At 60.6% G+C, this 57,215-nt stretch carries 52 protein-coding genes and 1 tRNA gene (2 of these 53 running past the window's edge); 17 read left to right on the top strand and 36 right to left on the bottom strand.

Annotation, left to right across the window (positions count from 1 at the left end; all coding sequences use genetic code 11):
- The 12 genes from P2081_RS15145 to P2081_RS15090 all read right to left on the bottom strand — a co-directional run.
- Positions 1 to 298, bottom strand: the 5' portion of a protein-coding gene (locus P2081_RS15145) for a hypothetical protein (protein WP_278923699.1). The gene continues 251 nt to the left of window position 1, outside the view; 298 of the gene's 549 nt are visible here — the first part of the coding sequence; the start codon lies at positions 296 to 298; its stop codon lies off the left edge, out of view.
- A 257-nt stretch (positions 299 to 555) separates the two neighbouring features.
- On the bottom strand, positions 556 to 1,035 hold the full coding sequence (locus P2081_RS15140) for a helix-turn-helix domain-containing protein (protein ID WP_278923698.1): 480 nt from the start codon (positions 1,033 to 1,035) through the stop codon (positions 556 to 558).
- A gap of 114 nt (positions 1,036 to 1,149) precedes the next feature.
- A complete protein-coding gene (locus tag P2081_RS15135; protein ID WP_278923697.1) occupies positions 1,150 to 1,440 on the bottom strand; it encodes a winged helix domain-containing protein in 291 nt (96 codons plus the stop codon).
- Positions 1,441 to 1,537: 97 nt separating this feature from the next.
- Positions 1,538 to 1,732, bottom strand: a complete 195-nt coding sequence (locus P2081_RS15130) for an AlpA family transcriptional regulator (RefSeq protein WP_278923696.1) — start codon at positions 1,730 to 1,732, stop codon at positions 1,538 to 1,540.
- Between the two features lie 91 nt (positions 1,733 to 1,823).
- The gene (locus P2081_RS15125; protein ID WP_278923695.1) at positions 1,824 to 2,687 is read right to left on the bottom strand and encodes a hypothetical protein; all 864 of its coding nucleotides are present in this window, start codon (positions 2,685 to 2,687) and stop codon (positions 1,824 to 1,826) included.
- Positions 2,687 to 3,910, bottom strand: a complete 1,224-nt coding sequence (locus P2081_RS15120; protein WP_278923694.1) for a tyrosine-type recombinase/integrase — start codon at positions 3,908 to 3,910, stop codon at positions 2,687 to 2,689. Before P2081_RS15120 ends, P2081_RS15125 begins: the two co-directional genes overlap by 1 nt.
- Before the next feature lie 336 nt (positions 3,911 to 4,246).
- The gene (locus P2081_RS15115) at positions 4,247 to 4,501 is read right to left on the bottom strand and encodes an NnrS family protein (RefSeq protein ID WP_278923693.1); all 255 of its coding nucleotides are present in this window, start codon (positions 4,499 to 4,501) and stop codon (positions 4,247 to 4,249) included.
- Positions 4,502 to 4,520: 19 nt separating this feature from the next.
- Entirely contained in the window at positions 4,521 to 5,432 is a 912-nt protein-coding gene (gene ubiV / locus P2081_RS15110; RefSeq protein WP_278923692.1) for a ubiquinone anaerobic biosynthesis protein UbiV, read from the bottom strand.
- A 5-nt stretch (positions 5,433 to 5,437) separates the two neighbouring features.
- Positions 5,438 to 6,436, bottom strand: coding sequence for a ubiquinone anaerobic biosynthesis protein UbiU (ubiU, locus tag P2081_RS15105; RefSeq protein WP_278923691.1), 999 nt, complete (start codon positions 6,434 to 6,436; stop codon positions 5,438 to 5,440).
- The gene (gene ubiT / locus P2081_RS15100) at positions 6,433 to 6,954 is read right to left on the bottom strand and encodes a ubiquinone anaerobic biosynthesis accessory factor UbiT (protein ID WP_278923711.1); all 522 of its coding nucleotides are present in this window, start codon (positions 6,952 to 6,954) and stop codon (positions 6,433 to 6,435) included. Before ubiT ends, ubiU begins: the two co-directional genes overlap by 4 nt.
- A 28-nt stretch (positions 6,955 to 6,982) precedes the next feature.
- Positions 6,983 to 7,471 carry a hemerythrin domain-containing protein gene (locus tag P2081_RS15095; protein WP_278923690.1) on the bottom strand — a complete coding sequence of 163 codons (489 nt, stop codon included), beginning with the start codon at positions 7,469 to 7,471 and terminating at the stop codon, positions 6,983 to 6,985.
- On the bottom strand, positions 7,472 to 7,609 hold the full coding sequence (locus tag P2081_RS15090; protein WP_278923689.1) for a hypothetical protein: 138 nt from the start codon (positions 7,607 to 7,609) through the stop codon (positions 7,472 to 7,474). It abuts the gene before it with no gap.
- Positions 7,610 to 7,727: 118 nt separating this feature from the next.
- Here P2081_RS15090 and P2081_RS15085 point away from each other — a divergent pair, with 118 nt between their 5' ends.
- From P2081_RS15085 to P2081_RS15045, 9 genes are all read left to right on the top strand, one after another.
- A complete protein-coding gene (locus tag P2081_RS15085) occupies positions 7,728 to 8,141 on the top strand; it encodes an Rrf2 family transcriptional regulator (protein ID WP_278923688.1) in 414 nt (137 codons plus the stop codon).
- A 510-nt stretch (positions 8,142 to 8,651) separates the two neighbouring features.
- Positions 8,652 to 9,836, top strand: a complete 1,185-nt coding sequence (locus tag P2081_RS15080; protein ID WP_278923687.1) for a M24 family metallopeptidase — start codon at positions 8,652 to 8,654, stop codon at positions 9,834 to 9,836.
- A gap of 4 nt (positions 9,837 to 9,840) precedes the next feature.
- Positions 9,841 to 10,995 carry an acetylornithine deacetylase gene (gene argE / locus P2081_RS15075; protein WP_278923686.1) on the top strand — a complete coding sequence of 385 codons (1,155 nt, stop codon included), beginning with the start codon at positions 9,841 to 9,843 and terminating at the stop codon, positions 10,993 to 10,995.
- Positions 10,996 to 11,694 (top strand): GntR family transcriptional regulator, encoded by a 699-nt coding sequence (locus P2081_RS15070; protein WP_278923685.1) that lies wholly within the window; start codon positions 10,996 to 10,998, stop codon positions 11,692 to 11,694.
- Positions 11,695 to 12,077: 383 nt separating this feature from the next.
- The gene (locus tag P2081_RS15065; protein ID WP_278923684.1) at positions 12,078 to 13,214 is read left to right on the top strand and encodes an ABC transporter substrate-binding protein; all 1,137 of its coding nucleotides are present in this window, start codon (positions 12,078 to 12,080) and stop codon (positions 13,212 to 13,214) included.
- A 60-nt stretch (positions 13,215 to 13,274) separates the two neighbouring features.
- Complete coding sequence (locus P2081_RS15060) at positions 13,275 to 14,195, top strand: branched-chain amino acid ABC transporter permease (protein ID WP_278923683.1); 921 nt, start codon at positions 13,275 to 13,277, stop codon at positions 14,193 to 14,195.
- Position 14,196: 1 nt separating this feature from the next.
- The gene (locus P2081_RS15055; protein ID WP_278923682.1) at positions 14,197 to 15,180 is read left to right on the top strand and encodes a branched-chain amino acid ABC transporter permease; all 984 of its coding nucleotides are present in this window, start codon (positions 14,197 to 14,199) and stop codon (positions 15,178 to 15,180) included.
- Positions 15,173 to 15,937, top strand: a complete 765-nt coding sequence (locus P2081_RS15050) for an ABC transporter ATP-binding protein (protein ID WP_278923681.1) — start codon at positions 15,173 to 15,175, stop codon at positions 15,935 to 15,937. Before P2081_RS15055 ends, P2081_RS15050 begins: the two co-directional genes overlap by 8 nt.
- Entirely contained in the window at positions 15,934 to 16,623 is a 690-nt protein-coding gene (locus P2081_RS15045; RefSeq protein ID WP_278923680.1) for an ABC transporter ATP-binding protein, read from the top strand. Before P2081_RS15050 ends, P2081_RS15045 begins: the two co-directional genes overlap by 4 nt.
- Before the next feature lie 79 nt (positions 16,624 to 16,702).
- On the opposite strand, the gene P2081_RS15040 is transcribed toward P2081_RS15045, so the two are convergent.
- The 17 genes from P2081_RS15040 to P2081_RS14960 form a co-directional block, all read right to left on the bottom strand.
- Complete coding sequence (locus P2081_RS15040; RefSeq protein ID WP_278923679.1) at positions 16,703 to 18,091, bottom strand: MATE family efflux transporter; 1,389 nt, start codon at positions 18,089 to 18,091, stop codon at positions 16,703 to 16,705.
- A gap of 173 nt (positions 18,092 to 18,264) precedes the next feature.
- The gene (locus P2081_RS15035; protein WP_278923710.1) at positions 18,265 to 19,545 is read right to left on the bottom strand and encodes an amidohydrolase family protein; all 1,281 of its coding nucleotides are present in this window, start codon (positions 19,543 to 19,545) and stop codon (positions 18,265 to 18,267) included.
- Positions 19,545 to 20,489 (bottom strand): ABC transporter permease, encoded by a 945-nt coding sequence (locus P2081_RS15030; protein ID WP_027241382.1) that lies wholly within the window; start codon positions 20,487 to 20,489, stop codon positions 19,545 to 19,547. Before P2081_RS15030 ends, P2081_RS15035 begins: the two co-directional genes overlap by 1 nt.
- A gap of 1 nt (position 20,490) precedes the next feature.
- A complete protein-coding gene (locus P2081_RS15025) occupies positions 20,491 to 21,540 on the bottom strand; it encodes an ABC transporter permease (RefSeq protein ID WP_278923678.1) in 1,050 nt (349 codons plus the stop codon).
- Positions 21,530 to 23,074, bottom strand: a complete 1,545-nt coding sequence (locus P2081_RS15020; protein WP_278923677.1) for an ABC transporter ATP-binding protein — start codon at positions 23,072 to 23,074, stop codon at positions 21,530 to 21,532. Before P2081_RS15020 ends, P2081_RS15025 begins: the two co-directional genes overlap by 11 nt.
- A 15-nt stretch (positions 23,075 to 23,089) precedes the next feature.
- Positions 23,090 to 24,115 (bottom strand): BMP family protein, encoded by a 1,026-nt coding sequence (locus P2081_RS15015; RefSeq protein ID WP_278923676.1) that lies wholly within the window; start codon positions 24,113 to 24,115, stop codon positions 23,090 to 23,092.
- 277 nt (positions 24,116 to 24,392) lie between these two features.
- A complete protein-coding gene (locus P2081_RS15010) occupies positions 24,393 to 25,286 on the bottom strand; it encodes an FAD:protein FMN transferase (RefSeq protein WP_278923675.1) in 894 nt (297 codons plus the stop codon).
- Positions 25,283 to 25,852, bottom strand: a complete 570-nt coding sequence (locus P2081_RS15005; RefSeq protein ID WP_278923674.1) for a nitrous oxide reductase accessory protein NosL — start codon at positions 25,850 to 25,852, stop codon at positions 25,283 to 25,285. The genes P2081_RS15010 and P2081_RS15005 overlap by 4 nt, the downstream gene beginning before the upstream one ends.
- Positions 25,849 to 26,667, bottom strand: coding sequence for an ABC transporter permease (locus P2081_RS15000; protein ID WP_438826540.1), 819 nt, complete (start codon positions 26,665 to 26,667; stop codon positions 25,849 to 25,851). The genes P2081_RS15005 and P2081_RS15000 overlap by 4 nt, the downstream gene beginning before the upstream one ends.
- Positions 26,667 to 27,578: an ABC transporter ATP-binding protein gene (locus tag P2081_RS14995; RefSeq protein ID WP_278923673.1), complete on the bottom strand. Its 912-nt coding sequence runs from the start codon at positions 27,576 to 27,578 to the stop codon at positions 26,667 to 26,669. Before P2081_RS14995 ends, P2081_RS15000 begins: the two co-directional genes overlap by 1 nt.
- A complete protein-coding gene (locus tag P2081_RS14990; protein WP_278923672.1) occupies positions 27,571 to 28,827 on the bottom strand; it encodes a nitrous oxide reductase family maturation protein NosD in 1,257 nt (418 codons plus the stop codon). Before P2081_RS14990 ends, P2081_RS14995 begins: the two co-directional genes overlap by 8 nt.
- A gap of 5 nt (positions 28,828 to 28,832) precedes the next feature.
- Complete coding sequence (nosZ, locus tag P2081_RS14985; protein WP_278923671.1) at positions 28,833 to 30,746, bottom strand: TAT-dependent nitrous-oxide reductase; 1,914 nt, start codon at positions 30,744 to 30,746, stop codon at positions 28,833 to 28,835.
- Positions 30,747 to 30,757: 11 nt separating this feature from the next.
- Positions 30,758 to 32,944, bottom strand: a complete 2,187-nt coding sequence (locus P2081_RS14980; protein ID WP_278923708.1) for a NosR/NirI family protein — start codon at positions 32,942 to 32,944, stop codon at positions 30,758 to 30,760.
- A gap of 5 nt (positions 32,945 to 32,949) precedes the next feature.
- Complete coding sequence (locus P2081_RS14975; protein WP_278923670.1) at positions 32,950 to 33,324, bottom strand: hypothetical protein; 375 nt, start codon at positions 33,322 to 33,324, stop codon at positions 32,950 to 32,952.
- 220 nt (positions 33,325 to 33,544) lie between these two features.
- On the bottom strand, positions 33,545 to 34,012 hold the full coding sequence (locus P2081_RS14970) for a nuclear transport factor 2 family protein (protein WP_278923669.1): 468 nt from the start codon (positions 34,010 to 34,012) through the stop codon (positions 33,545 to 33,547).
- 53 nt (positions 34,013 to 34,065) lie between these two features.
- Complete coding sequence (locus P2081_RS14965) at positions 34,066 to 35,031, bottom strand: pyridoxamine 5'-phosphate oxidase family protein (RefSeq protein WP_278923668.1); 966 nt, start codon at positions 35,029 to 35,031, stop codon at positions 34,066 to 34,068.
- 115 nt (positions 35,032 to 35,146) lie between these two features.
- The gene (locus P2081_RS14960) at positions 35,147 to 35,770 is read right to left on the bottom strand and encodes a glutathione S-transferase family protein (protein ID WP_278923667.1); all 624 of its coding nucleotides are present in this window, start codon (positions 35,768 to 35,770) and stop codon (positions 35,147 to 35,149) included.
- A 196-nt stretch (positions 35,771 to 35,966) separates the two neighbouring features.
- Between P2081_RS14960 and P2081_RS14955 the strand changes: the two genes are divergently transcribed.
- Positions 35,967 to 36,875: a LysR family transcriptional regulator gene (locus P2081_RS14955; protein ID WP_278923666.1), complete on the top strand. Its 909-nt coding sequence runs from the start codon at positions 35,967 to 35,969 to the stop codon at positions 36,873 to 36,875.
- Between the two features lie 150 nt (positions 36,876 to 37,025).
- Here P2081_RS14955 and P2081_RS14950 read toward each other — a convergent pair.
- The 4 genes from P2081_RS14950 to paaZ all read right to left on the bottom strand — a co-directional run bounded on the left by P2081_RS14950 (position 37,026) and on the right by paaZ (position 41,116).
- A tRNA-Met gene (locus P2081_RS14950) sits at positions 37,026 to 37,102 on the bottom strand.
- Positions 37,103 to 37,223: 121 nt separating this feature from the next.
- Positions 37,224 to 38,192, bottom strand: a complete 969-nt coding sequence (locus P2081_RS14945; RefSeq protein WP_278923665.1) for an alpha/beta fold hydrolase — start codon at positions 38,190 to 38,192, stop codon at positions 37,224 to 37,226.
- Between the two features lie 26 nt (positions 38,193 to 38,218).
- Positions 38,219 to 39,022, bottom strand: a complete 804-nt coding sequence (locus tag P2081_RS14940; RefSeq protein WP_278923664.1) for a PaaX family transcriptional regulator C-terminal domain-containing protein — start codon at positions 39,020 to 39,022, stop codon at positions 38,219 to 38,221.
- 63 nt (positions 39,023 to 39,085) lie between these two features.
- Positions 39,086 to 41,116 (bottom strand): phenylacetic acid degradation bifunctional protein PaaZ, encoded by a 2,031-nt coding sequence (gene paaZ / locus P2081_RS14935; RefSeq protein ID WP_278923663.1) that lies wholly within the window; start codon positions 41,114 to 41,116, stop codon positions 39,086 to 39,088.
- A 180-nt stretch (positions 41,117 to 41,296) separates the two neighbouring features.
- Here paaZ and paaG point away from each other — a divergent pair, with 180 nt between their 5' ends.
- The 5 genes from paaG to P2081_RS14910 all read left to right on the top strand — a co-directional run bounded on the left by paaG (position 41,297) and on the right by P2081_RS14910 (position 45,477).
- Positions 41,297 to 42,082, top strand: a complete 786-nt coding sequence (gene paaG / locus P2081_RS14930) for a 2-(1,2-epoxy-1,2-dihydrophenyl)acetyl-CoA isomerase PaaG (RefSeq protein ID WP_278923662.1) — start codon at positions 41,297 to 41,299, stop codon at positions 42,080 to 42,082.
- Positions 42,083 to 42,096: 14 nt separating this feature from the next.
- Positions 42,097 to 42,522 carry a hydroxyphenylacetyl-CoA thioesterase PaaI gene (paaI, locus tag P2081_RS14925; protein WP_278923707.1) on the top strand — a complete coding sequence of 142 codons (426 nt, stop codon included), beginning with the start codon at positions 42,097 to 42,099 and terminating at the stop codon, positions 42,520 to 42,522.
- Between the two features lie 14 nt (positions 42,523 to 42,536).
- Complete coding sequence (paaK, locus tag P2081_RS14920) at positions 42,537 to 43,844, top strand: phenylacetate--CoA ligase PaaK (protein WP_278923661.1); 1,308 nt, start codon at positions 42,537 to 42,539, stop codon at positions 43,842 to 43,844.
- A gap of 23 nt (positions 43,845 to 43,867) precedes the next feature.
- Entirely contained in the window at positions 43,868 to 44,464 is a 597-nt protein-coding gene (locus P2081_RS14915; protein WP_278923660.1) for a TetR/AcrR family transcriptional regulator, read from the top strand.
- A 365-nt stretch (positions 44,465 to 44,829) separates the two neighbouring features.
- Positions 44,830 to 45,477 carry a BON domain-containing protein gene (locus tag P2081_RS14910; protein ID WP_278923659.1) on the top strand — a complete coding sequence of 216 codons (648 nt, stop codon included), beginning with the start codon at positions 44,830 to 44,832 and terminating at the stop codon, positions 45,475 to 45,477.
- A gap of 170 nt (positions 45,478 to 45,647) precedes the next feature.
- On the opposite strand, the gene P2081_RS14905 is transcribed toward P2081_RS14910, so the two are convergent.
- Both P2081_RS14905 and P2081_RS14900 read right to left on the bottom strand, forming a co-directional pair.
- Entirely contained in the window at positions 45,648 to 46,571 is a 924-nt protein-coding gene (locus P2081_RS14905; protein WP_278923658.1) for a helix-hairpin-helix domain-containing protein, read from the bottom strand.
- Positions 46,564 to 46,713, bottom strand: coding sequence for a hypothetical protein (locus P2081_RS14900; RefSeq protein ID WP_278923657.1), 150 nt, complete (start codon positions 46,711 to 46,713; stop codon positions 46,564 to 46,566). The genes P2081_RS14905 and P2081_RS14900 overlap by 8 nt, the downstream gene beginning before the upstream one ends.
- Before the next feature lie 393 nt (positions 46,714 to 47,106).
- Between P2081_RS14900 and P2081_RS14895 the strand changes: the two genes are divergently transcribed.
- Together P2081_RS14895 and P2081_RS14890 are read left to right on the top strand one after the other, a co-directional pair.
- Entirely contained in the window at positions 47,107 to 48,123 is a 1,017-nt protein-coding gene (locus P2081_RS14895; protein WP_278923656.1) for a universal stress protein, read from the top strand.
- On the top strand, positions 48,093 to 56,513 hold the full coding sequence (locus P2081_RS14890) for a GH36-type glycosyl hydrolase domain-containing protein (protein ID WP_278923655.1): 8,421 nt from the start codon (positions 48,093 to 48,095) through the stop codon (positions 56,511 to 56,513). The genes P2081_RS14895 and P2081_RS14890 overlap by 31 nt, the downstream gene beginning before the upstream one ends.
- A 661-nt stretch (positions 56,514 to 57,174) precedes the next feature.
- Here the strand turns inward: P2081_RS14890 and P2081_RS14885 are convergent.
- Positions 57,175 to 57,215: the final stretch of an Hsp20/alpha crystallin family protein gene (locus tag P2081_RS14885; protein WP_278923654.1), read on the bottom strand. 487 nt of this gene lie beyond the right edge of the window; the window shows 41 of its 528 coding nt (coding positions 488–528); the start codon falls outside the window, past its right edge; it ends in the stop codon at positions 57,175 to 57,177.

The following is a 57,215-nucleotide window of genomic DNA, read 5'->3' as shown; positions in this document are numbered from 1 at the left end:
CGATGCTGTAGCAATGTCGGCAGAGGAAGTAGCGCCCGCCTGAAAACAGCTTGCCCATGCGCCGCCCGCAGTGCTGCCCGTTGACGACACCGGGACAAAGGAAAAAGGGTCTCTGTCCGCCAAAATTGCAATCCACATAGCTGATTTTGACAGGCTGGGTTACCGGCTCCCATTCACCGCCATGCAGGCGGACGCGGTAGTCCAAGACAATACGCCCCTGCTCCGCCCGCATTCCAATCTTCGACAGCACCTCGCCATTGCGGGACCACTGCCAGTTGCCGCGCCAGCCCTCTGACAAGCAACCCTCTTGGTGCATCTTGTTTACATCCAATGAGCGGCAGCTTTCGGCTTTTTGCTTGTAGCCAGTTCGCCCAGATCCATATCCACCCATTAGAGCGTCCTCCATTTTTTTCCGAAATCAATAGGCAACTGCAACAGTCGACAGGGTCGCGGCCCTGAAACCACCTTAGATTTTTGCCTTCGATTCATGGGGAGTTCCTTCCATGAGAGTGGTTAGTATTAGTGTCCCACCTCAGCACCCTGCACTTCCACGCTTCAGGCTTTGACGGGTTCTGTGGTGGACCCGGAAACGGGCCTTGGGTTTCCCATTGGTCCCGTCGAGTTTGGCGACGGGTTCTCTGTCGGACCGTCTTTTGTTTTTGGCTGCCAGAACCGCCAATCATTTGTGGCAACCCTCAACCCTTTTGCGGTCTGCATCCGCTTTGTTGTAAGCCGCCATTCATGCGCGCGCCGATTGTACCAGTTGCCGGGGGTTTGCAGCGCGATAAAGCCCTTTTCTTCGAGTTCGACAAAGGCGCGTTGGGCGGTGCCTTTTGATATACCCAGCGCCTTTACCGCCTCATTCATGGATAGACGCACATTGCCATTGTTGCTGCCGTTGAACCGAGTGTGAAGCTCAAGCAGGACTTTGACAGCGGCCCCAGAAAGGGACCGCCATGCTTTAGATTTGAGTTGCGCATAAGGCAGTGTTAAATACTGTCCCTCTGAATCTCGACGCTTGCCTTTAGACGCCATCAGCGGCTTCCTCCACGCAGTTCGCTATTAGTGCGGAGCCAATGGCCAGGGGGCCGTGCTTGACCTTCAGGCGGCGCTCAAATGGGCTAGCCGGGGCTTTTGCAGGGCAAACAGTCATTGCTTGCCGCCCCCCTGGCTGTGACCCAAGATGACCGAACTGTGCATGCGGTATCTGGCATGATAGCCAGGATATGCGCCGCCATGCGGCTCCCTTTCTGTGTCGATGACAAAGCCCATGCCTCGCAACACATGGATATGAGCGGCGAGACGGATTGCGGGGTTTTCAAGCGAGGAAATGCCCCGCCCTTTAGCCTGCGTCAAGTGGTGTAATGTTTGACCAATGCGGCCCGACAGAGTGAACACGCGGGGGCATTCGCCGCCCAATAGGGTGACGTTGATTTTCATATATGCCTCATTGATTGGAGAGGCGCGAAGCGATAGGGTTTACGTGACCAGACTACCCAGCACCCGCGCCAGTTTTTAGAACTGCGTGGGTGTTGCTTTACCCAACCAGCGGCTTGGTAGTCGGTCTATTTGACAACCAATCTGAGATGGCAGTTTCAGGCCATGCAACGGCGCGCTTGCCAATACGGACTGGGCGAGGAAAGTCGCCCTTGTCCATCATGTCGTAAATACTGCTTCTACTCAGGCCTGTTGCGGCCTCAACGGCGGGTCGTCTTAGGTGCGGTTCTGCCATCTTGGTTCCCTTTGGTTTGTTTCAGACATAACAGGAACCTAGTCTAAGATTGACACGGCAATAAAGCTGGGCATCTGGGCATCATGTGGGCCTAGCTAGTTTGCCCACCCTTTGACCAATCATCATAAACCCCCTTGATCTTCAGGGTACGGACGATGTGTCGCCTAGAGTAACCGACTTTTCGCTCGACTTCCGACCAGGTCGCATCTCCCTTTCCATCAGGAAAGGCTTCACGAATAAACATATAGACAGTTTCAGAGTTTGACTCAGAAGCTACGAATTGGTTCGGTGCGTCTTCAAGATCCAGATGACCGAACCCCATTTCTTCCAACACGTCTAAATTAGTTTCGGGCAACTCATCTGGGTTCCAACAAATCGCCCACCCCTTGAAAGGGATCAGGTATTTTTCGACTAGTCTCTCGACTTCGTAGTCACTGTCATTGTGGTGAGCAGCGTATTTGTAGAGGAGCTTAGTATTGTTCTTGAACGCCACAGTGCCTGTCTCGAAGTCAAGCCCGATGAACCTTGCGTTTACATCACTGACAGAGAACTTCCCTAGACGGAACTGTTGGAAATACCCATGAAATTCACCTTCGGAGAATTTGGGCCAAGGCCAGCGAAACCAATCCATTCTATCTGCGTGGAGCGTCATGAGCGAGCTTGCACGCATTGTTAGTCCCGCCGGAGAACATGCCAAGGTATTGTAGCGTTCAAGGAAGTTGGCAATCAGCCAAGTTGACAATAGGCCGTGTACAAACGAGGCCTCGCCATTACCATAGCAAAAACCCTCAGCAACGAGGGCCTGGAAAAGAGAGTGCTTCACTGAAGGGGCCGAGATATTTTCGATGTTTGTTTTCTGAACATTGGGAAGACCAGCTAACAGGATTCCGGTTGCCCAATCCTCTGAATCCTCCCGAAGGGTGATCCAGCTATAATGGTTCTCAGGTGCAAACATTATTTCAGATTTATGACATTTTCTGCTGGCAGATCTCGAATGTGCTGTGCCCAACGTTCCATCAATTTCCTGCGTTTGTCAAAAAAATCTGACCGCGCATAGGCCGCTTCAGCCTTGTCCTTGACCGTGTGTGCCAATGCTGCCTCTGACACATCGCGTGGGGTATTGGTGCGTTCCTGCGACCACGTCTTGAATGAGGTACGAAACCCATGCACGTCCACATCATAACCAAGCGTCTTGACTAGCTTTGACAGGGTCATGTCAGACAATGGCTTGCCCTGCTTGGTGCCGGGGAAAACCAATCCCTCGCCAGCGCCCAGCTTTTTGGCCTCTGACAGCACCTCCAACGTGCGCGCGGACAAGGGGACGCGATGCTCTTTCTTTGCCTTCATGCGCAGCGCTGGGCGGGTCCAGACAGCGCTTTCCAAATCAAACTCCGACCATTCGGCCAATCGCACCTCGCCAGACCGCGAAGCAGTCAAGATAAGCAGCTCCAATGCAAGCTTGGTGGCAACCCCTGCGTTGGAGCCCTTGAGGCATACGAGAAATTCGGCAACCTCGTTATATGGTAACGCCTTGCGGTGCACCTGGGTTTTCTCCTGTTTGGGAAGCGCCGATGAAATCGTATCTGCTGGGTTATCCTGTCTCCACCCATTGGCGACCGCCCACTTCATCACAGTGCCGATACGCTGGCGCACCCGCCGCGCGGTTTCGGGCTTTTCCAGCCAGATCGGTTGCAACACTGCCAGCACGTCCGCTGTGGTGACTTCAGAAACCTTCAGTTTGCCGATGCGGGGGAATGTGTAGGTTTCGAGCGTGGAAATGAATTGCGCCGCATGTTTCTTGTTGCGCCAAGTCGGTTCGTGGATTTTGTGAACCTTTCGCGCGGCCTCTTCAAACGTTAGCAAGGCCTCAGCAGTACGTTTAGCCTGCAATGGGTCACCACCAGCCCGCGCCAGTTTGCGGTTCTCCAGCGCGCTTTCCCGCGCCTCTGCAAGACTGACAAGAGACGCAGCCCCCAAGCCTATCTCAGTCCGCTTGCCGCGAATGACAATACGCTGCACCCAGCGCCGCGCGCCTGATGTGTCCACCTTTAGGAAAAGTCCATGCCCATCAAAATACTTGCCGGGTTTAGATGCCGTGCGAACAAACGCTGCCGAAAGCGCTTTCTCTTTTCGCTTGCTTGGAGCGCTCTCGCCAATGGTGTTTTCGCCGTCCGCCATTCCGTCCCCCATAAATGATAGGAATATGGGGGACGCCACTGGAACATTCAAGAACAACTGGTTAGGTAAGTATCTGTTTTATGGTGCTTTATGGAACATGTTGGAATGTCACAAGGCGGACTTCGTCTCCGCCATCATACCTTGTTGTTGGCAGTGAATTGGTCGCCTCTGGCGGCCTTTTTCGTTTTTAATCATCCGCTTACGCGCCCCATTCTTTCCGTCGGATTTCTTTCGATCTAGCTCATATGCTTTCCTTGAGTGGGGTGAAATATGGTGTGTTGTATGGCGGCACTCACTGGGAAGCAGACTAAAAAGCGGCCGTATTCGCGCCAGACATCAGGGCGACAGCAAGACCGCTAGCGCCAGCCGCGACAGGGTTGGTTTGCCGCGCCAGCTTGTCATTGCGGTCAAGGCGTAGCCGGCAAACATGACGGCGGCGAAGTCAAAGACCATTTCATATGCGTGCCAAGCGACCAAGCTGCCCAGCGGCGGCTTGGGGATTTTAAATCCTGTGTCCCAGTTGGCCAGCGCGACGGCTACAATTGCCCAGGCGCCGCCCGTCAGAAACAGGGCGCGGTGTGGCGCTGACATCGGCTTGCCGCTGTCGCAGTCACACTGGCGCGGCCATGGCGATGCGACGATAGCCTGCCGCGCCATGATAGAAGCCGTTGCTCAGGCCTGTATCGCCGCTCAGTTCTGCCAGCTGGCTATCGGCCTCAGCCATTGGCATCTTGCCGTCCAGCACATCGCGGAACAGTTGTGCGACGGCAACCATATCGACCGCCTGCGGCATCAGACGCAGATGGGTGACCCCCTCTGACACCAGACGCGTAGTTTCGGGCAGAAGATCGATATAGCTCTCGGATTGGGTCTGGATACCGTTTACCCGCAGGATTGGCTGATCGTCACGTGTGCGCAGCGGCATCCCGTCGGCGTCCTCTTCGCAGACGAACTGGCAGTTGTCCTTGGTGCGGCCATGGGCGCGGGCGTGGTAGCAGCGCGCCGAAACCGCAAGCGAGGCGCGGCCAAAGGCCTGGACTTCCACGCCGAGACCAAGATGGCGCGCGGCCTGCGCGGCGGCGGCGATGGCCGGGGCAGGCATTTCGCTGGGCAGGCAGATATGGGTCGCCCCCTGCCGGGCCATCCATGCGATTGTCGCTTCGTTATAGGCGTTCATGAAGGGCCCGATCCGGTGCGGGCGTTTGCCCCGCGCAAACAGGCCCGCCGCGTTGTTGATCTCGATTTCGGGCACCTCCATCGCAGCCAGATCCTCGGTTGCCTTGCGCTCTCGCTTCAGCATTACCTCGGCCAGGGTCGAGAGGATCACCAGCTTGCCAGCCCTCTGCAGCCGCTCGATCGTCGCGGGCAGGTCGGGTTCGTGGAAGGGGGCGCGCTTGGAGCAGATCACTTCGCCGAGATAGACCTCGTCCACCGGGGCCTCGTCAGCGATGCGGGCATAGAAATCTCGGCGCATCTCGGCGGACCAGTGATAGGCGACGGGGCCGAGCGTCAATTTTGTCATCAGGGTTATCTCCATTTCTTCGTCTCGAAGGCGCCCTGGGTCTGTTTCTGCCCCTCGGTCAGCGCGACCAGGTCGGCGATATTCGCCTCACGTCCTGCCTTGATGTCGTCCACCGCAGCCCGAAAGGCCCGCACCACACCGCGGACATAGCTTTTGGAACGCTGTCGCCCCTCAATCTTGAAGGCATGCACCCCTGCCTCGATCAGTTCGGGCAAGAGCCGCGAGAGGTTCAGGCTTACCGGTTCCTCAAAGGCGTAGTAGCCTTGGGGCCGGTTGGGGGCGGTATAGCGCCCCTTGCAGATTGTCGGGTAGCCTGCCTTTTCGTCCGGGCCAAACTGGTCGATGGTGAAACCCGCAAGCTGCGAGGCCATCGAGCCATCGGCGTGGCGGGCATATTCGACGTCGGACGCGGGCGAGCAGACCCCATCCATGTTGGTCGATTGCCCCGTCAGATAGTTGGTCAGGCTGCACCGGCCCTCTACCATCAGTCCATGATTGCCAAAGATGAAGGTTTCGATCTCACAGGGGATTTCCCCGCGGATCTGGCGGATTTCCGGGATCGTCAGGATACGGGGCAGCACCACGCGCTTGACGCCAAAACTCTCGCAGTAGTACCGGATTGCCTCGGGGCTGGAGGCGGCGGCCTGGACTGACAGGTGCAGGCGGACCTGTGGATGGGTGCGGGCGATGTAGTCGGCCACCCCCATGTCCGCGACGATAAAGGCATCGACCCCCAGCCGCGCCCCGGTGTCGGCGGCCTGGCGCCACAGATCGACCTTGCCTGCAGGCGGATAGGTATTCAGCGCCAACAGGACCTTGGTGCGCTTTGCATGCGCATAGCTGACAGAGGCGGCAAGTTCGTCGGGGGTGAAATTCAACCCCGGAAAATTGCGCGCGTTTGTGGCGTCCTGGAACCCGCAATAGACGGCATCGGCACCGGCATCGACAGCCGTGCGCAGGGCGGCAGGGGTTCCAGCCGGGCAGATCAGTTCAGCAAGGCTCATGGGTTTTCTTCTTCTGTGCTGGTGTTGAGATAGGCCCGCCTGAACCGGGCCAGGATCGCCCGGCCTGGCGGGCCGAACATTCCGGCGGTTTCCTCGGCCAGCGAGTCCTCCATATCGTCGAGCGCATTCCTGAGCCGTACTACCGCCTCGGTATCGCCCGAAACCTCCAGATCGCGCGAGAAGAAGGCCGCGTCGCCGTCCTCTTCGGCATCGACCAGTTCCAGCAGCAGCAGGAAACGGCCCCGGATCACCGCGCCTGCCTGCGGTGCCGCATGGCGGGGCACGGCGCGGAACACCAGCGCCTGCGGGTCCGGGCGCAGATGCAGCGCGAAGGGCAGTTCCACCGGATCGATCAGGAAGTCTGTTGTCTGGTGCGGCCCAAGCCGTGCAAAGAGTGAAGAATGCTTCTTTGCGATCCGGCGCACGATACGCGACAGGATCGGCTGAAGTGCCAGGCAGGACAAACGCGCCACCGCCCCTTCGCCGGGCCGCGACGGCCGCGGCGTTTCGCTGATCATGCTCAATTTCGATCCTTTCGTTCGGCAGTCATGCCTGCGTTCCGAGGCGCGGGAACAGCACCTCGTTCTCGAGGTAAATATGCTCGTCCAGATCTTCGGCCAGCTTGCCGAGCCCGTGATAAAGGCGCCGCCAACTCCGGCAGGCGTTGAGGGGCAGCCGGAAGCCATGGGTGATCGCCGCGATCTGGTTCAGCGCTGCCTCATGCGCGTCATGGGCGCTGCGCAGGCCGGGAATGGCCGCCGTTGCAAGCCCGGCAGCCCCGGTGCGGGCGGCGGGAAAGATGATCTCTTCCTCTTCGTGCATATGGGCCTCAAGCTCTGCAATCATCACCTCAAGCGCATGGGTTAGGCCATGTGGCGTGTTGGGGTCTGTGGCATGGGTGGTCTCGACCTTGCGGGCAAGCCTGATCAGATCCGGGAATTCTCTTCGGTGCGTATCGTGATAGCGGGTGCGGATATGCGAGATCAGTGCCTCGGTCTGGACGTCTGTCAGGGCATCAGTTGCAGAGTCGTGCATTCACAGCTCCTCTGTCTGGGTCATATCGGGGGCGATAGCCCTGCGGCACCAGGCGAGGATCGTGTCTTCTTCCGGGGGCAGGTGGGGGCACAGGGCGCCGGTTTCCTGCGGGGCTTGGCGGGCAGAGAGATCGTTCATCGCAGGCTCTTTCTAGGGCTGGGCGCCCGGCCTTGCATGCGCCGCGGCGAATTGGTAGTTAGGATGCGCATACCACCCGCTGAATAGGCATATCAATTACCAAATCAGGACTGCGACCTTGCGCCTCACCTCTTTCACCGATTTTGGCTTGCGTGTGTTGATGCGGATGGCGGGTGACCCCGACCGGCCGTTCACCACGGCTGAACTGGCCGACGAATTCCGTGTCTCTCGCAATCATCTGGCCAAGGTGATCTCGGCTCTTGCGGGGGCGGGGTATCTGCAAACCCGCCGGGGCGGTGGCGGCGGCGCAACCCTTGCGCATCCTGCCGAAGATATTCGGCTGGGGGATGTGATTGCCCGTCTTGAGGCCGATCAGGCTCTGGTGGAATGTTTCGCAGTCAGTGGCAACGCCTGTACCCTGACGCCGCATTGCCGATTGAAGGCGCGGCTTGCCCAGGCCGAAGCAGCCTTTGTTGCCGATCTGAACCGGGGCACGCTTGCCGATTGCATCTACCGCCCAGAAAACGCCTGACACACCGCCAGTGCCATCACGATTCAGATAGCTTCGCGGGGGCCGTTGCTGGGTCGGCACGTTGGCTGTGGTGCAAGCGTCGTGCTTGGAATGTCTTCTGTTTGATCCTTTCCCTTTGTTGCAGCATTTCTGTATCGAGAGCCCTTAGAACCCACGCCTCGATGTTCTGGCGCTCCTCCCTATGCATCTAAGCATGCGGAAAGAGTCATCTTCCATAGGCTCAGTGGCGGCTTCGTGTCCGTTCATGCTGTATTTTCTCACCAGGCGGGTGCCGCACCATCCCGTATCCCCATCGCTGAGCAATAGCGCGCCAGGCCATCCTCGTGGTTCCGGCTGTCGCTATTTGGCAGGATGTGTTTGAGAGCCGTCACGTGTAATCGGTAAATTTGTGTACAACACGAAATGAATCACTTGCGTTTATAGTGAATTGTGCCAGTAATTCCTATCAAACACCAAATCATCACTGGTGTTGTACACATCATGAAATTCTATGTTCGAAAGGACACCTCATTGGCCCCAGGAAACGCCCCGTTCAGCCGTGCTGAATATACCCGCCGAATTGCCAAGACCCGCGCTGCCATGCAGCAGGCGGGGATCGAGCTGCTTTTTGTCACTGATCCGTCAAATCAGGCCTGGCTGACTGGCTATGACGGGTGGTCATTTTATGTGCATCAGGGGGTCCTGCTGGGGCTGGAGGGAGAGCCGATCTGGTGGGGGCGCCATATGGACAGTATTGGTGCCGGGCGCACCTGCTGGATGGGGGCGGACCAGATCTTTGGCTATGGCGACCATTATGTGCAGTCAACCCAGTGTCACCCGATGCAGGATCTGGCTGAACATATCACCCGGCTGGGCTTTGCCGGGGCGCGAATTGGCGTCGAGATGGAGAATTACTACTACTCTGCCAAGGCGCATATGGTGCTGGCCGAGGCCTTGCCGCAGGCGCATCTTCTGGATGCCACTGCATTGGTCAACTGGCAGCGCCTGGTAAAATCCGACGACGAGATCGATTTTATCCGCAAGGCGGCGCGCATCACGGGAAAGGTCATGTCTACCGCGATCGACCGGGCCGAGCCTGGCCTGCGCAAGAATGATCTGGTGGCGGATATCTATCATGCCGGCATCACCGGGGTTGATGATCTCTGGGGTGACTATCCGGCGATTGTGCCGCTGACGCCGTCGGGGCTGGATGCCACCGCTGCCCATCTGACTTGGGATGGTGCCCCGATGCGAGAGGGGGAAGCCACCTTTTTTGAGCTGTCCGGCTGCTACCGTCGCTATCATGCGCCGCTATCCCGGACGGTCTATCTGGGCAAACCCCCACAAGAGGTGCTGGATGCCGAGGCAGCCCAGCTGGAAGGAATTTCTGCCGGGCTAGAGGCGGCGCGGGCGGGAAATCGCACCTGTGACATTGCCAATGCCTTTGTCGGCGTGCTGAAAAGTCATGGCATCCACCGGGAAGGGCGCTGCGGTTATCCTATCGGTCTCAGCTATCCGCCAGACTGGGGCGAGCGCAGCGCGTCTATCCGTAGCGAGGATGAAACCGTGCTAGAGCCGGGGATGGTGTTCCACTTCATGCCCGCGCTCTGGATGGATACCTGGGGATTGGAAACCACCGAGACCATCTTGATCACCGAAACCGGATCGGCCGAGCCGCTGTGCAACATCGAGCGTAAGCTCTTCGTCAAGGACTGATGCGATGGAGCTGCATGCCCGCACACGGGAAATTCTCAATGATCTGATTGCCTTTCCCTCGGTCTCGAGCGAGAGCAATCAGGCGCTGATCACCTATGCAGCAGGCCTGCTGGACGATTGTGGTGCCAAGATCGATTTCACCACCTCGCCCTGTGGTCGCAAGGCCAATCTCTTTGCGACCCTTGGCCCAGAAGTCGACGGTGGGATTTTGCTGTCGGGGCACAGCGATGTGGTGCCGGTCACGGATCAGGACTGGAGCAGCGACCCCTTCAATATGGAGGAGCGCGACGGGCGGCTTTATGGGCGCGGCAGCTGCGACATGAAGGGGTTTATCGCGGCGACCCTGGCCATGGCGCCGATCTATGCGACCCAGGTCAATGCCCGGCCAATCCACTTTGCCTTTACCTACGACGAGGAAGTCGGCTGTTTGGGCGCGCAGCATCTTGCCGAAGATCTGGCAGCGCGCGGGATACTGCCCGGCGTTGCCATCATCGGAGAACCAACCGAGATGCGGGTGATCGAGGGGCACAAAGGCTGCTATGAGTATAGCACCCATTTCCATGGCCTGCCTGGGCACGGCTCTGCCCCCGACCTTGGCGTCAACGCGGTGGAATATGCAGTGCGCTATGTGTCAGAACTGTTGCAGCTGAAACAGCGCCTGCGCGGCATGGCCCCTGTTGGCAGCCGATTTGATCCGCCTTGGACGACGGTAAATGTGGGGGCGATGCAGGGTGGTGTGGCCTATAATGTGATCGCCCCAAAGGCACAGGTCGATTGGGAAATGCGCCCGGTCTGCGCCCGTGACGCGGATTTTGTCAAAACCGCGCTGCGCCGCCTCTGCGAAGAAGAGCTCTTACCAGAGATGCGCCAGATCTATCCCGAGGCGGATATCACGGTGGAAACCATTGGCGAAGTGGCAGGGCTGGAGCCTATGGCCGAGAATGAGGCCCGCCGTATCATGTCCGAACTCACCGGGGCCAATGGGGCCGATCTGGTCGCCTTTGGGACCGAGGCCGGCATTTTCCAGGCTATGGGCATGGATGTGGTGGTCTGTGGCCCAGGTTCAATCAATCAGGCGCATAAGGCGGATGAGTATCTATCCCTGGATCAGCTGGATCAATGCCTATCCGTGCTACAGAAACTTGGGGGATATCTTTAGGTGACCCAGCCTCCTTCGACGCAAGAGGCATTGGCAGATGAGGGGCTGACGGTGCGGGATCGTCATGCCCTGATGCACCATGAAATCCGTCAGCGGATTTGCCTGCTCGATTATCTGCCGGGGATGCGCCTTTCCGAGGCAGCCCTGGCGGAAGAATTCGGCACCAGCCGCACGCCGATTCGCCGGGTTCTGGCCCGGCTCGAGGATGAGGGTCTGGTGCAGTCCTTCCACGGGGTGGGGACGCTGGTGACCGATGCGGATTTTGATGCGCTGGAACAGGTCTACCGACTACGGGTGGAGCTGACGGCCATGACCGGGCGGCTGGATCCGGTGCCGCCGGATTTCGGATATATTGCCCGTTTTGATCAATTGGTCCTGCGTGGCGCGGCCATTGTACAAAGTGGCACGGCACGGGCCTTTACCCAGTTTGACATCGATGTATTTCTAACCCTGCAAGAGCTGACAGCCAATCAGCCGCTGCGCCAGACGCTGGAGCGGCTGTATTTTCAGACCAAGCGGCTCTGGCTGAGGGCGGCAGAGGAAGCGCAGCTGGATCTGGAAGAGGAGTTCAAGATCTTCCAACATCAGCTGGAGGCCATCCAATGCGCCTTGAAGTCGGGCGATGTCGAAGCGGTGGCGCATATTCAGCGCGCGCATATTTCTATGAGTTTTAACCGGTTACAGCAAAAGGCCCGCTGAAGCGCTGCACCCTTCGCGCGGGATTTATCGCGCTGCCTGCGTTGGGGGCAGGCCGTTGCAATCCTGCGCATTTCTGCATCGCAGCTGCCAGTCTTTTTCCCGGCGTTCTGCGCTGGCGCTGGCAGATTTCCTGCCAGTAAGACAGGCTGTATTTTAGGGTTTAATATTTTAACCTTGAAACAAAAGCAGGATGCCGCTTACAGTTTCTTCAAGATCTGCCCGCGATAGACTGCGGGGCCCCTGTCCGGCCAAGGCTCCGCCAGAGAGCGCGCGGAATGGGGCAAGAATAACTGGCGCCGCCCGTCGGATGCGGGAATAGTAACGCCATGCACCTGCGGCCAACGCGGGGCGAAAACCTGAAGTACTATGGGAGTATGTAAGACATGAAAATTCTAAAATCACTTGCAGTGGCAACGGCTGTGTCGACGCTGGCCCTGGCGGCCCAGGCCGAGACCAAGATCGGCATGATTACCACCCTGTCCGGCGGCGGTGCCGGGCTGGGCGTGGATGTGCGCGATGGCTTTATGCTGGCGATTGAAGCCGCAGGCCGCGACGATGTCGAGGTGGTGATTGAGGACGACCAGCGCAAACCAGAAAGCGCGGTACAGATCGCCGACCGCATGATCCAGTCTGAAAAGGTGGATATCATGACCGGCATCATCTGGTCGAACCTGGCGATGGCCGTGGTGCCAGCAGCAACGGCGCAGGATGTGTTCTACCTCTCGCCCAATGCCGGGCCTTCGGCGCTGGCTGGCAAGCGCTGCCACAAGAACTATTTCAACGTCGCCTGGCAGAACGATAACCTGCACGAAGCGGCAGGGGCCTATGCCAATGATGCCGGCCTGAAAAACAGCTTTATCCTGGCGCCGAACTATCCGGCGGGCAAGGATGCGCTGACCGGCTACAAGCGGATGTATGGCGGGGAACTGGCGGGTGAAATCTACACCAAGCTGGGCCAGACCGACTACGCTGCCGAGATTGCGCAGATCCGGGCATCGGGTGCCGATTCAGTTTATTTCTTCCTGCCCGGTGGCATGGGGATTTCCTTCCTCAAGCAATATGCCGACAGCGGCGTGGACCTGCCGGTTGTTGGCCCGGCCTTTAGCTTTGATCAGGGTATCCTGCAGGCGGTTGGGGCCGCGGCGCTGGGCATCAAGAACACCTCGCAGTGGAACAAGGATATCGACAATGCGGCCAATGTGGCCTTTGTTGCTGACTTCCAGGCCAAATACGGCCGTTTGCCGTCGCTTTATGCCAGCCAGGGGTTTGATACCGCCAATCTGATCCTCAGTGCGCTGGACAAGGCCGATGTCAAGGACCAGGACGCCTTCCGCGCGGCCCTGGAAGCGGCTGATTTTGACTCCGTGCGTGGTGACTTCAAATTTGGCAACAACCACCACCCGGTGCAAAACATCTATGTGCGCGAAGTGATCCAGGAAGGCGATGTCTTTACCAACAAGATCATTGCCACTGGCCTGACCGATCACGCGGATGCCTACGCATCCGAGTGCAATATGTAATAGACCTTGAACGGTGGGGCCGCGCTGTGGCGCGGCCCCGACCCAAGGAAAGAAACCCCCATGTCTCTTATTCTCATTCTTGAGCAGGTCCTGAACGGGTTACAGTTCGGGGTCATGCTCTTCCTGATGGCTGCTGGTCTGACGCTGGTCTTTGGTGTCATGGGGTTGATCAACCTCGCCCATGGCGCGCTGTATATGGTGGGGGCCTTTGCCGCCGCCGCTGTCGCGGGCTGGACCGGATCCTTTGTGCTGGCGCTGATCGCCAGTCTTGCCGCTGCTGCTGCTGCCGGTGCGCTGGTCGAGGTCACGGTCATCCGTCGCCTGTATGATCGCGACCATCTGGACCAGGTCCTGGCGACCTTTGCGCTGATCCTGATCTTTTCCGAAGGCACCCGCTGGCTGTTTGGCTCTTTCCCGCTGTTTCTGGATGTGCCGGATTACCTGTCCGGTCCGGTGACGCTGCCGGGGGGCATTCAGTATCCGCTCTACCGTCTGGCGATCATCGTGATTGGCCTGATGGTGGGCGCTGGCTTGTTCTGGCTGATTGCCCGCACCCGCATTGGCGTGCAGATCCGCGCAGGCGAAGCCGACCGCGAGATGATCGCGGCACTGGGCGTTGATATTTCCAAGCTCTATACCCTGGTCTTTGCGCTGGGCGCTGCGCTGGCGGGGCTGGCAGGCGCACTGGTTGGCGCAATCCAGTCGGTGCAGGTAGGCATGGGGGAGCCGGTGCTGATCCTGGCCTTTGTGGTGATCGTCATTGGCGGTATCGGCTCGATCAAGGGGGCGCTGGTTGGCGCGCTTTTGGTGGGGTTGACGGATACCCTTGGCGGCGTGTTCCTGCCACGGCTGTTTGCGCTCTTGATGGAGCCTGCTGCCGCCGCCTCGTTGGGGGCCTCTTTGGCCTCTATGTTGATCTATATCCTGATGGCGGCTGTGCTTTTGGTACGCCCATCCGGCCTATTCGGGGGGAGCGCATAAGATGGGGCGCGAAAAGTTTTTCAACGCAGGGATGCTATTGGCCCTGCTGGCGGTGCCGCTTATGGCGTGGCAAATGGACGACCCCTTTGTCATCACCCTGGCCACCAAAGTCGCCATCCTGGCGCTGGCGGGCGTCGGGTTGAACATCGCCCTGGGGCTGGGCGGCCTGGTCAGCCTTGGCCACGCGGCGTTTTTTGGCATTGGCGGCTATGCCATGGGCATTCTGGCAGCCCATGCGCAGAATTATGAGCCGCTGTTTACCTGGCCGTTTTTGTTTGAGGGCAGCAATCAGATGCCGCTGATCTGGCTGGTGGCCGTGCTGGCAAGCGCCGCCGCGGCGCTGGTGATCGGGGCGTTGTCTCTGCGCACTTCGGGCGTTTATTTCATCATGATCACCTTGGCCTTTGGGCAGATGCTTTATTACTTCGCCATCAGCTGGTCCGCCTATGGCGGCGAAGACGGGCTGTCGATCTGGGTGCGCAATGAAATGCCGGGGCTGAATACCCTTGATCCGATCCAGTTCTTTGGCGTCACCTTTGTCATTCTCTGTCTGGCGCTGTGGTTCGCGGCGCGTCTGGCGCAATCGGCCTTTGGGCTGGCCCTGTCTGCGGCGCGCCAATCGCAAGAACGGGTGGAAACCGTGGGGCTGACCCCGTTCAAGCTGCGGCTCATGGCTTTTGTTATCTCGGGCGCGATCACCGGATTGGCCGGGGCGCTGTTTGCTGATCTCAATCGGTTTGTCAGCCCGACGATGCTCAGCTGGCACACCAGTGGCGAGATCATGATCTTTGTCATTCTTGGCGGGGTGGGGCGGCTGTATGGTCCGCTGGTGGGCGCGGCGGTCTATATCCTGCTTGAACACCTCCTTGGCGGGATCAGCGAATATTGGCAGATCTTTCTGGGGCTTTTGCTGCTGGGCATGGTGCTGTTTGCCCGTGGCGGGCTGATTGGCGCGCTTTTGGGCCGGGAGGTTGCACATGACTGATCTGGTTCTGAAGGTCGAACATCTGAGCAAAAGCTTTGGCGCGCTCAAGGCCAGCAATGATGTTTCGCTTGACCTGCGCCCGGGAGAAATCCACGCGCTGATCGGTCCCAATGGCGCAGGGAAATCCACCCTGATCAAGCAGATCTCGGGCGGGCTGACGCCGGATGCCGGCCGGATAGAGGTGCTGGGCCGGGATGTAACCGCACTGGATACCGTGGCGCGGGCGCGCATGGGGCTGGGGCGGACCTTTCAAATCTCATCGCTGGCAATGGAATTCTCGGTGCTGCAAAATGCGGTGCTGGGGGCCCTGGGCGCGCGTCGCGCGCGCGGCGGTGGCCTGGGGCTGTTTCGCAATGTGATGAAGGACAAGGCGTTGCTCGATACCGCGCATGAATCCTTGGCGCGGGTGGGCCTGGAAGCCGCCGCACAGGCGCGCACTGCCGATCTGTCTCATGGGCAGCGCCGCCAGCTAGAGGTGGCTGTGGCACTGACTCTGAAACCACGATTGTTCCTCATGGATGAACCCATGGCGGGGCTTGGGGCTAGTGGCTCGAAAGAGCTCACCGGGTTTCTGGATGGTTTGCGTCAAGAGGCACCGATCCTGTTGGTGGAACATGATATGGACGCCGTCTTTGCCCTGGCGGACCGTATATCGGTGCTGGTTTACGGGACGGTCATCGCCACCGGCACGGCAGATGAAATTCGCACCAATCCAGAGGTGCGCCGCGCCTATCTTGGCGAAGAGGAGCTGACATGAGCCTGTTGAAAGTTCGGGGGCTGAACGCCTCTTACGGTCCCTCGCAGGCCTTGTTTGGCGTCGATCTGTCGATTGGTGAGGGCGAAGTTCTGGCCCTGATGGGGCGTAATGGCATGGGCAAGAGCACCACGATCAAGGTGATCTGTGGCATGCTTGCTGCGTCTGCTGGCGAGTTGGAGTTCGCCGGGGCGGATCTGCGGCAGATGAAATCGCATCGGATTGCCCGGCTGGGCATTGGTCTGGTGCCCGAAGGACGACGGTGTTTTGCGCCGCTGACGGTTGAGGAAAACCTGACCGCAGCCGCCCGCCCAGGCGATTGGACCTTTGACAAGGTTGCGGCGCTGTTTCCGCGTCTGGCAGAACGGCGCAGCCAGAAGGCGGCGTCCTTGTCGGGCGGCGAACAGCAGATGCTGGCGATTGGCCGCGCGTTGATGACCAACCCGCGCCTGTTGATTCTGGACGAAGCCACCGAAGGCCTGGCACCTGTGGTGCGGCAGGAAATCTGGGCCGCCATAGCCCAGCTGAAATCGCAAACCGGCATGGCTATTCTGGTGGTGGACAAAACCCTGAAAGAGCTGGCCCAAGTGGCCGACAAGGCGGTGATCCTGAACAAAGGGCAGACTGTCTGGGCCGGGGACATGATGGCGCTGACGCCGGATCTGACCGATCGCTTCCTTGGGGTTTGAGACCTGACCCTTGGTCGTCTGCTAAATGTATAAAGCGGGACGATAGGGAAAACACCTGCCTATCGCCCCGTTTCTCGCGTCAGCTCTGGTGGCCTTTGGGCTGGAACAAGCCCCAGCGCAGCCGGGTTTCCCGGGCCAATTTCCACAGCACCAGCAGGGTGAGTGCCGCCAGCATGACTTCGGCCATTGGTCCTGCATACCAGACACCGATTTCACCAAACAGCAGCGGCAGCAGAAAAGTCAGCGGGATTGCAAAGGCGTAGGTCTTGCTGAGCCCCAGAATGGCGGCTCTGGTGGCAGAGCCGATGGCCTGAAAATAACTTGCCATCATCATCAGCGGCCCCATCAGGAAGAAAACACAGGTCATCACCGGCAGGATGCGGGCCACCTCGGCAATCACGGCCCGGTCTTCGACAAAGGCACCGGCGATCTGCGTCGGCAAATTCATCACCACCACCTGGACCAGGGTGCAATAGACAAAGGCGGCGACCAGCGCGATCTGCAGGCTGGCATCAGAGCGGTGCCACAGCTCTGCGCCGTAGTTGTTGCCGGTGATGGTCTGCATCGCAAAGGACAGGCCCAAAAGCGGCAGGAAGGCAAAGGTGATAACGCGGGTGATGATGCCGTAGGCCGATACCGTGTCTGGATAGTTGGCACCGCCAAACCACTGCAGCGCCGTGATGATCGCCGCAGACCCCAGCGCGAGCCCCAGAAAGTTGAGACTTTGCGGTGCCCCCAGCGCCAGAATTCGCCCCCAGTGGCGCAGCATGGAATTGCGCAGCAGCACTGCCGGGCGCAGCTCGGTTGGGCCGATGAGGCGGAAACACAGGATGATGGCAAAGGCCAGCGCCTGCGCCGCCGCCGTGCCATAGGCCGACCCGGCCACGCCCATATCAAGCAGGGCAATCAGTACATAGTTGAAGCCGATATTGGCGAGCGAGACCAGCAGGCTCATCAGTGCCATAAAACCAACCCGCCCCTCGTTGCGCAGCGCGTCCGAATTGACCGAGAGCACAAACAGCAGGGGGGAGAAAAACACGGTGATTTGCAGGTAAATCAGTCCCATCTGGGCCAAGTGTTCTGCCCCCCCGGCAATCAGCAGCGCCATGGGGCGGCCGAGAAAGAAGAACAGAACAACAAGCGCCAGCCCAAGGCCAAGCGCCAGCCCATGCGCGCCTGCAAATATGCCGCGCGCGCGGGTAAGGTCTTGCGCCCCAAAGGCCCGCGCCAGCAGGCTGGACATGCCGTTTGAGACCAGCGTCGAAAGCGCCACAATCAGCATGTAGATTGGAAACATCAAGGTGACGGCAGCCAGCGCATCCGGTCCGACATAGATGCCCAGAAACAGCGCATCGGTCACCGACAGCAGGCCATTCATGCCCATCACCAGAATGATCGGCAGCGCAGTTTTGACATAGATGGCCCCCAATGGGCCATTGGTGAAGGTATTGGTGGGGGTGTCAGTCATATCCCATATCTCTCAAGTCAATCGCCTAGATGAAGATGGGACCCGCGTTGCCATCCGCGCGATTGGCGGAAAGAGATCGTCATTGGACGTTGTAGAGCTTTACCAAGACAAAGCGTCAGCGGGAGGCAGGCGTCTACGGCCTGCCTCTTAGCTAGGCTGCATTTTCTGAGGGGTCAAGCCCCGGGGCTATGACGCCGCCGTACTGAGGTCGGGCGACCGGGCAGTGCCAGCTTGGCATCACCACGGGGGCTGCGGGCGATTACCTTGCCCTTTGCCACGACGGCCAGACGGGCGGGGCGCAGGCGGACGGCCTCGGTGGGATTGGCCGCGTCCAGCACCACCAAAGAGGCCTGCGCGCCGCGCTTGAGCCCGTAGTCCTGCGCACCAGTGATCTGCGCGTTGGTCTCGGTCACCATGGTGAAACAGCGGGCCATTTCATCCGGGTGGGTCATCTGCGCCACATGTAGCCCCATAAAGGCCACGTCCAGCATGTCGCCGGTGCCCAATGAGTACCAGGGATCGCGCACGCAGTCCTGACCCCAGCCAACCGGGATGCCATGCGCCTGCATTTCCTTTACCCGCGTCAGCCCACGCCGTTTGGGATAGCTGTCATGGCGGCCCTGCAACACGATGTTGATCAGCGGGTTGGGGATGGCAGAGATCCCGGCCTCGGCGATCAGCGGCAGCAGTTTGGAGACGTAGTAATTGTCCATCGAATGCATCGAGGTCAGATGCGACCCGGCAACCCGCCCCTGCAGTCCCAGCCGCTGGGCCTCATAGGCGAGGGTCTCGATATGGCGCGACAGGGGATCGTCGCTCTCGTCGCAGTGTATATCCACCATCAGGCCACGCTGGGCAGCGATCTCGCATAGATCGCGTAGCGAAGCGGCACCATCGGCCATGGTGCGCTCAAAATGCGGGATGCCACCGACAACCTCGACGCCCATATCCAGTGCGCGCAACAGGTTCTCGCGCCCCGTGGGGCTGCGGTACAGCCCGTCCTGCGGGAAGGCGACCAATTGCAGGTCGATGTAGTCTTTCACCTTTTCGCGCACCTCCAGCATGGCGGTGACGGTGTTGAGGTGATCCGGCGTGGTGTCCACATGGCTGCGGATGGTCAACAGGCCGAGGCTGGCAGCCCAGTCACAATAGGTCAGGGCCCGCTCGACCATCTCATCAACTGTGGCCTGATCGCGCAGCTCTCCCCACAGCGAGATGCCTTCCAGCAGGGTGCCAGAGGCATTCACCCGCGGCAGCCCGTAAGACAGTGTGGCATCCAGATGGAAATGTGGATCGACAAAGGGCGGCGCCACCAGATCGCCTGTCGCATCGATCACCTCATGCGCCTGCGCCTCGATCTTTGGCTCGATTGCGGCAATGCGGGTGCCTGTGATGGCAATATCGCGCTGGGTGCCGTCGGGCAGGGTGCCACCCTTGATCAGCAGGTCAAACATCATCTCTCTCCCTTGTTGAACGGCACCATCAGCGCCGCTGGGATCTCGGCGCGGCGGGACATCACCACCAGGGCCAGAATGGATAGGAAATAGGGCAACATCAGAAAGACCTGATAGGGCACCACGGCACCAATGCCGGTCTGTTGCAGGCGGATTTGCAGCGCATCAAAGGCGGCAAACAGAATGGCGCCCATCACCGCCTTGCCGGGTTTCCAGGCGCCAAAGACCACCAGTGCAATACAGATCCAGCCGCGCCCGTTCACCATATCGAAAAAGAAGCTGTCAAAGGCCGAAAGGGTCAAAAACGCACCGCCCACAGCCATAAAGCCAGAGCCAACAATCACCGCCCCCATGCGGATTGCGGTCACCGACAGGCCCTGTGCGGCCACGGCAGCGGGGTTCTCTCCGGCGGCGCGCACCGCAAGCCCCAGCGGGGTACGGTAGAGCACCAGCGCCGTCAGCGCCGCAAGGATAAACCCGGCATAGGTCAGCGGCGTTTGCGAAAACAGCGCCGGGCCAACCAGCGGCAGGTCCGACAGCAGTGGAATTTCATAGGGTTGAAAGGCGGTGATTTTGGGCGGCGATGATACCTCGGGCAGGACCACGCGATAGGTGTAGAAGGTCAGCGAAGTGGCCAGCAGGGTCAGGCCAATGCCCACCACATGCTGCGAGAGCCCAAAGGGCACGCTGAGGATGGAATGTACCAGCCCCAGCATCATGCCGGTGAGCATCGCCACCGCCACACCGCCCCACAGCGGCAGGCCCGCCCAGACCGCAATCCAGCCGGCAAAGGCCCCGGCCACCATGATGCCCTCGATGCCAAGGTTCAGCACCCCGGCGCGCTCGCAGATCAGCTCGCCCAGGGTGGCAAAGATCAAGGGCGATGCAATGCGGATGGCGGCGGCCCAGAAACTGGCCGAGAGCAGAATATCGAACAGATCCATATCAGTCTCTCCGCACACGGAATTTGGTCAGCAGGATTGCCAGCACCATGAACAATAGCGCCGAGGCAAGCATGATATCGGCGATATAGCTGGGGACACCGGCGGCCCGGCTCATACTGTCGGCGCCAACAAAGATCGCCGCCACAAACAGCGCCGCGACCACCACACCAAGCGGATGCAACAGGGCCAGCATGGCAACCACGATGCCTGTGTAGCCAAAGCCGGGTGACAGATCGAGCGTAAGCGCCCCCTTCAGGCCCGAGACCTCGGAAAAGCCGGCCAGCCCTGCCAGCCCGCCAGACAAGAGTGCGGTTTTGAGGATCACTTTGGTGACTGGAATGCCGGCAAAACCGGCGGCTTCGGCGTTTTGGCCGACGGCGCGCATCTCATAGCCCAGCGTGGTGCGGGTGTTGATCACCCAGACCAGCAGTGCCGCGATCAAGGCCAGACCAAAGCCCCAGTGCAGCCGCAGCCCTTCGACCAGACGTGGCAAGCGGGCCTCTGGCAGCAGTCGGGCCGATTTTGGCCAGCCCATGCCCATCGGGTCTTTCAGCGGGCCTTCCAGCAGGTAGGAAACAAACAGCAAGAAGATGAAGTTGAACAACAGGGTGGTGACCACCTCATCGACGCCCAGCCGGGTTTTCAGCAGCGCCGGCCCTAGCAAGAGCGTGGCACCGGCAAACATTGCGGCGATGGCACAAAGCGGCAGCATCAGATAGGCAGGCAGCCCCAGCGCCCCGGTGCCCAGCACCACAGTCAGCACGGCCCCGGCATAAAGCTGCGCCTCGGCACCGATGTTCCACAGTTTGGCGCGAAAGGCCACGGCAATGGCCAGCCCTGTAAAGATCAGCGGCGTGGCACTGTTGAGCGTTTCCAGCAGGGCGAATTTGGAGCCAAAGGCGCCTTTCACGATCAGGCCAAAGACGGCAAAGGGATAGCCCCCGGCGATCAGCGCCAGCAGCGTTGCCACCGCGAAGGTGGCCAGCAGCGCAAGCAGGGGCGGCACAATGCGACGGGCGGGGCTGGGGGCGGCAATCGGTTCAAGCCGCATTTGGCGCTCCCGCGTCAAACCCATGGCCGGCCATCCAGGCCCCCAGATCTTCGGGGCGCATGGTGCCGCGGCCAAAACCGGGGCTGAGCCGCCCTTCAGAAATCACATGGATCACATCGGAAAGTTGCATGATTTCATCCAGGTCCTCGGATATCAGCAGCACGGCCGCGCCACGATCACGGGCCTTGGCCAATGCGCCATGTACATAGTTCACCGCCCCAATATCAAGCCCGCGCACTGGCTGGTTGGCCAGAATGATTTGCGGTGCCTCTTCCAGCACGCGGCCCAGGATCAGCTTTTGCATATTGCCGCCAGACAGCAGGCGAATGCGAATATCGGGGCCGGGGCAGCGCACATCGTATGTATTGATCAGATCCTTGGTGAAGGCGCGCGCCTTTGCCCAGTTCATCCAGCCTCGGCGGCTGAAGCGGCTGGCATAGGTTTCCAGAATCGCGTTCTCGGTCAGGTCGAAATCGGCAATGGTGCCGGTTTTATGGCGGTCTTCGGGAATGCGGGCGATGCCCTTGGCGATGGCGGTGCGCGGCGTCCAGCGCTGAACCTCTGTGCCGTTCAGCTGCATCTCGCCGCTGGCTGGGGTGATCAGCCCTGACAACAGATCCGACAGGGCGGCCTGGCCATTGCCAGAGACGCCGGCCAATCCGATGATCTGACCGGCCGCCAGTTCCAGGTTCAGGGATTTCAGCCCGGGCGCGGCCCCCTGATCCGGGGTGGTGACCCGGCGCAGCGATAGCAGCGGCGCACCGGGCGCGGCGGTTTCAATGCTGGGGGCGCTGACTTCGGTGCCGACCATCAGGGCCGCCAGATCTTCGCGATTGGTCTGATTGGTGGCGCGTTCGGCCGCCAGTTTGCCGTGGCGCAGCACCACAACCCGGTGCGAAATCGCCATGACTTCGTGCAGCTTGTGGCTGATGAAGATGACAGACAGCCCGGTTGCGATGGCCTCGCGCAGGGTGGCGAACAGCGCCTCTGCTTCTTGTGGGGTCAGCACCGCGGTGGGTTCATCCAGAATCAGGATCTTGGCATCCCGGTAAAGGGCTTTCAGGATTTCGACCCGCTGGCGTTCACCGACGGTGAGGCGGCCCACCTTGGCGTTGGGGTCCACCTTCAGGTGAAACTGATCCGACAGGGCGCGAATGCGGGCCTTGGCCTGTGCAGGCTTGAGACGCGGCGCGGTCAGAGGATCAACCCCCAGTACGATATTTTCCCAGACGGTCAGGTTGTCGGCCAGGGTGAAATGCTGGTGCACCATGCCGACGCCCGCATCCAGCGCTGCACGGGGCGCGCCGGGGGGCAGCGTCTGGCCAAACAATTCAACCGAGCCTTCATCCGCGGTGTACTGGCCAAACAGGATGTTCATCAGCGTGGTCTTGCCGGCACCGTTTTCGCCCAGCAGGGCAATGACTTCGCCGCGATGCAAATCAAAGCTCACGCCTTCATTGGCCGTGACCGGACCAAAGCGTTTGGTAATACCTTGAAGGCGCAGGACAACCTGCGCCTTTGTTGTGTTGTTCATGCGATCAGGCCCAGATCAAGAGGATTTTGGCTCTTCATCATTAATGGCCACCGTATAGGAGCCATCCTTGATCGCCTGGGTGCGCTGGGCTACCAGATCCAGCGCCTCTTGCGGGATCTTACCTTCAAAGGTGCCGTAGGGGGCCAGTGAACAGCCGCCCTTGGCCATATAGGAATAGGGGCCGTAGTCCTTGGCGGTGAAGCTCCCGGTTTTGACCGCTGCAATGGCGGCATCCAGCGTTGGTTCAAAATGCCACAGCGCCGAGGCGGCAACCGTATCGGGGTAATCCGACTGGGTGTCGATCACATTGCCAATGGCCAGCAGGCCTTTTTCCTTGGCCGCATCCGAAACGCCAAACCGTTCCGCATAGAGCACATCCGCGCCGTTCTCGATCATTGCAAAGGCTGTTTCCTTGGCTTTTGGCGGATCGAACCAGGAGCCGATGAAGGAGACCTGGAATTTCATATCGGGGTTCATTTCACGCGCGCCGGACATGAAGGCATGCATCAGGCGGTTGACTTCGGGGATCGGGAAGCCGCCAACCATGCCGATATTGCCGGTCTTGGACATGGCGCCTGCCACGATGCCCGATAGGTAAGAGGCATCCTGGATGTAGTTGTCAAAAACTGCGAGGTTTGGTACCGCCGCGTCTTCTTTGAAGGAAGAGCCCATGAGGAAGGCAACATCCGGGTAATCGGCCATAACTTCGCGTGCTTCGGCTTCGACGCCAAAGATTTCGCCGATGATCAAGGTGTAGCCGCTTTCGGCATATTCTCGCATGACGCGGGAATAGTCAGAATTCGAGGTGTTTTCAGAGTAGCTGTAAGCGATGTCGCCACGGTCCTGCGCAGCGAGAGCGGCAACATGGATGCGGCTGACCCACTGTTGTTCTACCGGAACTGTGTAGATGCCGGCCACTTTGATCGGCTCTGCCGCCAAGGCTTTGCTTGCAGAAAGGCCCAGACCCGCTGTCAGGGCCGTGGCAGCGCTGGTGGCTAGAAAATGACGGCGCGATACTGCGCCCAAAATCGATTTTGACATAAAGCTATCCCCGGTTTGATTGGCCGACCCTTGGCGGATCTTGTCCAAAGGGTAAAAATTCCGGGCGGTTAAGGCAAGGAAGCTTTACCCATTTTTGCATCATATTGGGAAGATTGATCATTTGTTGCACACTAAGGAGCGCCGCATCAGCGCTTGTGCGTAAATTGCACAGATTTACGCCCTGAACAGTGTGGCGCGCTGGCCAGGTTTCCCTGTGCCAGCCCGGTTGTGCGACCTGTGGCGCGACCTGCGCGCCTATAGACGCCAGCCATGCGGTTTAGCTGCTGTATTCCAATCGGGCACCGGGGAACTGGGCGATCACGGCCGGGGCGGCGGGTTTGGGCAACAGGCAGAGCGCGGTCGACAGCCCATCCGCCAGGGCCGCCCGTGGGGCGCTGACCGACACCAGGCGGCTGGGCTGCGCGCCCTCGCCATTGCGCGGATCCAGAATATGGCTTGTGCCGTTGCCAACCAGTGTACCCGCCGCCGCCGAGGTGGCAAGGGCGCGATCCGACAGGCTGAGCCGGGCGCGCAGATCGCCGTCTGGCGATACAATACCGGCCTGCCATGGCCGTCCTTCTGGGCGCTGCCCCATGGCGGCAATCTCGCCCATGTCCAGCAGCAGGTTCTGCAGTCCTTCGGCCCGCAGCAAATCGGCAATTTTATCGGTGATATAACCTTGGGCAATGCCATTGAGCGTCAGCGCCATGCCAGGACGCAGAAAACGGATTTCCTGGCTGTCATAGCGCAGATGGTGCCAACCCCGCGGAGCCGCAGCTGTTTCCTGACCAAGGGCGAGCGCCTGCCACAACGGCTGAATGCTGGGATCAAAGGCGCCGTGGCTTGCCGTATTCAGGCTTGCCGACAAGCTGAGCACATCCAGCAGTTCTGGTGCGGGCGCGCGCAGATGGCCCTGCGCGTTGAGCCGGACGAGCTGCGCGCCCGGCTGATACAAGCTGAAGATGGCTTCCAGTCGCAGCAATTCGGCCTCGACCTTGGCAAAAATCGGGGCTGCTGCGCTTTGGGGGAGGCCGGAAATCACCATATGGGCCGAAGCCCCCATTGCGCGGCCCTGCCAGCGCGCCTGATGCGCTGCGGCGGTAACCGGACCAGCGGCCAGGCAGGCGGCGGAAATGGCAAGAAACCGGCGGCGGGGCAGGCGGGAAGTCATGAGGGGGTCTCCAGTATCAGATCTAGATCGACGGGGGCCAGGACGGTCTCGGCAGGGATTTCATCAAGGGTCGCAAGGGAACCGCCGTACCGGGTGGCAAAGGCAGTGGCGTCGGCGCGTTGGGCAAAGGGCACGATCTCGGGTGCCCCCATGCCGCCGGCCACCGGGCTGTCTATCACAAAGATAGCGTCAGCGGCAGCGATCCAGTTGCCAGGGCCGGGACTGTCCCAACTTTTGGCGACGCCCATATCGCTGACATAAACGGCGGTGATATCGGCCTCGCGCTCGGGCCCCTTGAGATAGGCCAGCAGATCGCGCACCTGGGCAAAGAACAGCGGGGCGGGATGCCCTTTTAGGTGAACCTGACCTTTGGGGCCACCATGTTCGGCGATGTTCATCTGGCAAAAATAGCTCAGCGCTGTTTCGGTCAAGGCGATGGGTTCTGGCGCTGCTTTGGCCTCTTCTTCCTGGCAGGCGGATAGCGCCAGGCAGGCCAGCACAAGACACATGCTGCGGGTCAGGCTGCTGGGCAGGGGGCGTGCAGAGATGTGTTGAAGTGGTTTCATGGTTCCAGCCTTTGGAATGCGGTGCGGGCCAGGGCAAAGCCCAGCACGGGCCAGAGCAGGAGCGAGAGCGGCGCGGCCCAGGCGGGCAGGCTGGCGGCGGCACCGGCCATGCCACTGGTCAGGGCGACGCTTTCAGAGGCGGCGATATTCCACAGACGGAAGGCATCGGCCGGGTTGGCCACCATGACCCAGGGAAACAGCTGTTGGGTAAAGATTCCGTCGCTGTCCATCACCACCGCCCCCAGCAGGGCCAGATCGTAAAGCACCACAAAGACCAGCCAGAGCCCGGCTGACAGACCCGCCGCAGCAGTGGTGCTGCCCGACAGTGCCGACAGGCAATAGCCCAGCAGCAAAAAAACCGCGCCGAGCAGGATCGAGGTCAGGACCAGGCGCGCCAGGGCGATCAGGCTTTCGGCGCCTGCGCCGCCAAACCAGGCTGCGCAGGCACCAGCCGCGCCAAAACCGATGGTCATGGCGATGCTCAGCGCGGTCAGATGCGCCAGAAACTTGCCGGACAGGATCTCGGCACGCCCGGCGGGATAGCTGAGCAAGAGAGCCAGTGAGCCGCGATCCCGGTCGCCGGAAATGGCGTCGAACCCCATCATCAGCGCCAAGAGAGGTGCCAGATAGACCGAGAGCGTCGTCATCGAAGCAACCGAAACGGTGAGCATATCAACCCCCAGCGTCCCCGTCGGCGCAGAGCCGGCAAAGGACAGCGCCAGTGCAAAGGCCAGCATGATCAGCGTAGCCATGACAATCCATAGATTGCGCCGCAGGATCAGCATTTCGGCGCGGAAAATTGCGAGGATACGCATCAGCTTTGCTCCTCTTGGGTTGAATAGTAGCGATAGAGGTCTTCCAGCCGGGGGGGCTGCATGTCGATGTCCACGACCGTGTCGCCCATGCTGGCAATGCGGCGCAGCTCGGCCATCTTGTCTTGCGGCGTGCAGATGATCTCGACCGAGGCACCATTGATGCGCCGCCCGCCGGTTTTGCGCGCAACCTGATCGGCATCCGGCCCCGTTGTCTGCAGCCGCAGCCTTACCGGCAGGCCGGCCCTGCGCGATAGGTTGTCCAGCGTGTCATCCGCCACCTTGACGCCCTGGCGCAGGATGGCAATGCGATCGGTGCGCGCTTCGACTTCGGTCAGCGCATGCGAGGCAATCAGCACTGCGGTGCCTTTGGCGGCCAGCTCATCAATGATGGCGTAGAGATCCTGGCGGGAAATCGGGTCCAGCCCGCTGGTTGGTTCATCCAGCAGCGCCAGTTTCGGTCGCCCCAGCAGCACCTGCGCCAGGCCAAGCCTTTGGCGCATGCCCTTGGAGTATGTGTCGATGCGGCGCTGCATTGCATCGCCAAGACCAACCCGTTGCAACAGGGCGTTCACATCCCCACCTGCGCCCATCAGCCGGTCAAACATCGTCAGTTGTTCCTGGCCTGTCAGGGCGGGGTGAAAGCTGACCGCTTCGGGCAAAAAGGCGGTATCAGACCGCGCCGCCGCGCTGCCGGGGCGGGCACCGCAGATCTGGATGCTGCCGCCTTCGGCCTGGATCAGCCCCAGAACCGCCTTGATCAGGGTGGATTTCCCTGCGCCGTTATGGCCCAAAAGCGCCAGGCGCTCCCCTGCGTTTACGCAAAGGTCAATGCCGTGCAGCACCTGGGTCTTGCCGCGAAACTTGTCGAGCCCCTTGATTTCCAGAACCGGGGAGGCAGCTGTTTTAGTCATTTTCTTCAACCTTGTTGGCCACTGCGGGTTTCACCGGGCGCATCAGGGGGGCGCTGTCGATCACGCCACCGGGCAGCAGCGCCGGAAAGGTGGATTGCGACCAGCGCACCAGTTGCACCGCAGGCGAACCCATCAGCATTTTGGCGGCAGGCTGGGTCCAAAGTACATGGTCCATACTGTCATTGGGCCGGTAGGGGCTATCGGCAATGCCATCGCCATCGACGTCAAAACCTGCATTGTCGGACCAGTAGTTGCCGCGCCCTTCATGGGACCATTCGACCCATTTGGAGGCGACGTATTTGACCTGATGGCGATTGCCGACAAAGGCATTGCCGGCCATCTTGTTGCCTTCGCTGCCGGCAGTGAAATGGATGCCGATGGCGCAGCCCTGGAACCAGTTGTCAGAGAATTCGTTCTTGTGCGAATTGTACAGAAAAGTGCATTTGTTGCGGGCGTTCTTGACATAGTTGCCCCGGATAATGCCCTTGTTGGTGTAGTTCAGCATCACGCCGTGATCGCGGTCATTCAAAGAGATGTTGTTGGTGACCTTGACGCGGGTGGAAAACATCACCGCATAGCCCAGATGGTTGCCGATAGAGACATTGCCCGAGACTTCGGAATTGTCGGCATACATGTAGTGCACCGCAAAACGCAGGTCGCGAAACAGATTGCCGCGAAAGATATTGCGCTTGGAGGAATTGACAAAAATGCCGTCGCGCCCCCAGCGAATATCGTTGTTTTCCACGATCGCTCCGGGGGCGTTCCAGACATAGATACCATTGCCGCGTCGGTTCATGTGGCGATCCTGGCGACCTTTGATCACATTGTTTTGCACCACGGCATCGCGCGCCCCGTGGATGTCGACCCCGTAAAGGTTCCCCAGCAGGATATTGTTGCGGACCACCGGGGCCTTGGCGGTCTTGGTCAGCTGAATGCCGCTGTCGATTGTTTCATGGTCCGAACCGGACCCCTGCACCGTGATGCCCTGTATGATAACGCCGGGGCCGGTGACGGTGACGGTGCTGCCCTGCTGGCTGCCATCCAGTATGGCGTGACCCTGGCCGTCCAGCGTGACAGGACGATCCAGGACCAGATTTTCATAATAGGTGCCAGGCGCCAGAAACAGGGTATCCCCGTCTGCCGCCTGCATGAGGGTATCCGCGATGGCCCCCGCCCGATGGGGGACCTGCCAGTCGGCGGCGCGCGCGGCGCCCCCGATCAGCAGGGTTATAAGCAGGAGCCAGCGCATCTTGCTTAGGCCCCCCGAGGTTCGACGAGCATCCGACCGCGCATTTCCATGTGCAGCGCGTGGCAGAACCACTGGCAATAGAACCAGTGCACGCCGGGACGTTCGGCAATAAAGGTGACCGAGGCTGTGGCCTGCGGGCCAACCTCCATTGCGACGCCAAAGTTGGCCATGCAGAAGCCGTGAGTCAGGTCGTCGATGTCATCCAGGTTGGTGACGTAGACGGTGACCTCATCGCCCTGCTTGACGCTAAAGCTCTCGAGGCTGAAGTTTGGCGCCTGGCTCGACATATAGACGCGGACCTTGTTGCCATCGCGGATGATCTCTTCCTGATAGTCGTCAAGATCCACACCGTCTGCCTCGGCCTGGGCGCGTGCATCCGCCCACATCGGGTCGTTCCGATCCCAGACATTCACCGGGTTCACCTTGGAGCGGTGCACGATGATGCTGTCGTGGGGTTCGGCAAAGGTTGGGCCATCGTGGACAATCTTCATCTTATCGCCAGAGATGTCGATCAGCTGCTCGTTCTCGGGCTTCAGCGGCCCGACGTTCAGGAAGCGGTCCTTCGAGAACTTGTTCATCGAGATCAGCCATTTGCCATCTGCCTCGGAGGTTTCCCCCATCGAGGTGGAGTTGTGACCCGGCTGGTAATGCACGTCGATCTTTTCAAGGATCGGGTCGGCATTTCCGCCAGCATAGGCCTCAATCGCCTTGGCAATGTCCCATTTCACCACCTGGCTGTCGAGAAACAGGGTGGTGTAGGCGCGGCCTTTGTTATCAAAGGCGGTGTGAAGTGGCCCAAGGCCCAGCTCTGGTTCGGCCACGATGGCAGAACGCGGATCGGCATCGTTGTTGAACAGATCGTCCAGTTTTTCGACATCAATCACCGAAACGGTGGGCGACAGTTTGCCGTTGACCATGATGTGGCGCTTGTCTGGGGCCGCGTTCACACCGTGGGGGGAGTTGGGGATGGGGATGTAGCGGGTGTATTTGTTGCCCGCACCCTTGCGGCCATCGACAACCTTGACGCCTTTCAATTCCTGATAGTCGCCGGCTGCGATGCCTTTTTCGATTTCCTTCAGGTTAAAGACCACGACGTGGTCCATCTCGCTCTCGGTCATCTCGGCCAGGTTCATGCCCATTTCCGAGTTGTAGGAGGTCGAGAAGGCATATTTGCCCTGGTAGTCGCAATCGGTGTTGTCGAGGTTGCCCGAGACAATCACCTGCCAGGCCACTTCCATCTCGTCGCCGTCAATGGCGGTGAAGATGTTCACATATTCCGATGGTTCATCCAGCACTTTGCCGTCATTGACCAGCGGTGCCTCGTGTTCGCCATTGGCAAAGACATAACCCGTGCGGGGGAATTTCTGCGGCCGCAGGCCGTGGATGTCATGCGCGTTGGGGACTTCGATGATCTTGTCGCATTTCATGACATCGCAGCGTACCCGCGCCACGCGGGTATTGGCCTTGTCGTTCATGAACAGAAAACGGCCATCATAGGACCCGTCGGTGAAGGACATATGCGGGTGGTGCAAATCGCCGTTGTCGTAGGTTTTCTTGCCATTCGCCGCGAGGAATTCCTTGGTCTCGGGCAGCAGACCTTCAGTCAGGATTTTCATCGATTCATTGGTCTGGCCCCACCCGGTGGCAGAGCAGCGGTTGAACACGGGAATCCGCATGAATTCGCGCATGGAGGGCACACCCATGATGCGCAGTTCGCCAGTTTGCCCCGAGGACCAGAAACCATAGTATTCGTCAAGCTCTCCGGGTGCCAGGCTGGCTTTGTTGCCGGCGGCCTGGGCAGGGCCTGCGCCCAGCATCGAGGAGCCAACGCCAGTGGCGGCGAGGGCGGCACCGGTAGCGGTTGCCCCCAGCAGGCCACGACGGGTTACCGATAGGTTTGTTCTCTCTTCTTCAGACATGATGTCCTCCTTCAGGAAACAGATACTTTTTCTGCGTTGGGGTGATTGGCCGGTGGGCGGCCAAGGGCGAGATCAGGACCGGGGGTGCCAGTCTTGGCGCGGCGTTTGATCTTTTTGATCACCACCGGGCATTTGGTTTCTGATTGGTAAAGCACCTGACAATGCAGGCAGTTGACGCATTCATTCGGGTTGATTTCACCCGTGGGGTGAATGGCCTGAACTGGGCATTCATTGGCGCAGGTCTGACAGGGGCTGCCACATTCCTTGTAGCGTTTCAGCCAATCGAACATGCGGATCCGGGCCGGGATCGCCAGCGCCCCACCCAGAGGGCAGAGGTAGCGGCAGTAAAAGCGTTCGACAAACAGGCCGGCCAAAAGCAGGATCAAGGCAAACAGGACAAAGGGCCAGTCGCGGACAAACTTCAGAATGATCGCGGTCTTGAACGGTTCAACCTCTGCATAGGTCTCTGCCATCGGCATAGAGACCATCGACAGGCCAAACAGTCCAAGGAAGATCATGTATTTCACTGGCCAGAGCCGCTCATGCAGGCCCCAGGGCAGGGTCCACTGCGGCACCTTCAGGGCGCGGGCCAGTTTGTTTGTCAGCTCTTGCAGGGCACCAAAGGGGCAAAGCCAGCCGCAATAGGCGCCCCGGCCCCAGAACAGGAGCGCGGCGGCGATGGCAAACCATTGGATAAAGACCAGCGGATCCATCAAGAAGGCATCCCAGGTGAAGCCGGACCGCAAGGAGCCGGCCAGCGCCATCAGGTTGACAACAGAGAGCTGCGCATTGGCATACCACCCCAGAAACACCAGGGTAAAGCTGAGGTAGCCAATACGGAACCAGTAGAAAACGCGGGCGTTCATGGTAGACTGGAACTGGAAGAAAAACACCGCCGTGAGCACCAGAAGCATGGCCCCTAGAATGCCAATCTCGACCTGCTTGTCACGCCAGATCCGCTGCCAAAGCGCCGATTTCGCGGCGGCCTCGTCGCTTTCGTTGTCAAGAGCAACAGGTGCGGTCGGGGCCAGTGGCTGCAGATAGGATTCTGGCAGTTTGTACCCCAGATCAAAGGTCAGAAAGCTCTTGTCGATGGCACCAACTGCCCGCTGCGCCAAGAGTTGCAAGCGGAAGGGCGCGGTCGGGTCAAATTCGGCATCGGCGGGGATCTTGAAGATGTCCAGCTCGCTGAAGCTGGGGCTGTCATTGGTGGCCAATGCGCCTAGGCGGCGATGCTGTTTGTCAAAAAAACGCACCGAATTATCGCCCTGGATCAGTTGGATACGGTCAAAGATGCCGCCCCTCACATAGCCGGAACCCTTAAAACTATAGACGCCGCGCCCGAGTACCAGAATCGCCTCTTCGCCCTCTTGCAGCCAGTCGGACAGGTTTTGATATTCGGCCTCACCCAGCAGGCTGCGACCGATGGACGGTACGGAAACCAGCGCCAGGTGCATGTCGATATAGGTGTCATCTGGGTTGCCCGGCTCTGGGCGCTTGATGGCACGGGCATCACCTGTTTCTTCAAAGGCGGCGTTGATCTGGCCAATGTCCAATGTCATCCGCCGGGTTGACCCGTCGCCCGCGAGGGTCTGCCAATCGTGGGTTTCGCTCTGGGTCATGTCGACGGCGCGCTTGGGGCCAGTGGCCAGATTGGGGGCCAGACCGCCCAGCCCCAGGGTTCGTGCGACCTTGATGCCACCGCGGACCAGACTGTCATCGATGATCATGATGGTGACCGTGGCACCGGAAATGATATCCAGATCATGCGCCTCGCCGCCTGTGGCAGCCTCGGCCTTCAGGTCCATTCCGGCGTAGCTCTCGGTGAGCGCAACCATTTTGGAATTGGGAATGCCGATCAGGACAATCGGTTCAGAGTGTTTGACCAGTTTGACCCCGGTCAGCACCGCGTCATGGTCAATCCCGGCGACCACATGGATCGGCTTGCCGGAATATCCGGTGGTGCCAACAAAATCAGAGGTCAGAAAGGCATAGCCGAGGGTCTCATCGCCCTGCAGGATCGGCGCGACGGGAACATCTGCGCGGATCGGGCCAAAGCTGTCGGCGCCGGGCATCAGCTCGGCTGGCGCAAGATCGCCAAGAAAGGAGGCAAGGCTATCGGCCCAGGCCAGGCTCGGGGCTGCGAGCGCCGCGAGAGAAATCATCAGGGCTGTAGCCCAGCCGGAAAGGGTGCGCATTAGCTTCACAGCGCCACCTCCTTATATTGAGTGTGCGCTATGAACGCGCCGCGCGCGCGTGTCATGTTCTGTTGCTGCTTGCGCGGCGGCCCCCGGCCATCATGCCAGAACTGAGCCGGGTTAGACGCCACCTCAAACGAGAGAGCCTGTCCGCTTGCCCCTGTCAGATAGGCCGCTCTGGTCTGGGGCGGCGCAGAGGCCTGGGAGGGGGTGATCTGCGCCAGACACATCAGGCAGGTGCCGCAGTCGGGGCAGTCCTTTTTCTGGGTGTTTCCTGTCTCTGCGATGGTGTCGATGCGGACTACGCCGACCTCGCTGCAGATTTCGATCCAGTTTTCCGCCGCCTCTGCCTGGCCAAGGCCCGGCAGCAACAGCTGCATGATCAGTATTGCGCCCAGGCCATACCCCAATACTTGGCGCAATACTGCGCCAAGTAGCTGAAGTCGTATATGAAAAGGAGGCAGGGCCATGTGTCGCCAGATTCGTTGCAGGATATGCGCGACCCTAGCGACAAGCCCAAGCCCGTTGTTTGCGCTAGATCAAAGAAAATATCGTAGATGTACTTTTTAGCGCCTGTCTGCGTCTCTATCTGCCGCGAAATCAGAGCCCGAGATCAGAGAGACCGGGATGATCATCCGGGCGGCGCCCAAGCGGCCAGTGAAACCTGCGTTCCTGCGCGGTGATGGGCAGATCATTGATGCTGGCAAAGCGGTTCTGCATCAGGCCGTTTGCAGAAAACTCCCAGTTTTCATTGCCATATGAGCGAAACCAATTGCCGCTGTCATCGTGCCATTCATAGGCATAGCGCACTGCAATGCGGTTTTCGGTGAAGGCCCAGAGCTCCTTGATCAGGCGGTATTCCAGCTCTCTGCTCCATTTCGCTGCGAGAAAGCGCTGCGCTTCGGCGCGCCCGCTGACAAAGCAGGCCCGGTTGCGCCAACGGGTGTCGGGCGTATAGGCAAGCGCCACCTTGGCGGCATCGCGGCTGTTCCAGCCATCTTCGGCCAGGCGGACCTTGAGGCGGGCGCTGTCTTGGGTAAAGGGCGGTAGGGGTGGGCGGCTGTCCATTGGTTGGGATCCTTCATGTTGCAGGCACCGGGGCACCGGGGTTTAGTATGGGGTTACTGGTCAGTTTGGGTTTGGGCAGTGGTGCGAAAGGGCAGGGCATCCTGCAGGCGCAGTCCTTCATCTAGGGTGAAACGCCAGCCGCCGACGGCATCATCAACCCCCTGCAGTTCGGGGCTGTCTTGGGTCAGCAAGGCGGTTCGCCCAGTGAGTTGCAGCAATGCGCCGCTGTCAAAATCAGGAAAGACCAGCCCGGCCCTGGGGTTCAGAAGAAAGTTTCCCAAGGTGTTAAAGTAGTTGTTGCCACGATAGTCGGGGATGATCAGGCTATTGCCATTGATTGTGACAAAGCCGACAGGTCCGCCCCTATGAGAGACATCAACCCCTTGAATGACGGGGTTGTCCTGCGCCTTGATGGCGCTGGCGACAAAGAACACATCTGCCGCCGCGATCTGGTCACGGACCGCCCCGTCCAGCTGGGTAAACCGGGCAGAAACTCTGGCGGTGCGCCTGTCTGCTGTGGGGCGCGACGGGCTCAGCTGGCGGTGCCGGATGTATTTAGGGCAATTCCCAAAGCTCTGATCAACCCGCAGTCGCAACTGTTTGGCATTCAGCGATTTAATCCGCCCGTTCAGCCGATTGCGGCGGCGGCTGTGCATCTCGATCCCGAGCAGGCCAATCGCTGCACCGGGGTGCAGGGCCTGGCGCACCGGGTCGGCTGCGGCACCGTGCAAGGCAAGATCCAGGTGGTATGCATCAGGGGCGTGAACAAAGCCGGGCGGGCCGGGAAACAGGCTGGCCCAGGGGCGACCATCACTGTCAACCGCAGCCACTGCCACAAAGGGGAGCTGGGCAAAAAAGGCCCGGTGCTGGTCTGGCAGATATGGGCGTATCGCGCGGCGGCCAAACATCTCTATCCTGTCGCGGCTGCCATTTGCGCGCTGCAGCGCCTGCTCCCCCGCGTGAAAGGGGGAGTGGCCGGGATCTGGCTGCTCTGCGGTTTGGGGGGGAGTCTTGGGCATCTCGGGCCTCATTGGGTTGGGCAGGCTAGGGGGCGCAGGTTTCCAGCCCCGGCCAGCGAGGCGACCGGGACGTTTTGGATGCTGCGATTTCCACCTGGTGCCAGAAAGGCGGCGATCAGGCGGCAGACAGGCCGACTGGGGTGGCGGGCATCGGCTTGAAACCGGGCAGGCTTTCGATTTTGGCTAGGAAGCGGCGCACATTCGGGAAGGGTTGTAGCGAGATATCACCTTCGGGCGCATGGGCCAGATAGGAATAGAGCGCCACATCTGCGATGGTGACCGCGTCGCCAACCAAGGTATCACGTCCCTCCAGATGGGGGTCCAGCTTGGCCAACAGGCGCGTTGCGACGGATTTACAGAACTCTGCATCCAGCGGTGCGTTAAACACATTGATCAACCGCGCCGCCGCAGGGCCAAAGGCCAGCTCGCCTGCCGCCAGGCTGAGGAATTTTTGTACCTGTGCTTCTTTGACGGGATCACTGGGCAGATAGCTGGGGGCATATTTGCGGGCGAGATAGACCAAAATGGCATTGGAATCGCTGATCACCACTGCACCGTCTTCCAGAACCGGCACCTGGCCGGCGGGGTTCAATGCCAGAAAGCTGTCGGCCTTTTGGGCGCCGTTGGCCAGGTCAACATGCACCACCTCATGCGGGATGCCTGCCAGGCTGGCGAAAAGCTCAACCCGGTGGCCGTGACCAGAGAGCGGAAAGCTGTGAATGCGGAGTGTTGTAGACATGATGTATTCCTATCTGAGGCCGCGCATGCGCGGTGACTATGGGGCGATGCGACTTAGGGCTTTTGGCCCCGCCGCGGTGATAGGGGAAAGATACATTCAGAACGAAGAGGTTATAATTGATGTATTTATGGACTATCTATGTACATAATGGGGGTAATTGATATCCTGACCAAAACGGATCCCAGGGGGCGTAGGGATGGATATATTGCAATGTATGCGGGCGTTTACCGCGGTGGCGGGTCAAAGCTCCTTTACCGGCGGCGCGCGTCAGATTGGCATCAGCACAAAACTGGCCAGCAAATATGTCGCCCGGCTGGAGGAACATCTGGGTGCCCAGTTGCTGCATCGCACGACTCGGTCGGTCACCTTGACCGATACGGGACAGGCCTATCTTGAACGCTGCCTGCCGCTGCTGGATCAGCTTGATGAACTGGAAGGCGTCATTCAGGAACGCCAGTCAGAGCTGGGCGGCCTCATTCGGTTGACGGCACCAACCGGCTTTGGCAGCCGCGAGCTGGTGCAGGCCTTGATGCCGTTTCAGCAGGCGCACCCCAAGGTGCAGATAGAAATGCAGCTGTCGGATCACCACGTGCCGATTGTCGAAGAGGGCATCGATCTGGCCATTCGCTTTGGGCAGATGCAGGATTCGACATTGGTGGCGCGCAGGCTCTGCGATATGCGCCGGGTGGTGGTGGCGGCGCCGGACTATCTGGCGCGTCACGGCACCCCGGCCACCCCGGCGGCGCTGGCCGATCACAATTGCCTGCTGCTGCAGCCTTCCGGCCAGCCGGATCACTGGCGGTTTCACGAAGGCGGGGCAACAACAGAGGTTGCCGTCGGCGGCAGTTTTCGCGCCAATTCCCCCCGCGCGGTGGGCTATATGGCGCTGGGCGGGCAGGGCATTGCGCGCTGCCCCTATTACACCGTTCAACGCTTTGTCGAGGCAGGGCAACTGCAGCTGCTGTTGTGCGCGCATGAGGACGCGCCGCTGCCGCTCTATGTGGTTTATCCGCCAAGCCGCCACCTGACCGCACGCATTCGCGCCCTGATCGAACATCTCGCCCAGTGGTTCCGCACGGCTCCGCCTGTATCACTTGGGGATTAGCCGGGGCGGGCTTTGGCCGGGTCACGCTGAGGGGAGGGCATAAGGTAGAGCCGAAATCGGTCAGCTGGCTGCAAGATTGGCGGTGCAGACGGAAGCATTCCCGCGCGGTAGTCATTTATGGGGCAGTTGTGTGATGGAACAGAATGGAAGTGGTGGCGTGGGGGAGACTTGAACTCCCGACCTATCGATTATGAGTCGATCGCTCTAACCAACTGAGCTACCGCGCCATCTTCTGTGAGGGGCGATTTACGGAATGGTGCGCTTGGGGTCAAGGCGCAATTGCAGAAGAAACCCGCTTTTGGCCGTTTTTTTTGCCGAGGCTGGAAAATGCCGTCTTTATTCAGTTTGTTACGATTCCTTGGCCAGGGCTTTCACGGTGGCCCGGATAAAGTCTTCGCAGGGCTGCGGTGCGGTGATCGGCAGCATGTGGCCCCGCTGCGGCAGGATCTGGCAGTCAAGGCCATAGGTCTCCATGACTTTGCCCTGGGTCAGCGGATCCAGAATGGCGTCCTCTGCACCAAAGAGAATCGCGCCGGGTGTGCTGAGCTGCGCAGCATAGCGCGCTGCCTGGGTTTCAATCGCGGGATAGAGGAACGAAGCATCCGCCGAGGCCGCGACAAAACTCTCGGGGCGCAGGCCAAGGGCGCCGCCAGCCTTGATCAGGAAGTCATCGGGGCAGGTCTCTGGCGCAAAGATCTGGTTCAGAACTGGGCCGGCAGTGCGTTGGGCGGTGGGAATGGCCACAGTCTGCGCCATCAGGCGTCGCATCATGTTGTTGTGCACGATCAAGCCTTTGAAGGCCTCTGGCCCCTGTGCTGCCGGGTGGGTCAGGGGGGCCAGAAGCGCCAGGCCTGCGACTTGCTCGGGCGCCGCGAGCGCCATGGCCAGCGCCACTGCACCGCCCAGAGAATGGCCCACCAGAACGGGTTGTTTCACCTCGAGGCTTTGCAGGACCGCAAGCAGGGCCTTGGCCTGTTCGGGCAGCCGGGCCATTGCGTCACTGGCACGGGTTGAATAGCCACATCCGGGCCGGTCCAGCACGATCACCCGGTGATCCTCGGCCAGGCGATCTGCCAGCGCATAGGTGAAATGTTGCAATTGACCGCTGAGCCCGTGGATCAGAACCAGCGGCTGCGCCTGGCGCGGCCCGATGTCGATATAGTGGATCCTGCCCTGCGGTGTGGCGCAGAACTGGCCAATGGGCGGCACCAGGTCGCGCGCCTCGCGGGCCAACTTTCGGGTTTTCAGATGTGATGCGCCCAGCAGGGCGGCAGGGGCGGCAAGCGCCAGAATGGCAAGACTGCTAAGAGCGGACATGGGCATATCTCCGAAACGGGGGCGGTTTAGCCGACAGTGCCGGGATCCAGCGCCGACAGGCTGGGGCGCGGCAACTGGTCAAGCAGGTCAAAAACACGGGTGCGACAGGCCTCGCCGGTCCAGTCGGCGGGGTGAAAGCTGGGCGGCAGGGCAGGGTGGCGCAGGGCGATTCTGCGCCAGTGATGCACGATCAAGGTGCGCAGTGTGGCCACCTGCACCGGCGACAAATCCGCAGGAGGGGAAAGCTCTGCCAAGGCCCGTTGCAGCGCCTGGCAGCTCGTGATCAGGTCCTGTGGAAACAGCCGGGCCTGCAGCCAATTGGGCACCTGCGGTTGTGACAGGCTGGCAACAAAGAAATCCGCGTCCAGAGATGCCGGGCGGGGACCATACCCCAGCGCGGTGCAGCGGTTGACCCGGGTATATTGCGGCAGCAGCAGCGCCGCCTCCAGCGCAGCCGAGCCACTGCTGTCTTCGCAGATCAGCAGATGCCAGTCCTGCGGCGCGATGGGGGCGCGGGCATAGATGCGCGGGGTCACGGCGGCCGATTGGCTGCGACCATAGTCGGTTAGGTAATGTACCGAGGCCCGGCCGGAGCGGGCGCTTTCAATCCAGCCGTCCTTGCGCAGCCGGTGCAGGGCGACGCGGGTTGCTTCGGGCTTGATGCCCATGGGCGTGATGATCCGGGTAAGGGTGGTGCCGTTGATGCGGTCACCGGGTTTTTGCGCCAGATCGCCAAACAGCGAGACAATGATCGACCAGACCCGCAGGTTTTGCAGGGTGTTCAACTGGGAAATACTTGTCTCAAACCATTGGGAGTGCGCGCTATTCATACGCTTAAGATAGGCGCTCCGGGGCGGATAGACCAGCCCGGAGCGCAAAAGATCGCTGTTGCCCTAGAAGGCATTCATGGTCAGCAGTTCGTATTCTGCGACCTTTTCATCGTCCTGATTGGTCAGGGTGACATGCCAGCGCACCTCGCCGTAGTCTTCATTCCGGGGGGTCTTTTTCTTGACGCTGAGCCGCACCTTGATGCTGTCGCCCGCCGAGACAGGTTTCATGAAGCGCAGATTGTCGAGACCGGTATTGGCCAGAACGGGGCCTTCGTTGGGTTCGACAAACAGGCCGGCTGCAAAGGAGAGCAGCAGATAACCATGCGCGACGCGACCGGGGAAGAAGGGATTCCGTTTCGCCGCAGCGTCATCCATATGGGCATAGAAGGTATCGCCGGTGAACTTGGCAAAATGTTCGATGTCGTCCAGCGTCACTTCGCGCGCGGGGCTGTTGAGGGTCTCGCCAATTGCCAGTTCGCCAAACCTGCGGGTGAAGGGATGCGCCGGGGCCGGGATCTCGGTGCCGCCGGGCACCCATTGCTGGCCAATTGCAGACAGAATGTCGGGGCTGCCCTGAATGGCGGTGCGCTGCATATAGTGTTTTACACCGCGAATGCCGCCCAGCTCTTCGCCGCCGCCGGCCCGTCCGGGGCCGCCATGCACCATATGTGGCAGGGGAGAGCCATGCCCGGTGCTTTCCTGCATCGAGGCGCGGTTGTTGAAATAGATCCGGCCATGGTAGGCGCCCGATCCCATGGCAACGCTGCGGGCCACCTCTGGGTCGTTGGTGATGCAGGAGGCCACCAGCGAGCCTTCGCCGCGATTGGCCAGGGCTACGGCGTGATCCAGATCCCGGTAGCCCATCACGGTAGAAACCGGGCCAAATGCTTCGGTGTCATGTACCCGCTGGGCCGCATCGGGGTTTTCACAGTGGAACAGCATCGGCGGCACAAAGGCGCCCTTTTCGGCATCGGCACCATCCACGGAAAAATCATCGGGATCGCCGTAGACGCGGGTGGCCTCGGTCGCCAGAATCGCGGCTTTTTCCAGCACGTCACGTTTTTGCCCGCTGGAGACCAGCGCGCCCATGCGGGTGCTGTCCAGACGCGGATCGCCAATGGTTGTTTTCGCCAGACGCGCCGAGAGCGCCTCGATCACCGCTTCGGTCTGGGTCTCGGGCGTGATGATACGGCGTACGGCAGTACATTTTTGCCCTGCCTTGGTGGTCATCTCGCGGCTGACTTCCTTGATGAAAAGATCAAATTCCGGGGTGCCGGGGGTGGCATCCGGGCCCAGAATAGAGGCGTTGAGGCTGTCCTGCTCGGCGACAAAGCGGATCGAGTTTTCCAGAATGACCGGGGTCTGGCGCAGTTTGAGCGCGGTCTGGGCCGAGCCGGTGAAGCTTACGATATCCTGCATGGTCAGGTGGTCCAGCATATCGCCAAGCCCCCCGGACACCAGTTGCAGTGCGCCAGCGGGCAGGATGCCGCTGTCCAGCATCAGGCGCACAGCCAATTCCGTCACATAGCAGGTGGCAGTGGCCGGTTTCACAATCGCGGGAACCCCCGCCAGCAGCGTCGGCGCAAGTTTCTCCAGCATGCCCCAGACCGGGAAGTTGAAGGCGTTGATATGCACCGCAACCCCCTGCATCGGCGTGCAGATATGCTGGCCAAGGAAGGTGCCGTTGCGCGACAGCTGCTCTACCTCGCCATCCAGGTAGACCTGCGCATCGGGCATTTCGCGCCGCCCCTTGGAGGCAAAGACAAACATGGTGCCAATGCCGCCGTCGATGTCGATCATGTGATCGGCCTGGGTGGCGCCTGTCTCAAAGCTCAGATCATACAGCGCCTGTTTGTGCTGGCCCAGATGGGCCGCCAGCGCCTTGAGCATACGGGCGCGATCATGAAAGGTCAGGGCGCGCAGGGCAGGGCCGCCGGTGTCGCGGGCGTAGGACAGCATGGCCTGCACGTCCAGCGCGTCATTGCCGGCCTGTGCCAGCGGTGCGCCTGTTACGGCGCTGGCGATGCTGCGGGCACCCGCCCCTGGGGCGATCCACTGGCCTGCGGCAAAACTTGATACATCTAGAAGGCTCATACTGTCTCCTTTGCGTTTCTGTTGGGGCGCTGTCGGCACCTGGCCGGACGAGTCGCCGAGGCGGCGCCTCGATTTGCTTTGCATGATATATTGACCGTCCGGTCGGTTTATGCAAGAAGTTTGTCAAACAGCTTTGACCACACCCCAGGTGCGGCCGGGCGCTGGATGACGGAGAGAGAGATGTCAGAGACAATTCTGGTGGCGGATCATGGGCCCTGGGTAGAGATTACCCTGAACCGACCGGACCGGCTCAACAGTTTCAATGATGAGATGCACTATGCCCTGCGTACTGCGATCGAGGCGGCCCGCGACGGCGGCGCGCGGGCGATTTTGCTGACAGGTGCCGGGCGCGGGTTTTGCGCCGGGCAGGATCTGGGTGACCGTGATCCCAGCAAGATGGATGGCCCACCTGATCTTGGCAACACGGTCCGCACGTTCTACGCACCACTGGTGCGCCTGATCCGTGCGCTGGACTTTCCGGTGATCTGTGCGGTGAATGGTGTCGCCGCCGGGGCAGGGGCCAATATCGCCCTGGCCTGCGACATGGTCTTTGCCGCTGAAAGCGCCAAATTCATCCAGTCCTTTTCCAAGGTCGGCCTGATCCCGGACACGGGGGGCAGCTGGCATCTGCCACGCCTGCTGGGCGAAGCCCGCGCCAAGGGGCTGGCCTTTACCGCACAGCCGCTGCCCGCCAAGCAGGCTGAAGACTGGGGGCTGATCTGGAAGGCGGTGCCGGACGCAGATCTGATGGCAGAGGCCCGCGCCATGGCGCAGCAGCTGGGCAATGGTCCAACGCTTGGTCTGGGGCTTAGCAAACACTGCATTCAGGATGCCGCCGTGGCGACACTGCAGGATCATCTGGAGCAGGAGGCAGACGCCATGAAGACCTGCGGCGAAAGCGCCGATTACGCCGAGGGCGTCGCGTCTTTCCTCGAAAAGCGCGCGCCCAGGTTTCAGGGGAAATGAGCATGAGTGCAAATCTGACACCAAGGCAACGCGCCGAAAAATCCGCCGAGGCAATGTGGGCCAGCGATGCGGCTTCGAAATGGGCCGGGATGGAGATCGTAGAAGTGGACGAGGGCCGCGCCACGCTGGAATTGACGATCAAGGCGCATCACTGCAACGGCCATGGCATTTGCCACGGCGGCGTGACTTTCATGTTGGCCGACAGCGCCTTTGCTTTTGCCTGTAACAGCCGCAATCAATCAACTGTCGCGCAAAGCAACTCTATCACATTCACTGCCGCTGGAAGGCTGGGCGATCGGCTGATCGCCCGCGCGACAGAGGTTTCGCTGACCGGGCGCAGTGGCATCTATGATGTGGCAGTGGAAAATCAGAACGGCGAGATGATCGCCGCCTTTCGCGGGCTTTCGCGCGCGATCAAGGGCCAGTTGTTTGACGAATAGGTGAGGAGAACGCCATGAAAGATTTGACCCCCAACAAGGCCGACCTTGATGCAATCGAGATTGCCTCGATTGATGAAATCCGCGCGCTACAGCTAAAGCGGCTGCAGTGGTCGCTGCGCCACGCTTATGACAATGTGCCCATGTACAAAGAGCGCTTTGATGCCGCTGGGGTGCACCCGGATGATTTGCAGCAGCTGTCGGATCTGTCGAAATTCCCGTTCACCTATAAAAACGACCTGCGCGATAACTACCCCTTTGGGCTTTTTGCGGTGCCGCGCGAGGAAATTATCCGCTTGCATGCGTCATCAGGCACCACGGGCAAGCCGACTGTTGTAGGCTACACCGCAACCGATATCTCCAACTGGGCTGATCTGGTGGCGCGATCTTTGCGTGCGGCGGGCCTGCGCAAAGGGAATATGGTGCACAACGCCTATGGCTATGGGTTGTTCACCGGCGGTCTTGGGGCGCATTATGGGATCGAACGCCTTGGCGCTACGGTGGTGCCTATGTCTGGCGGCCAGACCGAAAAACAGGTTGGTCTTATCACTGATTTCCAGCCCGATGGCATCATGGTGACTCCGTCCTATATGCTCAACATTCTGGAACAATACCATAAAATCGGCCTGGATCCGCGCGACAGCTCGTTGCAGGTGGGTGTCTTTGGCGCCGAACCCTGGACGGATGCCATGCGCCGCGAGGTTGAAGCGGCCTTTGACATGCACGCAGTTGATATCTACGGGCTGTCCGAAATCATGGGGCCGGGCGTGGCCAGCGAATGCGTGGAAACCAAGGACGGGCCAGTCATTTGGGAAGACCACTTCCTGCCGGAAATCATCGACCCGGTGACCGGCGAGGTGCTGCCGGATGGTGAAATGGGCGAACTGGTTTTTACCACCCTGACAAAAGAAGGCCTGCCGATGGTGCGCTACCGCACCCGTGATTTGACCCGGCTGCTGCCGGGGACGGCGCGCACGATGCGGCGGATGGAAAAGATCACCGGCCGTTCGGATGACATGATCATTCTGCGCGGGGTGAATGTCTTCCCCAGCCAGATCGAAGAACAGCTGATGGCCACCGGCGGCTTGGCACCGCACTACCAGATCGAGCTGTACAAGGCGGGCCGCATGGATGCGATGCGGGTCTTTGTCGAGGCCACATCAGAGGCCGCAGATGAACTGTCCAAAACCGCCGCCGCGCGGATGTTGACCAAGCGGATCAAAGATATGGTTGGTGTCTCGACAGAGGTCATTGTCGGCGACCCCGGCACAGTAGAGCGCAGCCAGGGCAAGGCCAAGCGCGTCATCGACAAGCGCGACGCGTAACAGACAGGGAGAGATGTGAGCCCATGGCCCGCACGATTGCAAAAGATCACGACGAAAAGCGCGGCCAGATTTTGAAATCTGCCGCCAGGGTTTTTGCCGAGGCAGGGTATGATCGCGCCTCGATGACCCAGCTGGCGCGCGAATGCGGGATCTCCAAGGCGAACATCTATCACTATTACGACAGCAAGGATGCCGTGCTTTTCGGCCTGCTTGAAACCTATCTGCGCGATCTGCGGGACCGGGTCTGCGGCGTTGACGTTGCAGGCCTGTCCCCTGAAGACGGCCTGCGACGGGTGGTGGCCGAAATCCTGCTGGCCTATCAGGGGGCGGACGACGAGCATAAAGTACAGTCCAACGCCATGGGGGCCCTGCCGGAAGAGCAGCAGAAACTGTTGCGGGCCTATCAGCGCGCATTGGTGCAGTTTCTCAGCGATACGCTGCAGACCGTCGCACCCGAAGCATTTGCCAAGGACCCCAGCAAGCTACGCGCCACGACCATGTCAGTTTTTGGCATGCTCAACTGGTACTACATGTGGAATTCAGGCGCGGGATCAAAAGCCCGCGAAGACTATGCAGACCTGGTGGCCGACCTTACCCTCACCGGGGTGGCTGGGCTTTAGCATAGGGCTAGCTTTGGCCCAAACGTACGGATACGGCACCAGTCGCTAACCGCGATCATGCGCAGGCGGCGTGCAGATTCGTGCGGATGTCGCCCTCGGTTTGGCCAGTCAGGTGTCCAATTCGGCGACCAACCAGATGAGATCGGTTCCTGCCGCCTGTAATAGTCGTTTCAATAGCAATTTGTGGATCCGTGGCGGTCTTCCTATTTGAATAGCCACGACTTCATAGCACCCAACCCCAAGTCTTTCCCACTCCCGTCAGGTCCTCGTCCAGCGCATTTTGCTACGGTCGTTGCGAGCCATCAATGCCGATAGAAATCCGCAAAGATATCTTGCTCGATGTGGTTTTCAGAGTGGAGGAAGAAATGACTGACAAGCAACTACGACTAGACATCATCGACGAACTTGATTTCGAGCCCAGCATTGATGCCGCTGACATTGGCGTGGCGGTCGATCAGGGTGTCGTGACGCTGACAGGGCATGTGCGCACCTATAGCGACAAGATTACGACGCGGGATATCGTTGAAACCGTCGTTGGCGTTCGTGCGATTGCTGATGAAATCGAGGTCCGGCCAATTGGCGCCCACATCACAGCTGACGATGAGATCGCGAAACGCGTCGCCAATTCGCTAAGGTGGAACACATCGGTGCCGGAAGACAAAATCCATGTCACCGTCGCCAAGGGCCGGGTCACCCTCGAGGGGAATGTGGAATGGCGATATCAGGCTGATGCCGCAGAGCGTGTCATCGGTCGGATGACGGGGGTAACCGGCATCAACAACCATCTCAAGGTTCGCCCTTCTGTAAAGGTTTCGGACGTATCGGAGCGGATCAAGAAGACCCTCGTGCGCGATGCGGAACTCGATGCCTCGGGGATCCGGGTGGCGGTTCATGACGGCACCGTAACGCTTGAGGGGGAAGTCCGCTATCTGGGCGAACGCAAGAGTGCGGAGCGCGCGGCCTGGGCGGCCCCCGGGGTGACAAACGTCATCGATCATCTGGCGGTGCGGTGAGCGTTCCATGTCAAACTGAATGGCGCGGCGACTTGCCGGGTCATTCGCGCGGTTGAGCACGCTGATCTGCGCGGTTGTCGCGCTGATCACGGCCTTGGCCCTCGGCGCTATTGCGCTGCCGTGGTCCCGGTCCTGACCCGTGATCGGGCCTGCGGTGAGGCGGCCGGGGCTCAGGGGTGGCGTGTTCTTGACAGCCGGGCAGCGACGCTGGCCGGGGACTTCTCGTAGTGCTGTCTGCATTCGTTCTCACGACCGCGGACGACACGCATTCCGGCCAGCGAACCCGTCCGTTCGGTCACCACGGTGCAGCGCCCCTCGGGACCGTCGGCGTCCTGGAAATAAATCACGACCCAATCGCGGGTGCGATCCAGTTCATGTGCCCGCGCGCTGTTCGAGTACAACACGGTCAGGTGCCAGTTACCGCGCCGGGTGTGCATGATCGGCAGCCAGGCCTCACCGGTTGGGTTGAAGCGTTTCGGTGCTATGCGCTGCAAATCTCCGGCTTCGGCCTGTGCGCGGTAGAGATCGTCTGCATCCAGCAGAAGCGAAACCGGTGGCTCATCACCGCCATGCGCCGTCGTATCCGCTCGGCGACGTCGCGCCAATCTTTGACCAAGCACTGCCAGAATGGCGGTCCGCCGCCTTGGCCCGATGCCGGGGACAGGTGTTTCGCCAAGATGAAGCGCGGCTTCCAGATCTTCCAGCGTTTCGATGTCCAGCGTATCGACCAGGCGTCTGGCAAGTTTCTCGCCGATGCCGGGAATGGATGCGAACAGGGCTTCTGGCGTCAGGCGGCCCTTCAGGCGGTCGAGCTGTTGCCAGTGCCCTGTTGTCAACATCTCGATGATTGCTGCGGCGATGCTGCGTCCGATTCCGCGCAACGCGACGAGCGCTTTTGCGCCGCCGGTTTCGAAAAGGTGCTGGAGGGGATCAGAAAGCGTGGAGATTTCGCGGGCGGCGGTGCGGTAGGCCTTGACCCGGAACCCATCGTCGCCCTGGGATTCCAACAGGTCTGCGTATTCGTTCAAGCTCGCAGCAAGCAATCTGTTTTGCTCTGGTACAACCGGCATGTCGATTGCGGTGCGATCAGGCATAAGTGTCAAGCGCCTGACGCGCGGGTTTGTCGCCGTCCATCTGCTTTGCTACCGTATTGACGGCTTCGATCACGTGGACAAGCGCGAGGCCACCGCCGGGCGACGCCTTGTTCCACTGCGGCCTTCGTGGTGTTGATTGCATCGTCCAGCGCCTCCTTGCGCGATTTCAACTCTGCCTCGCATGTGTGTTGTCCGAACCTCGTCCCGTCAAAGACAGCTGAACAGTGTTCACGCGTCGTGCTTCAAGACGCAGACCGAGTATCTGAGCCGCCCACTGAAATGATCTCACGCGACAATGCGTTCGGGCGAAACATCACAGCAAGATCTGCACACACCAGCACGGCTATTCTAAACACAGCCCATGCCATTTCATTGACAGCTATCAATGACATCAGACCTCTCTGGTCGCGCTATGATTGTGTCAGGTGCAAGGCGGGCGAATTGCGCCCCGTCAATGAACGCTTGGCCTGTGCGGGTAGCATATAGGCCCAAGCTTCAAGCAATAACTTAGCGTCTCATGGACGGGAGGTTGCCCATGCCTGATATTCATTCCGGGTCGACCATCGTGGACCGGCCACATGGGCAGGCGAGCGACGCTCGCCTGTTACGCCATGTGATGGTTTGTCTCGACCGGTCCCCTGATGCCGCGCGCATACTGGAACAAGCTGTATTGCTGGCGAACCAGACGGGGGCTGACCTGACAGCCATGCGGGTTGTGCCCGCGGTGTCGTCCACGCTTCGTTGCGCCGATCCGATCGACTGGGAATTGACCAAACGAGATGAGATTGCCGATCTTCTGCGTATGTCCGACATGGCCGGGGCGACCACCGAGATACGTGCGATTGTGGCGTGCGGTTCAGCAACGCGGTGCATCCACGAAGAGGCGCTGCGCTGCGATGTGGATCTTCTGGTCTTGGGCACGGGGACTTTCGGACCGCCGAGCCGATGGGGCCTGGGTGGGACGGCCAGGCATCTTGCAGAGGTCTTTCATGGATCGGTTCTGCTCGTTCCCGACGAAATAGCAGGTGAGCCCTCAAGGAGGCGCCGTATCATAGTCCCAATGGATGGTTCGCCGCTGTCGGAAGCCGCGCTTCGCTTCGCCGCCGCGATTGCGCGGATCCGCGCGGCAGAACTGGTCATCCTTCACGCAGTTTCGCATGTCGGCGGGTTCGGCACTGGACGGACGGGACAGGGGGATGAGGCGCTCTGGCGTGAACTCAAGGATGAGGCAGCACGCACGGCCGAAGATCGGATTCAGCGTTTGCGTCGATTGCTCCCCGCCCACAGACACGGCAACCGTGTCCGTCGGCTCAGCGGAGATGAGCCACGCCGAGCCCTGATGAAGGCGATTTGCGAGGAACGGGGCGAGCTGGTGGTCCTTTCGGCCCGCGGGCTGGGAAACGATCCGGATCTGCCCATCGGGAGCACCGCAGAATATCTGCTCTCCCGTGCTGTGACACCAGTTCTGCTGATCAGGAACGCGGAGATGAGCACTCATCGCGCTGGCGGTACAACACCGAGATGGCCCGCTGGCTTGCGGCAAGAGCCGTGACGCCGCCCGCCTCGCAGTTGCAAGAGCAGGTCGCCACTGCGTCCGAAACCCAAATACAGCACAATTGCGTGGATCCTGGCCCCGCGAGGGCCGTACCCGTATGGAAGCACCTCGACAAGATTCCCGCCTGGCTGGATGAGGCGCGGCGCATCTGCCGGGCGCCACCGCCCGAAGCCTCGAAGGCGGCAGAGTGGCTCCTTGATAACGAGTATCATGTGCGTCGGGCGGTGCGTCAGGTGCGTGAAGATATGCCGCCGACTTTCTATCGCCGTCTCGCCCGATCCGCCATGTCGGAAGCATGGGGCGGGCCGCGTGCGTTTCTTGCAGCTCGCAGCTACGTTGATGAAACACACGCGCAGATCGACGCAGCGACTGCGACGGCTTTCGTGAACAAGTTCCAAGGCGAGGAAGGGCTCTCCCTCGCCGAACTTTGGGCATTCCCTGTGATGCTTCGGCTCGTGGCGCTTGAAGAAATCGTGACGACCTTCTGTTGTCTTGTCCCGGAACTCGCGCCGCCCATGCAAGGGTTGGACAGACCCGAGAACTGGCAAGAGCGTGATCCCACCGACGCCCTGTCGCGGGCGATTGTGGCGCTTGCCGCAATTGAGCGGATCGACTGGAAAGCATTCGTCGAAGCCACAAGTCATGTCGAGGCAATCCTGCGCAGGTCACCCGACGGGCTATACCCCGAGATGGATTTTGACACGCGAGACCGGTATCGGCAGGCGATCGAGGTTCTTGCCGATGGGACCGGACAGTCTGAGCCGGACATCGCGCGCGAGGCGGTTCGCATGTCGCGCGACCATACGGGATCGCCACGCCAGAACCATATCGGATGGTGGTTGGTCGATGGTGGCCGTGCCGAGTTCGAGGCGCTGAGGGGCTATCGGGGCAAGCGCACCGAAGCCTTTCGCCGCCTGGCGCTGCGCCGACCGGGATGGGTCTATGTCACGGGCCTTGTCGGAGTTGCCGCACTGGCGTTTGCCATACCGTTTGCGCTGCTCATCACCTGGGGTGCAAGCGGCATTGCTCTTGCGCTTGGTGGTCTGCTGCTGCTGATGCCTGCTTTGATCATTGCGGTGACGGTGACCAATTGGCTTGTCACGCAGACCGTGCCGCCGCGGGGGCTGCCCAAGATGGATTTCCAAAAGGGACTGCCCGAAGGTGTCGAGGCAGCCGTTATCGTCCCGGCCATCTTCCGCAGCCCCGAGGAGGTTCCTCCCCTTCTTGCGCAGATTGAACGTCACATGCTGACGAACCCGGATCCACAGATGCGCTACGCGCTCTTGAGCGATCCTGCCGATGCCACGCAACAAGTAACGGAGGGGGACCAGGCGCTTGAGGCGGCACTTGTCGACGGTATCCGGGAGTTGAACCGCCGATACGAGAAAACCGCGCCCTTCGTCCTGCTGCATCGCCGACGCAGCTGGAACCAGGTGGACGGCATCTGGATGGGATGGGAGCGCAAACGCGGCAAGATCGAGGCGTTCAATGACTTCCTGGATGACGGGGGCACGGATGCCTTCCCCCTGACCGAGGGGGATGTCGAAGGGTTGCGCGCCGCGCGGTATATCGTGACGCTTGATGCCGACACAATTGCGCCCCCGGGCGTGGTACACAGCCTTATTGGCGCGCTTGCGCATCCGCTCAATCGCGCTGAATTCGACAAGGATGGAGAGCGTGTCATCGCGGGCTACACCTTCATCCAGCCCAGGATCGAAATATCCCCCGAAGCGGGGGCCGTTTCGCCGTTTACGCGGCTCTACACAGGCGACACTGCCATCGACATTTACAGCCGTGCGGTATCCGACGTTTACCAGGACCTTTTCGGCGAAGGGATTTTCACCGGAAAGGGGGCTTATGACGCACAGGCCTTTCGGCGCAGCCTCAGGAACCGGGTTCCAGAAAACGCGCTGGTCAGTCACGACCTGTTCGAGGGGCTCCACGGGCGGGCGGCTCTGGCAACCGACCTCGTGCTCTATGAAGGGTTTCCCGCGCGCTACCCGGATTTTGCACGTCGCATGCACCGCTGGATTCGCGGGGATTGGCAATTGTTGCCCTGGCTTGGCCGACAGGCACCGGGGCGCAGCGGTGATCGGTTACGCAATCCTCTGTCTGCACTCGATCGTTGGAAGATCGTTGATAATCTTCGCCGGAGCCTGATCGCTCCGTCGCTTGTGCTGCTTGCCCTGTGCGGCTGGCTCGTGATTCCCGAGGCGGCTCTGATCTGGACACTGCTGACCGTGGCAGCCCCCGGCAGCTATCTTGTGACCCACATCGCCGCAGGAATATCGCGCGGGCGTCGCCGCGGCGCTGTGCAGGATCGCTGGCGACAACTGCGTGACCACGTGGGCCGCTGGCTTCTGGAAATCGCATTCATGGCGAATGAGGCCGTCATCTGCCTCGACGCTATCTGTCGTGCAGTATGGCGGCTCACCGTGTCGCGGCGCAACATGCTGGAATGGTCGACCGCCGCCCATGTTGCTGCAACCGGTGCCAATACGCGGGCGCGTTTCTGGATCGACATGGCGGGCGCCCCCCTGCTTGGTCTCGCCATCACGATCACACTGGCCGTCCTGGCACCTGCCGCCTTGCCTGGCGCACTGCCGCTGCTGGTGCTCTGGATCCTGTCGCCAGAAATCGCCTACCTGATATGTCGACCATGGCAGCCCGCAGAGGACAGTCTTTCCGACATTGACGTTGTCTGGCTCCGTCACATCGCGCGGCGCACATGGGCCTATTTTGAGACCTTCGCCGGACCTGAAGACAACTGGTTGGCACCCGACAACTACCAGACCGATCCCGAGGCGAAAATCGCCCACCGATCATCGCCCACGAATATCGGGATGCAATTCCTGTCGTCCATTACGGCACTTGATCTCGGACATGTCGGATTGCGTGACCTCGCGCAGCGGACTGAGTATACGCTGGAGGCGCTGGAACGGATCGAGCGCCACCAAGGGCATCTCGTGAACTGGTTCGATACGCGCACCCTTCTGTCGCTGGAGCCTCGCTATGTCTCAACAGTGGACAGTGGCAACCTCTCGGTGTCACTTCTGGCGCTGCGCGAAGGCTTTATCGAGGTCGCGAATGGCCCGGCGCTGTCGCGCTCCCTCTGGGACGGCTTCATCGACACGCTTGGAGTGTTGGCAGAGGCAACCGGCGATCTGCCGACTGAACATTCACAAGTGATAGGGGCGCGGATCCGCGTCCTCTGCGAGAGAGCAGAAGCGGCTCGCGATGATCCCGCTGGGTGGCGCAGGGCTCTTTGTCGGAGTCTTGAAGAAGACTTGCCCAAGCTATCCGGGGCCATCCTGAAAGCCCTGGATGCCACGCCTGGCGCCGATCCGGAAGAATTGCATTTCTGGTTCGAGCGCAGCCGCCATCACGCGGCAAGCTTCATGCGTGATCTCGACACCCTTTGCCCGTGGTTGGTGATCGACGGGTGGATGAAGTTGGAGGAACACGCCGGTGAAGTCGCAAAAATGCTGTGTCCGGACATGCCGCTCGCGCAGCTTGAGGATGCGTTGAAACGCCTGCAGGACGGCATTGAAGACCTTGTGAAAACCGGCGTCGACGGCACAGAGTTACAGGCCGCCATTTCCGCTGGACAGTCCGCACAGGTGGCTTTGCGCGACAACCTGTTGGTCCTTGCTCAGAAGGCCGACGGGCTTGCGATGGGAATGGACTTCTCTTTCCTCTACGACCGGGAAACCCGGACGTTCTTTATCGGCTACAATCTCAGCTTCGACCGGATGGACGATCACCGCTACGATCTGCTCGCGTCCGAGGCGCGGCTGGCCAGTTTCGTCGCCATCGCCAAAGGCGATGTTCCGGCAGAACACTGGTTCCATCTGGGGCGGCCGATCTCGCGGTCCTCCGGTCCACTTACGGTCCTGTCATGGAGCGGATCAATGTTCGAGTTCCTTATGCCGGCGCTTCTGATCCGCAGTGCTCCGGGTCAGTTGCTGGGCCAGAGCGAGCAGGCCGCAGTCGATATTCAGCGTCGCTACGGAGACAGGCTCGGTCTGCCCTGGGGGGTGTCGGAAGCTGCATTCTCCGCACGGGACACGGCGCTGAACTACCAGTATCGCGCCTTCGGCGTGGCCGGGCTGGGCATGCGCCAGGGACTTGCAGAGGACTACGTTGTTGCCCCCTACGCCAGTGCGCTTGCGCTGTCGGTCCGACCGGGGGCCGTCGTGCGCAATCTACGCAGGCTTGAGGCGCTCGGCATCCGGGGACGCTACGGATTCTACGATGCCGTTGACTTTACACCTTCGCGGTTGCCCGAAACAGGCACCCACGTGCCGGTTTTCACCTATATGGCACACCATCAGGGGATGCTTCTGTCTGCCATTGGCAACGCGCTCAACGACAGTATTTTCGTGCGTCGTTTTAGCCGGGACCCGCGCATTTCCGCCATTGATCTGCTGATGCATGAACGGGTGCCGTGGGAATATATACCGGAGCCGTTGCCAGACGCAGGCTCGACGCTTCCAGAGCAGATTGAACGACGCGTTCGCCCGTTGCACGGCTGGCCCGCCGAGAACACAGATGCGCCGCAGGTCCACACACTCGGGAACGGGCATCTGTCAATCTGGCTGTCGAGCGCAGCAACGGGAAGCATCTGGCGGCACGGGCAGTCGCTAACCAGCTGGGGCGGGAATCCTGTCAGCGACAACGGCGCGGCGCGGCTTTTGCTACGCGATGCCGAGGATGGCGCGACATGGGAATTCCGGCGCAGGCCCGAACAATGGATGGATGTGATGTTTCACGCCGAAAAAGCGTCCTTCCATCTGCAGCACCATGACATCGCCGCAACACAGGAAATTTGCGTTGCTGCCGCCGATGACGTGGAGATCCGGCGCGTTACGCTGGTCAATCATGACGACCGCCGCCGGGTGATCGACGTCACGACCTATGCGGAACCGGTTCTTGCACCGCATACGGCGCATGAACGCCACCCTGCCTTTAGCAAGCTCTTCGTCAGGAGCGAGATCTTGTCGGACATGAACGCTGTGTATTTCACCCGGCGTCCACGCCGACCCGAAGATGCGCCGCCGGTGATGCTGCACCGGCTGTTATGTGAGGACCGGGGCGTGGTCCTTGAGGGCACCGAGACGGACAGGCGGGCGCTGGTCGGTCGCCACGGAACTTATCTCGCCGCTGCAAACGCGGAAATGACGGGGACGACAGGGTGGACTCTCGATCCGGTTGCCGCGCTGCGGGCGCGGGCCAGTCTTGCGCCGGGACAGCGTACAACATTCGCTTTTCTAACGATTGCGGCCGGGTCACGGCAGGCGGCAATCGACACGGCAGAACGCTACGCGACCGCTCCCGCACTGGACTGGGCCTTTGAGGATGCCGCCCGATCAGCCGCAGATGAGGCAAATCGTGTCGGGCTGACACCATCGGAAATGGCCGAAACACAGCGCCTGGCCACCCATCTGCTTAGGCCGCCTGCAAGGACCGCCGCGAACGGAGAGACCACAGGATCAGGACAACCCGACCTGTGGGGGCTGGGTGTTTCTGGTGACCTCCCGATCATGCTGGTCCGGGTCGCGGGCGCAGAAAAGGCTGATCTTCTCCCCTTCCTTGTGCGCGCGCAGCGTTGGCTTAGACGAAATGGCCTGCGGTCCGATCTTGTGGTTCTTGGCACGAAGGCTTCAAGTTACGAAGCGCCGATTGCCGCGAGACTGCGCGATGCGCTTCGCGATGCCGGGCTCGCTGAGGGGATTGGCGGCGACGGCGGTATTCATCTGCACAGCGTTGACCGTATTTCGCGGTCACAGGTGCGCGCCCTTGAAACGCTTGCGCGGGTGACGCTTGATGGGGCTGCACCAACGCTGGATGTGGCGCTGCCGACAGCGCCGGAAAACTACGTCAAACCACCGGTCTTCGCCCCTGGTGGCCAACCGATGACCGAGACGTTCGAGCCTTCTGAGGGGCCCAAAGACCTGATTTTCGACAACGGTCTCGGGGGCTTTATCCCCAACAATGGGGACTATTTCATACAGACCGAGCCGGGCCTGAAGACCCCAGTGCCGTGGTGCAATGTCATTTCCAACAACAAGTTTGGCACGATCATCACGGAATCTGGGCTGGGTTTCACCTGGAGCCTCAACAGCGGGGAGTTCCGCCTGACGCCATGGTCAAACGATCCAGTCTCAGACACACAGGGGGAAGCGGTCTATCTGCGAGACGAAGAAACCGCACGGATCTGGACGGTCACACCGTTGCCAGCGGGCGATCAGGCACCCTGCCGCACCACGCACCGGGCGGGCGAGACGGTTTGGCAGCGGTTCTCGCAGGGGCTTACACAGCGGCTTTCGGTTTCGGTGCCAAAGGATGCGCAGGTCAAGCTGATCAGCTTGGAGTTGACGAACACCACCGACCGCCCGCGGCGCATCACTGCGACCTGTTATGCCGACTGGCAACTTGGGGCGACGCCGTCGATCGCCAAGCCGCATGTCAGGACAGGCTATCACGACACGGCCCGGGCGCTGATCGCGCAAAGCGGCTGGTCACCGGCCTTTGCCGGTCAGATCGCGTTCCTGACCGCCAGCCGACAGGCCCATGCGATGACCTGTGACCGTGCGGCTTTTCTTGGCCCCGGCGGTACTGCACTGCCCGAAGGTCTGCGGCGGTGGAGCCCTTGGGGGCGGACAGATACAGTGGAGGACGCTTGCGCAGCCTACCAGTTGCATCTTGATATCGCGCCGGGTGCGACGGAAAAGGTGGTCTTCGTGCTCGGGGCTGCCACCAGCCTGGCCGAGGTAGAAACCTTCGCCGAGACCTTCGCGTCACCTGAAAAGGCGGCTGCGGCCACGCAGGCTGTGGCGGATGTCTGGCAGCACCGTCTTGGCGCGATCCGGGTCGAGACACCGGACGAGGCCTTCGACCTGATGGTGAACCGATGGCTGCCGTATCAGTCCTTTGCCTCCCGTATCCTCGCGCGCGCCGGGTTCCAGCAGGCCAGCGGTGGCGTCGGGTTCCGCGATCAGCTGCAGGACATGATGGCGTTCCTGCTGTCCGAGCCGCATCGCGTGCGCGCCCATATCCTTGATTGCGCAGGCCACCAATTTGAAGAGGGTGATGTGCTGCACTGGTGGCACCCACCAGAGGAGCGCGGTGTCAGGACCCGTTGTTCGGACGATATGCTCTGGCTGGTCTACGCCACTCATGCCTATGTCCGCGCCACCGGCGACACATCCATCCTGACCGAGCAGGTGCCCTTTCTTTCCGCCCCGCCATTGGCCGAGGACGAAGAGGACCGCTATGCTGCGTTCGAGATCGGACAAAAGGCAACGCTGCTTGATCACTGCCTGCGTGCGATGCAGCGCGGCGCGACCAAGGGGGCGCACGGTCTGCCACTGATCGGCAGCGGAGACTGGAACGACGGCATGGACCGGGTTGGCTGCCGGGGGCGCGGTGAAAGTGTCTGGCTGGCATGGTTCGCGGCGTATTGCGGCGATGCCTGTGCCGATCTGGCCGATCTGTCTGACCGCGCGGATGAGGCAGGGTTCTGGCGCAAGCGTGCAGGGGAATTGCGGCGGGCTGCGGAAGCCTGCGCCTGGGACGGCGAATGGTATATTCGCGCCTTTGACGATGATGGCGTGCCGTGGGGGTCGGCGCAGAATGACGAGTGTCAGATCGACAGCATCGCCCAGTCCTGGGCGGTTCTGGCGGGCGCTCCGAACCGGGCGCGCGCCGAACAGGCGCTCCGGTCGGCGGCCGCCCATCTGATCGACCCCGAACACCGGCTTGTGCGGCTATTGACTCCGGCCTTCGACAAGACGCCACGCGATCCCGGTTACATTCGCGCCTATCCGCCGGGGGTCCGCGAGAATGGTGGCCAGTATACCCACGCGGCCGCGTGGTTCGGGTTGGCCTTCGCGCGGATTGGCGACGGCGATGAAGCCTACCGGATATTCGACCTGATCAACCCCGCGCGGCGCAGCACAACTCTTGAGGGGGTGCTCGACTATCGCGGTGAGCCTTACATCATGCCGGCAGACGTAGGTGGTGCGGCCCCGTTTGAAGGTCGGGCCGGATGGACCTGGTATACCGGCGCCGCAGCTTGGGGCTGGCGCCTGGCGGTCGAAGGGATCCTTGGTCTGGAACTGCGGGGCGGCGCCTTGCACATCGCCGCCTGCCTGCCTTCGGACTGGACCGGTTACCGCGCGACGGTGCGGGGACAGGCCGGGTCCATTGCGATAGAGGTGCAGCAGGTCGATTGTAGGGATGGCAGTTCTGCCAATACGCAGGATGGGAAGGGTGAAGACGGGATGCTCGTGGAGTTTCCAACCGACGGATCGACCCGCCAGGTTCACGTGCAAGTCTGCCGCGGCAGCATCAAGCATACGCGACAGGCCAGCGCGAGGGCATGAACGCCCGGCGATATTTATTTCTTCTGCACCGTCTGCCCACGTTGCGCCAAAACCCATGGCTAAAACAAGGTCGTCGGTGTGGTGGGAAAAATGCGCGCTGCTTAGAAGGCGGACGCCGGGAAGGTAATCACCGGCACCTCGATCTTGCGCCCGGTCATGCCTCCGTTCAGAACCTCATGACCGATCTGCTTCAAGGTTTCTGCGGTCTCGCAGTCAATCAGGACTTCTGAACAGGTTGCACAACGCAGTGCGGGGATTCGTTCTATTACATAAGGTTTTTCCCCGCTCCAGATTGACGTCGTGGTTTCGCATTCAATGAGGTCATACCCGCTGCAACGGGAGCATGTTCTACCGGGTTGCTGGTTAACGTTCGAAACGTTGGCTGCGGGCATGGGTCGGGCCTTTCTTTGATTTGGGTTGGCTGCTGGATTGGGGGGGGCTTGAGAAACTGGCGCGCCAGCCGTCTTGGCTGTCACTGTGGCACAAAACCTCGGTTCGGCCACGGCTGAATGGACACCCATGGCCTTCGGTCAGATCCACAAGGCGGCGATCAAAAAGAAACCCCCGGCAGCAGGCAGTCAAGGGACAGATCAGGGACAAGGCTGCCGGGGCAAGAATGCGCCTCCATCTGGGGGCGGGGATTTGGACTGCGCCGTTGGCTTCAGGCGGCGGATTTCACATCCACCTTGCGTTCCTTCTGTT

The sequence above is a fragment of the Pseudophaeobacter profundi genome (assembly GCF_029697505.1).
Taxonomy (GTDB): domain Bacteria; phylum Pseudomonadota; class Alphaproteobacteria; order Rhodobacterales; family Rhodobacteraceae; genus Pseudophaeobacter; species Pseudophaeobacter profundi.
Note: the sequence above shows the minus strand (reverse complement) of the source record. Positions and strands in the feature narration are given on the sequence as shown.

Excerpts from the sequence above, each read along its gene's own strand:
- P2081_RS15045 (WP_278923680.1), top strand. The coding sequence starts at position 15,934 with ATGAGCCTGTTGAAAGTTCGGGGGCTGAACGCCTCTTACGGTCCCTCG.
- ubiV (WP_278923692.1), bottom strand. The coding sequence starts at position 5,432 with ATGACAAAATTGACGCTCGGCCCCGTCGCCTATCACTGGTCCGCCGAG.
- P2081_RS15025 (WP_278923678.1), bottom strand. The coding sequence starts at position 21,540 with ATGCGGCTTGAACCGATTGCCGCCCCCAGCCCCGCCCGTCGCATTGTG.
- P2081_RS14915 (WP_278923660.1), top strand. The coding sequence starts at position 43,868 with ATGGCCCGCACGATTGCAAAAGATCACGACGAAAAGCGCGGCCAGATT.
- P2081_RS15015 (WP_278923676.1), bottom strand. The coding sequence starts at position 24,115 with ATGTCAAAATCGATTTTGGGCGCAGTATCGCGCCGTCATTTTCTAGCC.
- ubiT (WP_278923711.1), bottom strand. The coding sequence starts at position 6,954 with ATGATCAGCGAAACGCCGCGGCCGTCGCGGCCCGGCGAAGGGGCGGTG.
- P2081_RS15130 (WP_278923696.1), bottom strand. The coding sequence starts at position 1,732 with ATGGCAGAACCGCACCTAAGACGACCCGCCGTTGAGGCCGCAACAGGC.
- P2081_RS14975 (WP_278923670.1), bottom strand. The coding sequence starts at position 33,324 with ATGCAGCTGTTGCTGCCGGGCCTTGGCCAGGCAGAGGCGGCGGAAAAC.
- P2081_RS15050 (WP_278923681.1), top strand. The coding sequence starts at position 15,173 with ATGACTGATCTGGTTCTGAAGGTCGAACATCTGAGCAAAAGCTTTGGC.
- P2081_RS15010 (WP_278923675.1), bottom strand. The coding sequence starts at position 25,286 with ATGACTTCCCGCCTGCCCCGCCGCCGGTTTCTTGCCATTTCCGCCGCC.
- P2081_RS14965 (WP_278923668.1), bottom strand. The coding sequence starts at position 35,031 with ATGCCCAAGACTCCCCCCCAAACCGCAGAGCAGCCAGATCCCGGCCAC.
- P2081_RS15065 (WP_278923684.1), top strand. The coding sequence starts at position 12,078 with ATGAAAATTCTAAAATCACTTGCAGTGGCAACGGCTGTGTCGACGCTG.
- P2081_RS14955 (WP_278923666.1), top strand. The coding sequence starts at position 35,967 with ATGGATATATTGCAATGTATGCGGGCGTTTACCGCGGTGGCGGGTCAA.
- P2081_RS14960 (WP_278923667.1), bottom strand. The coding sequence starts at position 35,770 with ATGTCTACAACACTCCGCATTCACAGCTTTCCGCTCTCTGGTCACGGC.
- P2081_RS15035 (WP_278923710.1), bottom strand. The coding sequence starts at position 19,545 with ATGTTTGACCTGCTGATCAAGGGTGGCACCCTGCCCGACGGCACCCAG.
- P2081_RS15060 (WP_278923683.1), top strand. The coding sequence starts at position 13,275 with ATGTCTCTTATTCTCATTCTTGAGCAGGTCCTGAACGGGTTACAGTTC.
- ubiU (WP_278923691.1), bottom strand. The coding sequence starts at position 6,436 with ATGAGCCTTGCTGAACTGATCTGCCCGGCTGGAACCCCTGCCGCCCTG.
- P2081_RS15120 (WP_278923694.1), bottom strand. The coding sequence starts at position 3,910 with ATGGCGGACGGCGAAAACACCATTGGCGAGAGCGCTCCAAGCAAGCGA.
- P2081_RS14970 (WP_278923669.1), bottom strand. The coding sequence starts at position 34,012 with ATGGACAGCCGCCCACCCCTACCGCCCTTTACCCAAGACAGCGCCCGC.
- P2081_RS15040 (WP_278923679.1), bottom strand. The coding sequence starts at position 18,091 with ATGACTGACACCCCCACCAATACCTTCACCAATGGCCCATTGGGGGCC.
- paaK (WP_278923661.1), top strand. The coding sequence starts at position 42,537 with ATGAAAGATTTGACCCCCAACAAGGCCGACCTTGATGCAATCGAGATT.
- P2081_RS14980 (WP_278923708.1), bottom strand. The coding sequence starts at position 32,944 with ATGCGCACCCTTTCCGGCTGGGCTACAGCCCTGATGATTTCTCTCGCG.
- P2081_RS15090 (WP_278923689.1), bottom strand. The coding sequence starts at position 7,609 with ATGAACGATCTCTCTGCCCGCCAAGCCCCGCAGGAAACCGGCGCCCTG.
- P2081_RS15140 (WP_278923698.1), bottom strand. The coding sequence starts at position 1,035 with ATGGCGTCTAAAGGCAAGCGTCGAGATTCAGAGGGACAGTATTTAACA.
- P2081_RS14995 (WP_278923673.1), bottom strand. The coding sequence starts at position 27,578 with ATGACTAAAACAGCTGCCTCCCCGGTTCTGGAAATCAAGGGGCTCGAC.
- nosZ (WP_278923671.1), bottom strand. The coding sequence starts at position 30,746 with ATGTCTGAAGAAGAGAGAACAAACCTATCGGTAACCCGTCGTGGCCTG.
- P2081_RS15125 (WP_278923695.1), bottom strand. The coding sequence starts at position 2,687 with ATGTTTGCACCTGAGAACCATTATAGCTGGATCACCCTTCGGGAGGAT.
- P2081_RS14990 (WP_278923672.1), bottom strand. The coding sequence starts at position 28,827 with ATGCGCTGGCTCCTGCTTATAACCCTGCTGATCGGGGGCGCCGCGCGC.
- P2081_RS14900 (WP_278923657.1), bottom strand. The coding sequence starts at position 46,713 with ATGCAATCAACACCACGAAGGCCGCAGTGGAACAAGGCGTCGCCCGGC.
- P2081_RS14945 (WP_278923665.1), bottom strand. The coding sequence starts at position 38,192 with ATGTCCGCTCTTAGCAGTCTTGCCATTCTGGCGCTTGCCGCCCCTGCC.
- P2081_RS15135 (WP_278923697.1), bottom strand. The coding sequence starts at position 1,440 with ATGAAAATCAACGTCACCCTATTGGGCGGCGAATGCCCCCGCGTGTTC.
- argE (WP_278923686.1), top strand. The coding sequence starts at position 9,841 with ATGGAGCTGCATGCCCGCACACGGGAAATTCTCAATGATCTGATTGCC.
- P2081_RS14940 (WP_278923664.1), bottom strand. The coding sequence starts at position 39,022 with ATGAATAGCGCGCACTCCCAATGGTTTGAGACAAGTATTTCCCAGTTG.
- P2081_RS15115 (WP_278923693.1), bottom strand. The coding sequence starts at position 4,501 with ATGTCAGCGCCACACCGCGCCCTGTTTCTGACGGGCGGCGCCTGGGCA.
- paaG (WP_278923662.1), top strand. The coding sequence starts at position 41,297 with ATGTCAGAGACAATTCTGGTGGCGGATCATGGGCCCTGGGTAGAGATT.
- P2081_RS14895 (WP_278923656.1), top strand. The coding sequence starts at position 47,107 with ATGCCTGATATTCATTCCGGGTCGACCATCGTGGACCGGCCACATGGG.
- P2081_RS15020 (WP_278923677.1), bottom strand. The coding sequence starts at position 23,074 with ATGAACAACACAACAAAGGCGCAGGTTGTCCTGCGCCTTCAAGGTATT.
- P2081_RS14905 (WP_278923658.1), bottom strand. The coding sequence starts at position 46,571 with ATGCCTGATCGCACCGCAATCGACATGCCGGTTGTACCAGAGCAAAAC.
- P2081_RS15000 (WP_438826540.1), bottom strand. The coding sequence starts at position 26,667 with ATGCGTATCCTCGCAATTTTCCGCGCCGAAATGCTGATCCTGCGGCGC.
- P2081_RS15095 (WP_278923690.1), bottom strand. The coding sequence starts at position 7,471 with ATGCACGACTCTGCAACTGATGCCCTGACAGACGTCCAGACCGAGGCA.
- paaZ (WP_278923663.1), bottom strand. The coding sequence starts at position 41,116 with ATGAGCCTTCTAGATGTATCAAGTTTTGCCGCAGGCCAGTGGATCGCC.
- P2081_RS15005 (WP_278923674.1), bottom strand. The coding sequence starts at position 25,852 with ATGAAACCACTTCAACACATCTCTGCACGCCCCCTGCCCAGCAGCCTG.
- P2081_RS15055 (WP_278923682.1), top strand. The coding sequence starts at position 14,197 with ATGGGGCGCGAAAAGTTTTTCAACGCAGGGATGCTATTGGCCCTGCTG.
- P2081_RS15030 (WP_027241382.1), bottom strand. The coding sequence starts at position 20,489 with ATGGATCTGTTCGATATTCTGCTCTCGGCCAGTTTCTGGGCCGCCGCC.
- P2081_RS14910 (WP_278923659.1), top strand. The coding sequence starts at position 44,830 with ATGACTGACAAGCAACTACGACTAGACATCATCGACGAACTTGATTTC.
- P2081_RS14890 (WP_278923655.1), top strand. The coding sequence starts at position 48,093 with ATGGCCCGCTGGCTTGCGGCAAGAGCCGTGACGCCGCCCGCCTCGCAG.